The organism is Bradyrhizobium jicamae (assembly GCF_018130695.1).
GTDB classification, from domain to species: domain Bacteria; phylum Pseudomonadota; class Alphaproteobacteria; order Rhizobiales; family Xanthobacteraceae; genus Bradyrhizobium; species Bradyrhizobium jicamae_B.
Window position 1 is genome coordinate 1 of sequence record NZ_JAFCJX010000007.1, and the last position, 56,937, is coordinate 56,937.

Annotated in this window: 49 protein-coding genes (1 of these 49 only partly in view); 25 read left to right on the forward strand and 24 right to left on the reverse strand. The window is 65.1% G+C overall.

Going from position 1 to position 56,937, the window contains the following annotated elements; all coding sequences use genetic code 11:
* Positions 1-651 precede the first annotated feature (651 nt).
* The 4 genes from JQ604_RS11455 to JQ604_RS11470 all read left to right on the forward strand — a co-directional run bounded on the left by JQ604_RS11455 (position 652) and on the right by JQ604_RS11470 (position 5,027).
* Entirely contained in the window at positions 652-1,365 is a 714-nt protein-coding gene (locus JQ604_RS11455) for a hypothetical protein (RefSeq protein WP_212356984.1), read from the forward strand.
* Positions 1,366-1,448: 83 nt separating this feature from the next.
* Positions 1,449-1,700, forward strand: a complete 252-nt coding sequence (locus tag JQ604_RS11460; RefSeq protein WP_212356986.1) for a hypothetical protein — start codon at positions 1,449-1,451, stop codon at positions 1,698-1,700.
* A gap of 148 nt (positions 1,701-1,848) precedes the next feature.
* Positions 1,849-2,964: a helix-turn-helix domain-containing protein gene (locus JQ604_RS11465; RefSeq protein WP_249158201.1), complete on the forward strand. Its 1,116-nt coding sequence runs from the start codon at positions 1,849-1,851 to the stop codon at positions 2,962-2,964.
* Between the two features lie 104 nt (positions 2,965-3,068).
* Positions 3,069-5,027: a serine hydrolase domain-containing protein gene (locus tag JQ604_RS11470; protein WP_212356989.1), complete on the forward strand. Its 1,959-nt coding sequence runs from the start codon at positions 3,069-3,071 to the stop codon at positions 5,025-5,027.
* A gap of 130 nt (positions 5,028-5,157) precedes the next feature.
* Here the strand turns inward: JQ604_RS11470 and JQ604_RS11475 are convergent, their stop codons facing one another.
* The 4 genes from JQ604_RS11475 to JQ604_RS11490 form a co-directional block, all read right to left on the reverse strand.
* Positions 5,158-6,207, reverse strand: coding sequence for a TIGR04500 family putative peptide maturation system protein (locus JQ604_RS11475; RefSeq protein ID WP_212356994.1), 1,050 nt, complete (start codon positions 6,205-6,207; stop codon positions 5,158-5,160).
* Positions 6,162-7,265, reverse strand: a complete 1,104-nt coding sequence (locus JQ604_RS11480) for an MvdC/MvdD family ATP grasp protein (RefSeq protein WP_212356997.1) — start codon at positions 7,263-7,265, stop codon at positions 6,162-6,164. Before JQ604_RS11480 ends, JQ604_RS11475 begins: the two co-directional genes overlap by 46 nt.
* A gap of 11 nt (positions 7,266-7,276) precedes the next feature.
* On the reverse strand, positions 7,277-7,441 hold the full coding sequence (locus tag JQ604_RS11485) for a hypothetical protein (RefSeq protein WP_212357000.1): 165 nt from the start codon (positions 7,439-7,441) through the stop codon (positions 7,277-7,279).
* Between the two features lie 156 nt (positions 7,442-7,597).
* Positions 7,598-12,424, reverse strand: coding sequence for an NAD-glutamate dehydrogenase (locus tag JQ604_RS11490; RefSeq protein WP_212357013.1), 4,827 nt, complete (start codon positions 12,422-12,424; stop codon positions 7,598-7,600).
* A gap of 676 nt (positions 12,425-13,100) precedes the next feature.
* Between JQ604_RS11490 and JQ604_RS11495 the strand changes: the two genes are divergently transcribed.
* On the forward strand, positions 13,101-13,838 hold the full coding sequence (locus JQ604_RS11495; RefSeq protein ID WP_212357016.1) for a retropepsin-like aspartic protease: 738 nt from the start codon (positions 13,101-13,103) through the stop codon (positions 13,836-13,838).
* Positions 13,839-13,909: 71 nt separating this feature from the next.
* Here JQ604_RS11495 and JQ604_RS11500 read toward each other — a convergent pair whose 3' ends face one another.
* From JQ604_RS11500 to JQ604_RS11525, 6 genes are all read right to left on the reverse strand, one after another.
* The gene (locus JQ604_RS11500; RefSeq protein WP_212357019.1) at positions 13,910-14,872 is read right to left on the reverse strand and encodes a hypothetical protein; all 963 of its coding nucleotides are present in this window, start codon (positions 14,870-14,872) and stop codon (positions 13,910-13,912) included.
* Positions 14,873-14,974: 102 nt separating this feature from the next.
* Positions 14,975-15,916 (reverse strand): cobaltochelatase CobT-related protein, encoded by a 942-nt coding sequence (locus JQ604_RS11505; RefSeq protein ID WP_212357022.1) that lies wholly within the window; start codon positions 15,914-15,916, stop codon positions 14,975-14,977.
* A 12-nt stretch (positions 15,917-15,928) separates the two neighbouring features.
* Positions 15,929-16,198 (reverse strand): helix-turn-helix domain-containing protein, encoded by a 270-nt coding sequence (locus JQ604_RS11510; RefSeq protein ID WP_349631090.1) that lies wholly within the window; start codon positions 16,196-16,198, stop codon positions 15,929-15,931.
* Positions 16,195-16,515 (reverse strand): type II toxin-antitoxin system RelE/ParE family toxin, encoded by a 321-nt coding sequence (locus JQ604_RS11515; protein ID WP_212357027.1) that lies wholly within the window; start codon positions 16,513-16,515, stop codon positions 16,195-16,197. Before JQ604_RS11515 ends, JQ604_RS11510 begins: the two co-directional genes overlap by 4 nt.
* A gap of 113 nt (positions 16,516-16,628) precedes the next feature.
* Positions 16,629-18,059: a M81 family metallopeptidase gene (locus JQ604_RS11520; protein ID WP_212357029.1), complete on the reverse strand. Its 1,431-nt coding sequence runs from the start codon at positions 18,057-18,059 to the stop codon at positions 16,629-16,631.
* A 100-nt stretch (positions 18,060-18,159) separates the two neighbouring features.
* Entirely contained in the window at positions 18,160-19,509 is a 1,350-nt protein-coding gene (locus tag JQ604_RS11525; protein WP_212357032.1) for an MFS transporter, read from the reverse strand.
* A gap of 139 nt (positions 19,510-19,648) precedes the next feature.
* On the opposite strand from JQ604_RS11525, the gene JQ604_RS11530 reads away from it, so the two are divergent.
* From JQ604_RS11530 to JQ604_RS11540, 3 genes are all read left to right on the forward strand, one after another.
* Positions 19,649-20,464: a helix-turn-helix domain-containing protein gene (locus JQ604_RS11530; protein WP_212357035.1), complete on the forward strand. Its 816-nt coding sequence runs from the start codon at positions 19,649-19,651 to the stop codon at positions 20,462-20,464.
* A gap of 218 nt (positions 20,465-20,682) precedes the next feature.
* Positions 20,683-21,453, forward strand: a complete 771-nt coding sequence (locus JQ604_RS11535) for an aspartate/glutamate racemase family protein (RefSeq protein ID WP_212357052.1) — start codon at positions 20,683-20,685, stop codon at positions 21,451-21,453.
* The gene (locus JQ604_RS11540; RefSeq protein WP_212357055.1) at positions 21,417-22,415 is read left to right on the forward strand and encodes an asparaginase; all 999 of its coding nucleotides are present in this window, start codon (positions 21,417-21,419) and stop codon (positions 22,413-22,415) included. Before JQ604_RS11535 ends, JQ604_RS11540 begins: the two co-directional genes overlap by 37 nt.
* A gap of 6 nt (positions 22,416-22,421) precedes the next feature.
* On the opposite strand, the gene JQ604_RS11545 is transcribed toward JQ604_RS11540, so the two are convergent.
* A complete protein-coding gene (locus tag JQ604_RS11545; RefSeq protein WP_212357058.1) occupies positions 22,422-23,363 on the reverse strand; it encodes a sensor domain-containing diguanylate cyclase in 942 nt (313 codons plus the stop codon).
* A gap of 250 nt (positions 23,364-23,613) precedes the next feature.
* On the opposite strand from JQ604_RS11545, the gene JQ604_RS11550 reads away from it, so the two are divergent.
* Positions 23,614-24,558 (forward strand): DMT family transporter, encoded by a 945-nt coding sequence (locus JQ604_RS11550; RefSeq protein WP_212357061.1) that lies wholly within the window; start codon positions 23,614-23,616, stop codon positions 24,556-24,558.
* A 4-nt stretch (positions 24,559-24,562) separates the two neighbouring features.
* On the opposite strand, the gene JQ604_RS11555 is transcribed toward JQ604_RS11550, so the two are convergent.
* From JQ604_RS11555 to JQ604_RS11565, 3 genes are read right to left on the reverse strand one after another with little or no spacing between them, the layout of a single operon-like run.
* The gene (locus JQ604_RS11555) at positions 24,563-27,433 is read right to left on the reverse strand and encodes an NHLP bacteriocin export ABC transporter permease/ATPase subunit (protein WP_212357064.1); all 2,871 of its coding nucleotides are present in this window, start codon (positions 27,431-27,433) and stop codon (positions 24,563-24,565) included.
* The gene (locus tag JQ604_RS11560) at positions 27,430-29,625 is read right to left on the reverse strand and encodes an NHLP family bacteriocin export ABC transporter peptidase/permease/ATPase subunit (protein WP_212357067.1); all 2,196 of its coding nucleotides are present in this window, start codon (positions 29,623-29,625) and stop codon (positions 27,430-27,432) included. The genes JQ604_RS11555 and JQ604_RS11560 overlap by 4 nt, the downstream gene beginning before the upstream one ends.
* On the reverse strand, positions 29,618-30,928 hold the full coding sequence (locus JQ604_RS11565; RefSeq protein WP_212357071.1) for an NHLP bacteriocin system secretion protein: 1,311 nt from the start codon (positions 30,926-30,928) through the stop codon (positions 29,618-29,620). Before JQ604_RS11565 ends, JQ604_RS11560 begins: the two co-directional genes overlap by 8 nt.
* A 143-nt stretch (positions 30,929-31,071) precedes the next feature.
* Between JQ604_RS11565 and JQ604_RS11570 the strand changes: the two genes are divergently transcribed.
* Complete coding sequence (locus tag JQ604_RS11570; protein WP_249158203.1) at positions 31,072-31,599, forward strand: hypothetical protein; 528 nt, start codon at positions 31,072-31,074, stop codon at positions 31,597-31,599.
* Between the two features lie 110 nt (positions 31,600-31,709).
* On the opposite strand, the gene JQ604_RS11575 is transcribed toward JQ604_RS11570, so the two are convergent.
* Entirely contained in the window at positions 31,710-31,898 is a 189-nt protein-coding gene (locus tag JQ604_RS11575) for a hypothetical protein (RefSeq protein WP_212357074.1), read from the reverse strand.
* Between the two features lie 247 nt (positions 31,899-32,145).
* Between JQ604_RS11575 and JQ604_RS11580 the strand changes: the two genes are divergently transcribed.
* Together JQ604_RS11580 and JQ604_RS11585 are read left to right on the forward strand one after the other, a co-directional pair.
* Entirely contained in the window at positions 32,146-32,379 is a 234-nt protein-coding gene (locus JQ604_RS11580) for a hypothetical protein (RefSeq protein WP_212357077.1), read from the forward strand.
* A gap of 78 nt (positions 32,380-32,457) precedes the next feature.
* Positions 32,458-32,634 (forward strand): hypothetical protein, encoded by a 177-nt coding sequence (locus JQ604_RS11585; RefSeq protein ID WP_212357080.1) that lies wholly within the window; start codon positions 32,458-32,460, stop codon positions 32,632-32,634.
* On the opposite strand, the gene JQ604_RS11590 is transcribed toward JQ604_RS11585, so the two are convergent.
* The 4 genes from JQ604_RS11590 to JQ604_RS11605 all read right to left on the reverse strand — a co-directional run bounded on the left by JQ604_RS11590 (position 32,631) and on the right by JQ604_RS11605 (position 38,298).
* Entirely contained in the window at positions 32,631-34,466 is a 1,836-nt protein-coding gene (locus JQ604_RS11590) for a patatin-like phospholipase family protein (RefSeq protein WP_212357083.1), read from the reverse strand. The genes JQ604_RS11585 and JQ604_RS11590 overlap by 4 nt on opposite strands.
* Before the next feature lie 74 nt (positions 34,467-34,540).
* Positions 34,541-35,836 carry a citrate-proton symporter gene (locus tag JQ604_RS11595; RefSeq protein ID WP_212357086.1) on the reverse strand — a complete coding sequence of 432 codons (1,296 nt, stop codon included), beginning with the start codon at positions 35,834-35,836 and terminating at the stop codon, positions 34,541-34,543.
* A 30-nt stretch (positions 35,837-35,866) separates the two neighbouring features.
* A complete protein-coding gene (locus JQ604_RS11600) occupies positions 35,867-37,321 on the reverse strand; it encodes an NAD(P)-binding domain-containing protein (protein WP_212357089.1) in 1,455 nt (484 codons plus the stop codon).
* Complete coding sequence (locus JQ604_RS11605; RefSeq protein ID WP_212357092.1) at positions 37,318-38,298, reverse strand: LysR family transcriptional regulator; 981 nt, start codon at positions 38,296-38,298, stop codon at positions 37,318-37,320. The genes JQ604_RS11600 and JQ604_RS11605 overlap by 4 nt, the downstream gene beginning before the upstream one ends.
* Positions 38,299-38,385: 87 nt before the next feature.
* On the opposite strand from JQ604_RS11605, the gene JQ604_RS11610 reads away from it, so the two are divergent.
* From JQ604_RS11610 to JQ604_RS11620, 3 genes are read left to right on the forward strand one after another with little or no spacing between them, the layout of a single operon-like run.
* Complete coding sequence (locus tag JQ604_RS11610; protein ID WP_212357095.1) at positions 38,386-39,546, forward strand: PLP-dependent cysteine synthase family protein; 1,161 nt, start codon at positions 38,386-38,388, stop codon at positions 39,544-39,546.
* Positions 39,547-40,038: a CMD domain-containing protein gene (locus JQ604_RS11615; RefSeq protein WP_212357099.1), complete on the forward strand. Its 492-nt coding sequence runs from the start codon at positions 39,547-39,549 to the stop codon at positions 40,036-40,038. It begins immediately after the preceding gene.
* Positions 40,035-40,610 carry a peroxidase-related enzyme gene (locus JQ604_RS11620; RefSeq protein ID WP_212357103.1) on the forward strand — a complete coding sequence of 192 codons (576 nt, stop codon included), beginning with the start codon at positions 40,035-40,037 and terminating at the stop codon, positions 40,608-40,610. Before JQ604_RS11615 ends, JQ604_RS11620 begins: the two co-directional genes overlap by 4 nt.
* Before the next feature lie 18 nt (positions 40,611-40,628).
* On the opposite strand, the gene JQ604_RS11625 is transcribed toward JQ604_RS11620, so the two are convergent.
* Positions 40,629-41,066, reverse strand: a complete 438-nt coding sequence (locus JQ604_RS11625) for a hypothetical protein (RefSeq protein ID WP_212357106.1) — start codon at positions 41,064-41,066, stop codon at positions 40,629-40,631.
* A 340-nt stretch (positions 41,067-41,406) separates the two neighbouring features.
* Here JQ604_RS11625 and JQ604_RS11630 point away from each other — a divergent pair, with 340 nt between their 5' ends.
* Positions 41,407-41,778 (forward strand): hypothetical protein, encoded by a 372-nt coding sequence (locus JQ604_RS11630; RefSeq protein WP_212357109.1) that lies wholly within the window; start codon positions 41,407-41,409, stop codon positions 41,776-41,778.
* 13 nt (positions 41,779-41,791) lie between these two features.
* On the opposite strand, the gene JQ604_RS11635 is transcribed toward JQ604_RS11630, so the two are convergent.
* On the reverse strand, positions 41,792-43,735 hold the full coding sequence (locus JQ604_RS11635) for a putative bifunctional diguanylate cyclase/phosphodiesterase (protein WP_212357112.1): 1,944 nt from the start codon (positions 43,733-43,735) through the stop codon (positions 41,792-41,794).
* 255 nt (positions 43,736-43,990) lie between these two features.
* Between JQ604_RS11635 and JQ604_RS11640 the strand changes: the two genes are divergently transcribed.
* The 4 genes from JQ604_RS11640 (at position 43,991) to JQ604_RS11655 (ending at position 48,642) form a co-directional block, all read left to right on the forward strand.
* Positions 43,991-44,833, forward strand: a complete 843-nt coding sequence (locus JQ604_RS11640) for a shikimate dehydrogenase (protein ID WP_212357115.1) — start codon at positions 43,991-43,993, stop codon at positions 44,831-44,833.
* 10 nt (positions 44,834-44,843) lie between these two features.
* Positions 44,844-45,695 carry an amidohydrolase family protein gene (locus JQ604_RS11645; RefSeq protein ID WP_212357118.1) on the forward strand — a complete coding sequence of 284 codons (852 nt, stop codon included), beginning with the start codon at positions 44,844-44,846 and terminating at the stop codon, positions 45,693-45,695.
* 19 nt (positions 45,696-45,714) lie between these two features.
* Positions 45,715-46,869 (forward strand): ABC transporter substrate-binding protein, encoded by a 1,155-nt coding sequence (locus tag JQ604_RS11650; protein ID WP_212357121.1) that lies wholly within the window; start codon positions 45,715-45,717, stop codon positions 46,867-46,869.
* Positions 46,870-46,983: 114 nt separating this feature from the next.
* Positions 46,984-48,642, forward strand: a complete 1,659-nt coding sequence (locus JQ604_RS11655; RefSeq protein ID WP_212357124.1) for a hypothetical protein — start codon at positions 46,984-46,986, stop codon at positions 48,640-48,642.
* Here the strand turns inward: JQ604_RS11655 and JQ604_RS11660 are convergent.
* On the reverse strand, positions 48,611-49,315 hold the full coding sequence (locus JQ604_RS11660) for a TetR/AcrR family transcriptional regulator (RefSeq protein WP_212357127.1): 705 nt from the start codon (positions 49,313-49,315) through the stop codon (positions 48,611-48,613). The genes JQ604_RS11655 and JQ604_RS11660 overlap by 32 nt on opposite strands.
* 153 nt (positions 49,316-49,468) lie before the next feature.
* Here JQ604_RS11660 and JQ604_RS11665 point away from each other — a divergent pair, with 153 nt between their 5' ends.
* Together JQ604_RS11665 and JQ604_RS11670 are read left to right on the forward strand one after the other, a co-directional pair.
* Positions 49,469-50,671, forward strand: a complete 1,203-nt coding sequence (locus JQ604_RS11665; RefSeq protein ID WP_212357130.1) for an ABC transporter substrate-binding protein — start codon at positions 49,469-49,471, stop codon at positions 50,669-50,671.
* 18 nt (positions 50,672-50,689) lie between these two features.
* Positions 50,690-51,733, forward strand: coding sequence for an aromatic ring-hydroxylating dioxygenase subunit alpha (locus JQ604_RS11670; protein WP_212357133.1), 1,044 nt, complete (start codon positions 50,690-50,692; stop codon positions 51,731-51,733).
* 4 nt (positions 51,734-51,737) lie between these two features.
* Here JQ604_RS11670 and JQ604_RS11675 read toward each other — a convergent pair whose 3' ends face one another.
* Together JQ604_RS11675 and JQ604_RS11680 are read right to left on the reverse strand one after the other, a co-directional pair.
* Positions 51,738-52,403, reverse strand: coding sequence for a GntR family transcriptional regulator (locus tag JQ604_RS11675; RefSeq protein ID WP_212357136.1), 666 nt, complete (start codon positions 52,401-52,403; stop codon positions 51,738-51,740).
* Positions 52,404-52,465: 62 nt separating this feature from the next.
* Positions 52,466-53,875 carry an FAD-binding oxidoreductase gene (locus JQ604_RS11680; protein ID WP_212357139.1) on the reverse strand — a complete coding sequence of 470 codons (1,410 nt, stop codon included), beginning with the start codon at positions 53,873-53,875 and terminating at the stop codon, positions 52,466-52,468.
* A gap of 194 nt (positions 53,876-54,069) precedes the next feature.
* On the opposite strand from JQ604_RS11680, the gene JQ604_RS11685 reads away from it, so the two are divergent.
* The 3 genes from JQ604_RS11685 to JQ604_RS11695 all read left to right on the forward strand — a co-directional run.
* On the forward strand, positions 54,070-54,957 hold the full coding sequence (locus JQ604_RS11685) for a dihydrodipicolinate synthase family protein (protein WP_212357142.1): 888 nt from the start codon (positions 54,070-54,072) through the stop codon (positions 54,955-54,957).
* 146 nt (positions 54,958-55,103) lie between these two features.
* Positions 55,104-56,510: a flavin-dependent monooxygenase QhpG gene (gene qhpG, locus JQ604_RS11690; protein ID WP_349631095.1), complete on the forward strand. Its 1,407-nt coding sequence runs from the start codon at positions 55,104-55,106 to the stop codon at positions 56,508-56,510.
* Positions 56,511-56,582: 72 nt separating this feature from the next.
* Positions 56,583-56,937, forward strand: the beginning of a protein-coding gene (locus tag JQ604_RS11695) for a tetratricopeptide repeat protein (RefSeq protein ID WP_212357148.1). Its footprint extends 1,772 nt past the window's final position; 355 of the gene's 2,127 nt are visible here — the first part of the coding sequence; its start codon is at positions 56,583-56,585; the stop codon falls past the right edge of the window.

A 56,937-nucleotide genomic window follows, 5' to 3' on the forward strand; every position in this document is an offset into this window, starting at 1 on the left:
AGAAAGGGGCGCACACGGGCATACAAATGCAGCGGAGGCACGCCGGCCTTCCCTGCGCGATGGCTTTACGGCTTATACGTGCTCGCCCTGGTGAGACTCTGCTTTTGTGCCACCATCATCCGCAAGGAACTTTCATCCCTCACGGACTTGCCACCAGCATCGGGGCGGCAGGCCCACACGACTTCGCCGTACGCCTCATATGCACTCGCCTAGCGCACACTCGGCGTCCACCGCATCTGCACCCGCGTTCGTGGCGATGGCGAGCGCCCCTCGTGTCGGGTGAGACGGGCGCATATTACTATAATCAGAATTTGTGTAAAGCGAATTATTTTTGAGTTCGGGGCTTGACACGATTCCGGCAACCCGAACTGATTTGCCCGTCGTGTCGAATTTGTCACAGGTCTTAGCGATTTGGAAAGCACCGGGTGAGATTGATGGGTACACGCAGGGATAAGCGTCGCCACAAAGCACACCAATTTGCTTGCCGATGCTATGATCGAGCATTGTTCATGGCACTGGTCCTGACCCCGACGAGGGCTGGTCAGAAGCATCACGGCGTCACCGGAAAAATTTGATGTTCATCTGCGATCGGTTTGACGAGTCATCTTCTCACACGAACGAAAATCCGTCGGCGCGTATAGGGATCGCGGCATGACGACGCGGCGAAAAGCTGTCGTCGCGGCGGCGCGGCTCGGAGGGGCGCTGGTGTTGCTGGCGGCTTGCGGCGGCAACGACGCCACCTTTCGCTATCGGCTGGCCTTCTCGGTCAGCGTCAATGGGGCGACGAAGTCCGGCTCCAGTATCATCGCGGTGCGCTACTGGAGGGGAGGAGCCTCCTGGGGGACCGGTGAGGCGACCTATACCGTCGTTAACGGCGTTACCCCCGTCATCGACCTTGGCCAGTACGGCACACTGGTCGCGTCGATGGCTTCCGATGGCGAGGAATGGTTCAGGCGCAAGAAGCAGTATGGACTGGCCTGCAAGAAACCGCTCACGGCGGAGTCATTGCCCGGCAAATTCCGCCTGGAGCCGGTGGCGCTCGCCAGGCTCCGCGGGGACAAGCGTGATCTCACGGACGATTCCTATCCCGCCTTCATCTGGTTTCCGTATGGTCAGCCCTACGAGCGCGCGCAGCAGCTCTGCCCAGAGGAATTCTCCCGCGCGATTGGCGCCGATATCGAATTGCGGTCGGTCACCATCGAAGCGGCGCCCGACGCACCGCTGCTGACCAGGCTCGAAATCAGAGCCCCGTGGCTGGACGAGATCAGGATCGATCAAAAGCCCAAGAGCACGGTCTATTCCAAGAGCGGAATCTTCAAGCCCCACCGCACGAGCCAGATTGAAACGGACGAGAGTAACCGATGACTGATGCGACCGAACCTGACCACCACCACTGCCGACGCGAGCGCATGGCAAGGGCTGGATAGATGGTCGCAGGGATTGCTCGCATGAACAGAAAAGCGGTCCTGTGGCTGGTCCTGCTTGTTGGCGTGCTGTTGTTGTACAGGGCCTGCGACAAAGGCGGCGGGGATGTTCGCTTCCGGCTGGCGTTCACTGTCAGCGTGGATGGGGTGGAGAAAACCGGCCATTACGGTGACAGTGCAGTCCAGCACTGTCACCGTAATGCCCGGCCCCGTCGGCAATTCGGACAGTCTCGGCTTTTCGGCGCGGCGCTTGGAACACACGACCTCTTGGTTTGAGGCGCAGCACCTCCCGTCCACTTCGTAGCCGCTTGAAATCACCCGCCGACTCGACGTTAGCTGCGTCAAGGGCGTATGAGCGAACCTACGCGGCTTGGCGTCAACAATGGCATTCGGAGTATTTCCGGTCGTGGGCACCAGCGGTTTGATGTCGATCGACCTGGGGTTGCGGGGCGCCGTCGTCGCATTGTGTCTGCTGATCGCAGCCCTGGCGCTGCGCGATCGCCGTGACAGCACGGCCGCGTTGCTGGGAGCCGCGCTCGCGATCGGCGCCGCGGCTTCGATGATCTGCTCGGCGCCGACATTCCCGCGGCCGTTTGCGTGGTGGGGCCTGTTGCTACTGGCGTTGTCCAGCGCGAACTGTGTTGTGTTCTGGCTATGGGCGCGTGCTGCCTTCGATGACGATTTCGTCCCGCGGTTCTGGCATGGCGTCTTGTGGGCAGCCGTCGTCGTCGCGCAATGGCTGGACACCAGCGGCATCACACGATCGGCCGCGATCGAGGTTGCGATCGAACGCACGCTGCCGTTCGCCTCTCTCGGCCTGGCGTTGTTGGCGGTAGCGCAGACGCTTGTCACCTGGCCGGCGGACCTGGTGCAGGGCCGGCGTCGGCTCCGGCTGGTCGTATTGATCGGGGCGTCGGCCCAAATCGTTTTCAACTCTTACTTGAGCTTCCTGCAGCAGCCCTCGTATCCCACTTTTTCCATGACTAGCGTCGCCAACGTTCTCGCTCTGTTCGTGTTGGTCGGCTTGAGCGCATGGAATCTGCTAGAAGCGGGGACGCGAGGAGGTTCAATCCTGCTGCCCGCGACAAATGTCCGCTTCGGCGCGCCAGCTAAGGCGTCTGACGATCAGCGCAAGCCTGCCACGATTGAACCGGCTCTCCTGCGCCGGTTGGAACAGCTGATGACCGTCGAGCGCATCTACCGGCGTGAGCGATTGACGATTGGATCGCTATCCGCCGAGTTGGGCGTGCCGGACTACCGGTTGCGGCAGCTCATCAATGAGGGCCTCGGCTACCGCAATTTCAATGCGTTTCTCAATCATTACCGGATCGGCGAAGCCAAGGCAGCGCTGGTCGACCCCGAACAAGTGGAAGTCCCGGTGCTGACAATTGCGATGGACACAGGTTTCCAGTCGATCGGGCCGTTCAACCGCGCCTTCAAGGCCGCGACAGATCTGACCCCAACCGAATTCCGCCGCCTCGCCATGTCGGGAAATGCGGCCCCGGTGAACGATCGATTGAAAATCGGCCAGTCGGGTTGAGGAATCGGCCAGCCGAATTGCAGGAATCGGCGAGAAGGGATCGACAACATTTGACAGGCTGATGGCGGTCTTTCCTCGCAATAGCTGCGACAACGGGGCTGCCCATGCGATATCAGCGATTTGCCGTTTCATTGACCGCGCTGGCGGCGCTCACGCTCTATCTGGCAGGGGCGGCGCTTGCCGATGGCTTGCAGACCGTCGGCGATCCGGACAGTCTCGGTTTCTCGGCGCGGCGACTGGCGCGCATGACCTCCTGGTTCGAAGCGCAGAGCGCAAAAGGCGATCCCTCCGGTTTTGTCGTGGGGATCGCTCGGGGCGGCAAGCTCACCTATTTGCAAGCCACCGGCTTCGAGGACCACGACAAGAAAATGCCGATGCGGCCGGATTCGATCTTTCGCATCGGATCGATGTCCAAGCAGATCACCAGCGTCGCCACCATGATGCTGGTCGACGACGGCAAGCTCGACCTCGACGCTCCCGTGGCGCAGTATCTGCCGGAACTCAGGGATATGCAGGTCGTCAAAAAGGATCCGGTCACCGGGGATCCGATCCTCCCGGATGTTGCGCGGAATATTTTTGAACCGGCGAAGCGTGCGATGACGATCCGGGACCTGCTGCGCAATACGTCCGGCCTCGTTTATGCTTCGCCGGACTACGCCGATCCCGGATTTGAGAATGCCGCGATTCACGTACTGTACGGCGCCAGGGCGCCGTTCCGGCGCGACAAGCCTATCGCGGACTTCGTCGCGAGCCTCGGCGCCCTGCCGCTTCTGCACCAGCCGGGCGAAGTCTGGGAATATGCCATCGGCTACGACGTGCTCGGCCGCGTCATTGAAGTCGTGTCGGGACAGCCCTTCGATCAGTTTCTGCAAAGCCGCCTCTTCGCGCCGCTGCATATGGTCGATAGCGGCTTCTCGGTACCGCAGGACAAGCTTGCCCGTCTCGTCGCCGTGCCGGGGCCGCAGCCCCAACCCCCTTTCGCGAATAGCGACGTCGGCAAGCCGCAGACGTTCTTCTCGGGCGGCGGAGGCATCGTCTCCACGGTTCCTGATTTTCTGCGCTTCTGCCAGATGCTGCTCAACGGCGGCGAGCTTGACGGCGTGCGTATCTTGAAGCCCGAAACGGTCCGGCTGATGACGACGAATTCGCTGCCACCCGAGATGCACATTGCGGGGCATGAAGTCGGTCCGGCCTTCGGTACGGGCTGGGGGCTCGGTTTCGCAGTCCGCACCAGCCCCGATTTCAGCCTGATTCCGGGCGCAGTCGGAAGCTTCAACTGGCAGGGAAGCTGGGGCACGTTCTTCTCAGTCGATCCGGCACAGAAGCTGATCCTGATCATGATGATGCAGCGGAGCGAGCACAGTGAGAACGGCTTCTATTTCAACGCCGTCCGTCGCCTGCCCTATGCGGCGCTGAAGGTGCCTGAAGCGCCGGCGCCGGTCGCAGCCGGGCAACGAAATGCCGGCGCCCTCACCGAATACGTCGGACGTTACGTTTTCGGCGGGTCTGCAAGTTCGCTGGACAGGCAGACCTCGGTCGCCGACGGCAATGGTTGGACCGGGCTTGAGTCCGTTATCGCGGGCACCGATGGCCTCAGGGTGATCAAATTGGCCGACACCGGCCCTGCCGCGAAAGCAGGCGTCATGGCGGGAGATCTCATCACCGCGATCGGCGATAGATCGATCAAGGGCCTGACCCTGGAAGCGGCCTTTCGTCGGATTTCAGGTCCGGTCAACGCCGCGATCAAGTTCGAGATCATCCGCGCGACGCAGAGCGGTCCGCTCGTTGTTACCTTTGCCCGGGAGGCGGTTCCTGCGCAGAGTGTCGCGCTTCAAGTCAGTGTCGCAGACGGCAAGCTCGTCGTCGAGGCAACAGGCGGTTGGTCAATCCTCGATTTCGACAGGGGCCGGCCGACGCCGGTGGTGGTTCGCTCGAACGATGAATTCCAAGTTGGGAGCGGCGATCATACGCGGATCGCGTTCACGCGCGATGCCACCGGAAAAATCAGCGGCGCGGTTCTCAATCCGGGGCCGTGGGAGCAACGTGGCGCAGTCGTCCCATAGGCCACACTGACAGCTGATGACATTGAGGAGGCTTGCCCGGCCAAAGAAAATCCGACGATTGGAAGGTGGGGCGGTCTCGGTGGAACTCCGGCGTGCGAACTCGCGCAACGTCACCGCGATTGGCAGAGCGTCAGACCCAATGCCAGTGAATGGTCGCCTTCGACCTCTGGGCGGTGAGCCACGCGTCGATGATCAGGTCCCGGATCCGTTCGCGGGTCGGGTCATCATAGCGCGCAGCCTGGCGGGCGAGGACTTGCCCGACCCAGAACGTGCCACCGTCGTCCACCGGGCCGATGACACTGCCGTTCTCGGCGCCGGCGAACGCCGCCGGCAAGTCGCAGGCGAACAAAGTTTCCAATCGTCCGCTCGCGTCCCGCGGCGCCTGTTTGCCGTCGAGAACGGGACAGGTTCCTGAGCGCCGCCACGTCGCGGCGAGGCGACGAGCGGAGGCGGGCGTCTTCGTTTCCAGCCGCATCACGGTCAGGCGGTCGAAGTCGCGCCGATGTGCGTCAAAATGCGGACGCATCTGATCCGCCACCAGGGCGATCTTGAACTTCTCCAACTGCAGGCTCTGCGCAACCAGCTCCTGCAGCGTTTCCATCGTCAGCTGCATGTCGTCGAGCCATTGCTGCATGGCGGCGCCGCTGTACAGGCGCTGCCGCATGCGGAACGTATCGACGGCGGCCTCGAGCTCCGCCTCGCCGATGTCGGGTGGCGCATCTTCGATGGCTGCGAAGAGCAGCGCGCGGTCGACCAGATCCCGCATCAGGTCGGGCCGCGGCTGCAGGCGCGCGCTCAGATAGAGCAGCGCCGACTGGATCGTGGTCGACCTGCCATTGATCGTCAGAACGAAATTCGCGGCCCAGTGATCGGCATAGCGCGCCGTCCAGGGGATGCCATGGTCGGGATGCCAGGACAGCGCCGCGGTGCCGGCACCTGCGATCGTCAGCAAGATGTCGTAGTCGAGATCGTCCGAGCCTGGCTTCGCCTCGATCAGCAAGCGGCAGGGCAATCCGGGATGCGACGTCTTGAATTGCGCGAAGCGCGCCCGCGCCGCCCGCTCCCCGTGACGATGGCGCGGCAGCTCACGCAGGAGCGCAAGCGCCTCGGCAAGAGCCTGTTCCACAGCTTCAGTCATGCGCCTGGCCCGGGATTTTCCGCAGTTGCGGGGATCGTGCAATCGAGATAAGCCGTGCCGTCAATCAACAACTCGGCGATCGCATCGCTGATCGGCAGAGCGAGCATGTCCTCCAGATAGGCCCACTGCCCATTGATATTGACCTCAAGAAACACGTACTCGCCGTCGGGTGTCAGGATCAGGTCGATCGCCCCGAAGGTGAGGCCGAGCGCCTCGACCACCTGCACGCACCGTCGCTCGATCGCTTCCGGCAGCACATGGGTCGCGTAGAATTGCGACTGCCCGTACTCCGGATGGTGCCGCCAGTCCGTCTGCTGCCGGTAGCTGTCCTGGGACTGGATCTCGACGGCGAACACGCGCCGTCCGACGACGGTCACCCTGAGCTCGAGGCGCTTTGGCACCTTCTCCTGGAACATGACCGGCGCGTGCCGCACGGCACTGCTGTTGGCAGCGTCGCGACGCCGTGCCGAGACGGTGTACGGTCGGGTCGCGACCCCGCCGACGCGCGGCGCGAGGTTGACGGCCCGCTTCGATATCAGCCCGCCGTCGCACGCGTCGTAGAAATCCAGAAACCGCTCGGGACTGTTGGTCACGAGCGTGCGGGGCACGGCGAAACCCACGCGTCCGGCCACCGACAGCTGATGAAGCTTGTTTTCGGGCGAGGGAGCCTGATTCCGCACGGGAAGAGCCGCCCATGGGGCGCACGCCGGTGGATCGGCGTCCTCCTGGTAAAGCGGCGCGGATGCCGACGCCGGTCGCTCCGGAATCCAACGGCAATCGAGGCATTCATAGAGCTGCGAGAGGAAACGCGCGCAGGTCTCCGCGACCCACCAGGCCTGGTCTTCCGGAACGTCCGGAGCGGGCGTCGGCCGTACCCGTGCGCGGTGCCAGGCCGCACGCACATCCGCCAGATCGAGGCGCTTGTCCGCGCAGGTCAGGAACCGCCGCACGGCACCCGTCCGATCATAATCGACGGTCAGCTCGGCGGATGATGGATACCGCCGCGGATCGAACAGGAAATACGGCGAGCCGCGCGCATCAAGCCGCGCTGTGACGTGGCGCACGTGGCGGTCGCCCGGCTCGCCGATGATGAGGATCATCCTGTGCTGGACTATTCGTCCGTCAACTGGGTGATCGATTTGCTCGCGACGCCGCCGATGGTGGTGAGACCGCGGGTGTTGATGAGACCGCCGCTGACCGCATTCAGCTCGTCGCTCTTCAGCTCGGTGGTTACGTCTTTCGTTTCGACCAGGTCCTTGATCGGCTTCTTCGTCATCTGATCAACTCCTCAAATTGGAAAGCCAAAATTTGGAACGCCAAGTATGTCTTGACAAAGATACGATGGAGCAAGCCTGCGGATCCGACAGTGACACATATCACACCGGGCCTTACTGCGTCATATTCGAGCCGTGCGCCCGTCAGCCTTTGCCCCTCAGCCTTTGACCAAATCGCCCAGCAGATTGGCCGCCACCATCAATTTGGCGAGCGTCAGGCCACCTGCGGCAATCTCCTCGACCGCGCGGCGGATGCGGGTGGCTTCAGGATGAGCCGCAAGCCAGGTCTCGGCAGCCTGCTGACCGGATTGTCCGATGGTCAACATGTCTGCGGCCAGGCGTCTTTCGGCTGCAGCGATCAGCTCGACGGCGCGGTCGATCGCCAGGCGTTCGAAATAATCGCTGACCGGCACGCTGCGCGCGGCGGCGATGATGCGGTCGAGACGGAAATTGGCCTCGGCGGCAAAGAACGTCGCTGCGGCATCGCCGATGCTGCGACCGGTGCGCTCGGCGACCACCACGATATCAGGTGCCGAGACCAGGGCATCGAGGTCGGCAAGGTCGCCGGCTAGGCCGCTTCCGACGCCGGCATCCGTCAGGTCCTGCCGGCGCTTGGTGCGCGCGGCCTGCATGTCCGGCGGCAGGGCGTCGTCGAGCGCGGCTGCGATCTCGCGGACGGCAGGGCCAAACCGGGCGATGACTGCGCCCAGGCCATCCTTGAAATCGACATTGCGTACATACCAGACCATGCGGGAGAGCAGGAGGTCCTGGATCGCCGCGTAGAGGCTGAGCTGCAACTGCCCGTCGATTCGGGTGTCGAGCGCGTCGATCGCGTCATTGAGTCGCCTGAGCTCGTAGATCCCGTCCACCGCAACCTGCGCCATGACGATGGTCGAGATATCGGCGTCGGTCTCGTCCGTCAGACGCACGATGCAGGCCGGGCCGCCGCGGTTGATCACGGCATTGACGAGACTGGTCGCGATGATCTCGCGTCGCAGGCGATGGAGCTCGACCGCGGTCGGGAATTTGTCGAGAATCTCGCGCGGAAAATACAGCGACAGTCTGCGGGCGAGATAGGGATCATCAGGCACGCCGGTCGCGAGCAGGTCCTCGTCGAGCGTCAGCTTGGCGTAGGCGAGCAACACGGCGAGCTCCGGCCGTGTCAGGGCCTGGCCGCGCCGCGTGCGCTCGGCAATGGCGGCGTCATCAGGCAGGAACTCCACGGCGCGGCTGAGCAGGCCGCGCTGCTCGAGCGACTGCATCAGGCGGGTGAGGAAGCCGGTCTCGGCCACGCCCTTGCGTTCGGCGAGCGAGAGCGCCAGCGTCTGCAGATAGTTGTTGCGCAGCACCAGCGTGCCGACCTCGTCGGTCATCGCGGCAAGCAGGGTGTTGCGGTCACTGAGGCTGAGGCGTCCCTCGCGTTCGGGGCGTGCCAGCGCGATCTTGATGTTGACCTCGACGTCGGACGTGTTCACGCCGGCCGAATTGTCGATCGCGTCGGTGTTGAGCCTGACGCCCTTCTGCGCCGCTTCGATGCGGCCGCGCTGGGTGACGCCGAGATTGGCGCCTTCGCCGATCACCCGGGCGCGAACGTCGGTGCCGGTGATGCGGATCGGATCATTGGCACGGTCGCCGGCCTGATCGTCGCTCTCCGCTGATGCGCGGATATAGGTGCCGATGCCGCCGAACCACAGCAGGTCCGTGCGCGCTTTCAGGATCGCCGTCATCACCTCGAACGGCGTGGCCTGCTCCTTGTCGAGATCGAGCAGGCTGCGCACTTCCGGCGCGAGCGGGATCGCCTTGAGCGTGCGCGAGAACACGCCGCCGCCTTGCGAGATCAGCGACTTGTCGTAGTCCTGCCAGCTCGATCGCGGCAGGTCGAACAGGCGCTTGCGCTCGGCGAAGCTGGCGCTCGGATCGGGCGAGGGATCGATGAAGATGTCGCGGTGATCGAACGCTGCCACGAGCTTCGTCGCCGGCGACAGCAGCATGCCGTTGCCGAACACGTCGCCGGACATGTCGCCGACGCCGGCCGTGGTGAACGGCATGGTCTGGATGTCGGTGCCGAGCTCGCGGAAGTGGCGCTTGACCGCCTCCCAGGCGCCGCGCGCCGTGATCCCCATCTTCTTGTGGTCGTAGCCCTGGCTGCCGCCGGAGGCGAAGGCGTCGCCGAGCCAATGGTTCTTTTCGGTCGAGATCGCGTTGGCGACGTCGGAGAAGGTGGCAGTGCCCTTGTCGGCGGCGACCACGAGATAGGGGTCGTCGCCGTCATGGCGCACGGTGGAATCGGGCGGCACCACGGCGTCGCCGTCGAGATTGTCGGTGAGCTCGAGCAGCGAGCGCACGAAGATGCGGTAGGCCTCGGTGCCTTCGGCGAGCCAGGCGTCGCGATTGGACGGCGGCGGCAGCCGCTTCGGCACGAAACCGCCCTTGGCGCCGACCGGCACGATCACGGCGTTCTTGACCTGCTGCGCCTTGACGAGGCCCAGGATCTCGGTGCGGAAATCCTGCGGCCGGTCGGACCAGCGCAGGCCGCCGCGCGCGACCTTGCCGAAGCGCAGGTGAATGCCTTCGACCCGCGGCGAATAGACGAAGATTTCGTAGAGCGGTCGCGGCGCCGGCAGATCGTCGATCCGGCGCGCGTCGAACTTGAAGGAGATCACCGGACGCGGATGTCCATCCTCGCCGATCTGCCACAGATTGGTGCGGATGGTCGCCTGCACCAGATTGGTGAAGCGACGCAGGATGCGGTCTTCGTCGAGCGAGGCGACGGATTTGAGCTGCTCCTCGATCTCGGCGAGCAGGGCGGTCTCGCGCGCCGAACGCTCGGCATCGGTGGAGGTGAGGCGCGGATCGAGGCGGGCCTGGAACAGCGCGACGAGGCTCGCCGTGATCGCGGCGTTCTTGCGCGCGGTCTGCCACATGTAATCCTGGGTGAACGGCGCGCGGATCTGGTGCAGATAGCGCGACAGCGCCCGGATGGTCGAGACTTCCCGCCAGCCCAGCGCCGTGCGCAGGATCAGGGCATTGTATCCGTCGGATTCGGCGCGATCGGTGACCACAGCCATGATCGAGGCTTCCAGGCGATGGCTGAATTCCCGATTGATCTCGATCGGCTGGCCATCACTGGTCTCGATCGTCATCTCGTGCAGCCACACCGGCTCCGGCCTGTTGCCGGGCACGATCTGATAGCTGCGTTCGTTGACCACGCGCAGGCCGTGATTTTCGATCACCGGCACGCGGTAGGACAGCGATAGCGGTGCGGCGTCGGAGAACACCTTCAGGCTGAAGCGCCTGGGATCGTCCTCGTCCTTGTCGCGGTGAACCGAGATCGTCACCGGGCGGGCCGGGGTCAGCTTTTCGATGGTCGCGATATCGGCGATCGCCTGCTCCGCGGTGAAGACCTCGCTGTAGCCGCCGCCAAAGGCCTGGGCATAGCGGTTGGCGATCATGCGCGCGCGCATGCCGTCGGTCGACGCACTGAGCGCGGCCTTCAGCTTGTCGGCCCAGGTCGCGGCAATGGCGCTGATGCCCGCTTCCAGCGTGGCGCGCTCGACGACCGGCGTCTTGCCTTCATAGCGCCCGATGATGAAGTGGACGCGCGCCAGCGCGCCTTCGGGGAACGAGACGTAGGACGCGGACAGGGTGCCCTTGTAGACCTGCGCCAGGAAGGCGCCGACGCGCGTGCGGACGTCGGTGTCGTATTTGTCGCGCGGAATGAAGGTGAGGATGGAGACGAAGCGATCGAACTTGTCCACCCGCGCCAGCGCCCGGACGCGCGGGCGCTCATAGAGGATCAGGATCTCGATGACGAAATTGTAGAGCGTGTCGACGTCGATCTGGAACAGATCGTCGCGCGGATAATCCTCGAGGATATGCATCAGCGCCTTGCCCGAATGGCCGTTCGGGTCGAAGCCGGCGCGCTGCAGCACCCGCGAGACCTTGTGGCGGACATAAGGGATCTGCCGCACCGAGCGGGTATAGGCGCCCGAGGTGAACAGGCCGACGACGCGCAATTCGCCTTCGAGCCGGCCGTCGGGCGAATAGAGCTTGATGCCCACATAATCCATCCGGATGCGGCGATGGACGCGGCTACTGACATTGGCCTTGACCACGATCAGCAGCGTCGGTTCGTGCATGAACTCGCGGATTTCCGGCGTCATCACCACCATTTCGCTACCGCGGCGCAGCACCTTGACGTCGGAATCCCTGAGGATGCCGAGGCCGTCGCGGGTCATGATGTCGTCGGACGTATCGCTGTCGGGCGAGAAGCGATATTCGCGCACGCCGAGGAAGGTGAAATTGTCCGCGCACAGCCATTGCAGGAACTGGTTGGCTTCGGCGACCTCGTCGATCGGCAGCGGCGGCGGATTGGAGGAGAACGTCTTGATCGCTTCCTCGACCCGGTCACGCATGGCGCGCCAGTCGGTGACGCAGGCGCGGACGTTGTTCAGCGTCCTGGTCACGCCGTCGATCAACTTCTGGCGGTCGGCGTCGGCGTCCAGGCGGGTGATGTGGAGGTGAATCAGGCTTTCGCGCGCGCCCCTTGCTCCCTCCGGCAGCGCTTCGCCGTAGAACCGAAGCAGCTTGCCCTCATCATCGCGCTCCACGGCGATGATCGGGTGGGCGACCAGGGTGACTTCGATGCCCTGCTCGGCGATTTCCGCCATCGTGGAGTCGTACAGGAAAGGCATGTTGTCGTTGAGAATCTCGAGCACGGAAATCTCGCGCCCGTTCGGCAATGTCGGATTGACGACGCGGATATCGGCGCTGCCGGCCGTGCGGCGCTGCACGTGCTCCCAGGCCTGCTCCGCCAGGAGGGCAAGCGAGTCGGCATCGAAATTGTCGAGATCCTCGATATTGGTGTAGCCGAACAGAGGCTCGGCAAAGGCCCGTGGGCTCTTGCCCGGCGGCACGCTGCCTGCTGCATCGCGGATCAGGGTTGCCCGGGCCTTGTCGTCGCGCCATGCCATAGCGTCCTCCATGTCCCCGGCCGATCAACCGCAATGACGGTCGGGCGTTGTTTTTGCAGTGCACCTCTTCGGGTGCATCGTTCCCTGTCCGCGATTCGATCGCGTACGCGAATCCTTGAGTCTTGCGGCTTCGAAGATACTAGCACCCCGGAGCCGCCAAGGCGCGCAGAGTTGTGACGCGCGCACAGGGCCGAGATTGGCGCCGACGATCGGCGCCTTGTCGGGTGGGTACAAAATCACAAGGAATTTCAACCGGGTATAGGTTCGTGGCGTTATTCTGGATAGTGCGCCATTCTCGGCCTCACCTCGCACGGTCAAAATCGACCGCTCGATTGACCCAAGGCAAATTGTCGATTCGGTGCGCAGCCGCCGCGGCCCACGTTCCGGATGTTGCGCAATGCCCCTCGTGTCGGGTGAGACGGAGTTATTGTTGGAATAAGCAGAAATTCCAGTAAAGCAAAATATGTTTTGTTGCGCGGCCTTGCGCCGTCGGGCAAATCAGCGGTCTAATGGCCGGGGCGACCTCAGCGCCAAATGCGGGGTTTGACGGCCCACTCAGCTCCAAACAAAGATGCCGCCAACGAGGTACTCCAAACTAGTTCGGAGCGATCAACCGGGCTGCGGTAATTTGGCTGGCCCGTTGGTTCTTTGTTTCCGCGTTGCCGGCGGCCTCTGGAATGGGCGAACAATGGTCAAGGTCGATCCTTACAGCATCGTCTTTCTGGCGATGGCAGTCTTCTTCTTCCTGGTGCGCAGTGTCCTCAGACTTCGCACTGAGAGCGAACAATCGCCTGTGACAGACGCCTTCTTCTATCGCCTCTCCATGATGGCAGCCGCCTTGGGCGCGGTGCTTTACGTCGCCGACAAAGCCGGGTGGCATTCACGGTTCGAGGCTGCCTTAACCCCTGTCGCCGCACCTACGATCGCCGCACCTACTATCGCCGCAACGACCAAATCGGCTCCGGTCGTCGATAGTGTGCCGATCTATCCAACCAATAATGGCACGTCGGCGATGATAGATGTGGTATTGGGCGTCCAGCCGCTCAGGATGCTGTTGGATACTGGCGCGACAACGTGCCTGGTGTCAGAGGCTGTTGCTGCCAGAATTGTTCGCGATGGTTATGGGGTTCGGCAGGAAGCTGTTCGCTTCAAGATGGCGGATGGAACGATCCGCACCCTGCCAACCCTTCTCATCAGGGAGATGCAGATTGGTCGGCATACGGTCCGCAACGTGCCGGCCGGGGTTTCATCTGCAGGCGAGATGCTGCTAGCCTTCCCCGTCGTCAATGCCATCGCTCCATTCACAATCGACACGCGAGCGAGGTTGTTGATTTTTCATACTTCCTTTAACGCGATGGGCGGTGGTCACTTTGCTGCATCCACGACTGCTGGGAAGCGAAGCGACTCATCCATGTCGCCCGCCTGAACTAACGTGGCCCCGGCGTCGGGGCGTCGATCGAACAGCCCGCCCGCTCACCCCCGGTGACGCTAATCTGCCTACCGCCCGCGAATTCGATTTGCGTTGATCGCGGCTACACTCAGCCTGGTCCAGTTCCCCTGTCCAACAATATGCAGCGTTGCCCCGCGCCCCTGCACCAGCCGTGCTTTATTTCGATCAGGCCTCTGGAATTGCGATTCGCCGATCTGCTGGGCCTGATGATCGTCGCCAAGGTGGAGCAGCGCGATCCGCTCCGATTGGTCACCGTAGCCACCGGCCAGAAGAACAAGATCGCCGTCGACAGCCAAGGCTTTCGCGCCCGCGACCTCGTTCCGCCAATGTCGGATCACACCACGCTCGACTTTGACAATTGGGAAGCCCTCATAAGCGCAGCACCAGAGCGGAGACCCATCAATAGTCAGCGCATAGCAATCGGCTATGAAGAGGTTGTCGCGCGCGTGATCGTTGAACTTCCACAGGACGCTGCCATCCGATCCAAAGCGCGCGATGCCTGACGACGAGACCGGCCAGCTTCCACCTTCGGACGCGCCGGAAAAGACGCCTTCGTCGAAATAGCCGACCCAAATCGTGCCGTCCTCCGCGCACTGGATATGTGCGATGCCGTCGCCCATCGCAAAGGTGCCGGCCGGCGTTCCATCGGCAGCAAATAAACAAGCATTGCTGGCGTCAGGCTCCGCGCGGCGCTTGGCGACCAGCCACCGCCCATCGGGAAGGCGGTCGACCCGTGGCCAAGGACAGGCCGGTATCTCGATCGCACCGCTCTCTGTGTTGCCATCGAAGGTGCTAAGGCGCAGGTGCCTGCCTTGAAAACCCGGATGAGGCGCATGGGTATTTCCGCGCTGAATTTGGTCGTACCAGCTTGCGACCTCCGCATGGACGTCGCCATCGGTGCGCACCACCGCCAAATCACCGTTCCAAAGCACAGCATAGGCATAATCAAACCATCCGTCGGGTGTAGACGGCAAAGGTGTGGTCTCGTCCGAAATCGGCTCGTGCTTCATGTGAGCAGTCAATCACGTCGGAGCGCTGCTGCGAAGCGGGGGGAGTGCCTCCCCTCATCGATTTCCTTGGCCCGTCCTGCGCGTTACCGATGCGCCGCACCATCAAGGCGCCGGGTGCAATAGTCGGTTGATGAGCTGAATCAGGGTGCTCTCCAGCTCTTCCGGCGAGTCGATGGTGATGCCTTGCTTGTAGTACTGCCCGACCGGGTGGCCGATGCCTATTGCCGCGAGTTGAATGTCGCCGGCTTGCTCGATCTCGTTGGCGACGCGGCGCAAATCTTCGGGCAGATACCTATCGCCATTCTCGTACAATGTGGAATCGTCGACCGGCGCACCATCGGACAGCACGATCAGGCATTTCTGCCTTTCGTCGCGTCGGCGCAAACGCGACGCAGCCCATTCGATGGCTTCGCCGTCGATGTTCTCTTTAAGCAGGCTAGGCCGCAGCATCGTGGCGCAGTGTCGCGCCTCGCCGGCGCTGCAATAGATGATGTGCAGCAGGTCGTTCAATCGCCCGGGATAGGAGGGGTGACGGTCGCTCAGCCATTTTTCTCGGCTCTGGCCGCCCTTCCAGCGCACGGTCGTGAAGCCGAGCACTTCCTGCTTTGCGCCGAGGCCGTCGAGCAGGTCGGAGGCGACCAGCGCGGCCTTGGCCGCGAACAGCATCGGTTGTCCGCGCATTGATCCGGAATGATCGATGAGCAATGACACGATCGCATCAGCAGCAGGAGGGGAGCTGTCTTGCGGCGGCGCGGCCCCCATGTCCGCACGCTGTGCAGCAAGGTCCGTTTCGAGATCGTACAGCGGTCCGGGATCGACCGGTGGATAGCGCTCGGCCCAGCGCCGGTCAGGCTCAGGGAGCGTCGCCAGGATCGCATCCAGATCGTCGGTCTTGGTTTCGACGTCGAACTCTCGGGTATAGGCCTGATAAGGCCGATTGGGATCGAACCGAACCGGGCGACGCCGCGATCTCCGAAGCGACGGCACAAAGCTCAAGGCAATGAGCGCAACGAGCACCGTCAGGAAAGCGTCACGCCAGAGCAACTGCCAGCGCCCTCACGCTGCTCTCTGAAACCTGATAGCGGGACGCAGCCCTGCGCGTTCGGCAAGCCGGACCAGCATGCTCAGGCTAAACCGGTTGATCTTTCCATTCCTGATCTCGGACACCCGAGCCTGAGTGACGCCGAGACGCTTTGCCGCCTCGATCTGCGTCAGGGCGGATTTGCTCAGCCACTTGTTGATTCCGGAGAGCAGCTTGGCGCGCATCTCGAGCTCGGCCGCTTCTTCCGCCGGGAAAAGGTCGTGAAATACTGACTTTGCCATCATGGTCGCCTGATCTGTCTGAGCCGTGCCCTGGCGAGATCAATGTCCCGCTTGGCCGTTGCTTGTGTCTTCTTCTGGAACGCGTGCAGGACGTGGACGGCATCGCCGATGGTCGCGAGATAGATGACGCGATATGCACCTGATGCCTGACGTATCCTGATTTCGCGAACGCCGGGGCCGATAGACGTCATTGGCTTCCAGTCAGACGGTTCTTCGCCGATCTGTACCTGAAACAATTGATATCCAACCTCGCGTCGGGCGTCGGCCGGGAATGCTTCAACCTCGGATCGGCTGCTACCGTGCCACTGCACCTCCTTCATGGTCGAATTATGCGAGAATTGGCATAGTCCGTCAATGTGCTTTCCGCTCTGTTGCGCGGAATCGCACCTAAACTCGAAGCCGCAAGATAATGTCGGTCCGCCGGCTCCCGACCTCAATCCATCGGCCAGAGATTGCGTGGCCGCGCCCGATAGTTCAGCTCTTTCCAGTTCATGCTGGCGCCGCCGGGTGAGTCGACGAACAGCACCTTGGCGGCGGAGGGCGCGTAGGCGGCATAGAAATGGTTGGCCGATTTCACCACCACGATCTTGCGGGACCGCCAATCGATCCCCAGCGGGGTGAAGACGTCGCCGAGCGCCTGGATGCGCCTTTCGACAAGCACGACGTCGATGCCAGCGACGTCGATCCGCACCGAACGGCCCATCGGCGTGGTGCCTCCGGAGCCGAAGCAGTTCAGCATGTCGGCTGTCGGCGCGCAGTTCAGCACGCGCGCTTCGACGTCGAGCGGTCTGCCCGAGGCGAGCGAATGCTTTCCGCCAATGCGGACGGGGAGTTTTGCGCCGACGCCGGCCGAATAGCAGATCGCGAGCGCGCCGGGATCGTAGAACGGGCCGACGCAGGCCTCGGTGACGCCGCGCTTCAGCATCGCTTCGAGGACGAATGTCGAATCGCCGGCGGCGCCGCCGCCACTGTTGTCGGCGACATCGGCGAGCACGATCGGATGCGCTGGACTTTGCGTCGCCTCGGTCAGTGCGGTCTCGATGTCGAGATATTCCGCAAAGCATCGCTCGCGAATGGCGAAGAGTTCGTCGCGGAGCTGCGCGGCCACGGCATCGCCGAGGCTCTTTTGTCCGTCGGTGATGACCAGCATCTTCGATCCGAGCTCGGAGCAGTCGCCCCAGGCAAAGCCGTGGACGAACGAGATCGAGAGCACGCCGTCCGTACTTTCGAGATCCTTCATGCGCCGAACGAACGAGCTCATCGGCTCGCGCAGCGTCATGAACTGGGCGATCATGTTGCAGGGGACGACGGACATGACGGGCTTGATCTGCCTGCGCGCCGTGCGCAGGCAGAGGTCGACCAGCTCCCTGGCCCGGTCGAGGATGTCGAGATGGGGATATTCCTTGAAGAAGATCAGGATGTCGGCGTTCTCGACCTTGTTCTTCGACAGGAAGCCGTGCAGATCGAGCTCGACGCCGATGACCACGTCGGGTCCGACGATCCGGCGGACTTCGGCGATCAGGTCGCCTTCAGCATCCTCATAGCCGTCGGCAATCATCGCGCCATGCATGGCGAGCGCGACGATATCGACCGGCATCGCGGCGCGCAGATCCGCGAGCAGGCGGTCCCGCAGCGTCTCATAGGCTGCCCTGGTCGTCATGCCGTTGGGCTCGGCGAAACCGCCGCGTCCCTGCACGATGTCCAGCTTCTCCTGTTCGGCGCGCTCGCGAAGCACGCGAAGCACCTGGCCGAACAGATGATACTCGCCCGGCTTGCGCTCGTTGGGCTCGAACTGGTCGATCGAGGTCGGAAACGGCGAGAACGTGTTGGTTTCCGTGCCAAACAGAGCCGAAAAGATTCGCATGGTCGGTCACCGAAGATGTGCGAGAGAGGCGGAGAGATCTGATGGAAGGCGTTGGAAGCTGTCGCTTCCAACGCGCGTTGTACGATGTCTTCTTTTCGGACTATGCCTCAGCGCCGGCTTCGGCCTGAAATTCGGTCGTACGCGCGGGCGCGGGACGCAGCGCGACGAGCATCATGACCCCGGCGAGCGCAAACAGCCCCGCGACAAAGTACATCGACATCGCGGGGTCGCCGGTGCGGCTGTTGATCTGCGCCATCATGATCGGGCTCACGACACCGCCCAGCAGCGCAAGGCTGTTGATGAACGCGATGCCGGTGGCGGCGACGGGCTTGGCCAGATATTCGGTGACGACGGTCAGGAACAGCGGCAGAGCGGAGGCGAGACCGAGCATGGTCACGCAGAGGCCGGCGAGGGAGCCCGCGAAATTGCCTTGCGTGAGGATGCAGATCCCGAGCCCTGCCGCGGCGATGAAGGTGCTCACGGCGTAATGCCAGCGGCGTTCGCGGGTCCGGTCGGAATGCCGGCCCACGGTGATCATGGCGATCATGCCGACGGCCTGCGGGATTGCTGCGCAAATCCCGACCAGAAGCAGGTCCTCGACGCCCCAGGCCTTGATCAGGCTGGGGATCCAGAACACCAGCGCATAGTTCGCCGCAATAAGGAGGAAATCCGAGAACGCGAGCGCATAGACGCGCCAGTCGCGGAACAGCGCCTTGAGCGCGCTGCTGGAAGCCGTCGTGGTCGGGCGGTGATACTCGATGTCCGCCTTGATGGTCTGCTTCTCCTCGCTCGTCAGCCAGTGGGCCTCCTCGGGGCGATCCTGCAGCCAGAGATAGGCGGTGATGCCGAGGATGCTGGCGGGCAGGCCCTGGGTCAGGAACAGCCACTGCCAGCCGGCCAAGCCGCCGACGCCGTTCAGATATTTCATGATCGCGCCGGATGCCGGTCCCGCGAACACGCCGGCGCCGACCACGGCCGCCATCAGGATCGCCAGCACCTGTCCGCGCCGTGGCTCGGGATACCAATAGGTCAGATAGAGCACGACGCCTGGCAGGAAGCCGGCTTCGAACACGCCGAGCAGGAAGCGCATGACGTAGAACTGCATCGGCGTGTGCACGAACATCATGCCGGCGGCGACGAGGCCCCAGATGAACATGATCCTCAGCAGCGTCTTGCGGGCCCCGATCCGCTGCATCAGCATGTTGCTCGGCACCTCGAACATCACGTAGCCGACGAAGAACAGCCCGGCGCCGAAGCCGTACACGGCGTCGTCGAACGACGGCAGCTCGGCCATCTGGAGCTTTGCGTAGCCGATGTTGACACGATCGACATAGGCGACCATGTAGGACACCATCAGCAGGGGAAGCAGCCGCCATCCCACCTTCTTGTACAATGCGTCGTTGGAGGGACTAGCTGCGGGGAAAGCATTTGAAAGAGATGGACTGGTCATGGAGCGCCCTGATCCTTGATCGGAGAAGCTCGATCCTGAGCAGGGACCCCAAGGCGCCGCAATTTTGCAAGCTGTCGACGAATGGTGCAACCTGACGCTACCAACGCGCCATTTGGCAAGAGGCGGGCCCGCGCATCAGATGTTCACTAACGCGTATTTTCCCGGCAACCTGAAGCTGCTCTGCAGCCACTACCGATCCATCGCCGAGGTCTGTCGCCGGCTCAAGGTCAACCGGGCGCAGTTCAACAAATATCTCAGCGGCCAGACCGCGCCGACGGCTCACAATCTCAAGCGCGTCTGCGATTTCTTCGGCGTCGAGGAGAGCGAGATCGTGCGGCCGCACGAGGAGTTCGCGCAGCTGATCGGCGTGCGTGTTAGCACCTCGGCCCGTGCGGCGCTCAGCGCGCCGCCGCTCAAGCACATCGAGACGCTGCGGCGGCATTCCTCCGACACGCTGAAGAAGTACGCCGGCTACTACTTCGAATATTATTATTCGATGTCGTCGCCCGGGCGCATCCTGCGCTCGCTGGTGCATCTGCACGAGACGGGCGGATATTCGGTTTGCGAGCGGACCGAGAGATTGCAGGACGCGGGCGAGCCGGCGCGGCATGTGCTGTGCCACTATTTCGGCACGGCGTTCTATCTGAACGAGCGCATCTTCGTGGTCGACTATGAGTCGCTGACCTCCAACGAGATCACGCAGACGGTGCTGATCCCGAGCTTCAAGAACCGGATCACGCGCCTGAACGGATTGAAGCTCGGCGTCAGCGCGGCCGACCAGCGCGCGCCCTGTTGCTCGCGGGTGGTGTGGGACTATCTGGGGCCGAAGGTCGCCCGCATTCAATCCTATCGCAAGCTCGGCCTGTTTGCGCTCGATGACGCGCAAATCGATCTCGATGTCCGGCGGCGCCTGCAGCAAACCCGGTTCGACCAGGGACTGTTCTCGGTGCTCTAAAGCCCGTTTCGATGAATCGACACGGGCTTTAGATTTTTTTGCTTTGACGCGTTTTCTTCACGCGAACCGGTGTCCACTTCGCTTGAAAACGCTATCGAGGGGGCAACAGGTTGCGCCAGCATCCCTGGGCAACTCGCGCCACTGCCGCACCAGTTGCGAAATTGCTCCGTGTCCGACCGCGCGGCACATCAGCTGCGTCGTCAACGGTGCCAATGATCATGAACGCGTCCGTCCCTCCTCCATCGTCAGACATCGCTCTCGCAGGCTATGTCGCCAGGCCCAGGATCGGGATCATCACCGGTTCGGGGCCCGAGGCCGGTGTGGATCTCTGGACCAAGGTGCTTCGGGAGAACCGCCGCCGGATGGGCGCGCAATTCCGTCACGACACCGATGCGCCGGCGGTCGACATCATCTCCGATCCGGCGCTTGGCCTGTCCATGGAGCTCGATCGCACCGAATCGGAGGTGTGGTCGGCGCTGCGGGCCGATGCCGAGGCGCTCGATGGCCGCGTGGCCGCCTACGCCATCGCCTGCAATACGCTGAACGTGTTTGCGCCGCGCCTGAACGAGCTCGGGCTGACGGCCCGGCTGATCTCGTTCGCGGATGTGCTGGGCGCCTACCTGCGGCGGCGCGGTGCAACGCGCGTATCTCTGCTGGGCGCGCGGACGGTTGCCGAGCTCGGCGCGTGGTCGCCCTATCGGTGCCTGCGCAGCGTCGTCGATTTCGAGCCGCTGGACGAGAGCGGCCGCATGACGCTCCATCAGCTGATCTATGACGTCAAGCAATACGGCGCCGAGCATCCGGGCTTGCGCGATCGGTTTGCCAGCCTGCTCGGCCGCATCCAGTCGGATACGGTGCTGCTCGCCTGCACCGAATTGCCGCTGATCGCCGATCTCGAGACGACCAAGTATCTGGTCGATGTGACCCAGCTCGTTGCCGAGGCGCTGGTGGATTGCACCGATCTCGCCGCGATATCGGATGGGTCATGACGGCCAATGGCAGGCTCGGCGTCCTGATTACCGGCGGCACCATCGGCATGCAGCCCGGCGATGCCGGACTGGCGCCGGAGGCCGGTCTCGATGCGTGCCTGCGCAATGCGCTGGGCGAGCGCGTCGGGCCGTTCGTCGAACTGTCGCCGCTGATCGATAGCGCCAACGCAGGGCCGGAATTCTGGGGCCGCATCGCCGCGGCGGTGGTATCGCTCGTCGAGGATGAAGGGTGCAGCGGCGTCCTGGTTCTCCATGGCACCGACACGATGGCTTATACGGCGGCGGGACTGGCGTTCCTGCTGCTCGGTTTGCCCGTGCCGGTCGTGCTCACGGGCGCGATGCATCCGATCGGCGAGGTCGGGAGCGATGGCTGGGACAATGTCACGGGCGCGCTGGACCTGTTGGCGAGCGGCCCGCCGGCGGGGGGCTACGTCTATTTTGCGGGCAAGCAGATCCCGGCTGTTCACTGCAGCAAGTGGCGGACGCAGACGACCGATGCCTTCGTGAGGACGCTACGCCCGACCGCCGAGCTGTCTGCCCTCGCGTCGCCGCCCTGGACCTATCGCAAGCTGGTCGCGCCGGCCCGTGTGGCGGTGCTGCCCCTTCACCCCGGCTTCGAGCCGGCCGCGCTTGAAGCGCTCGTCGAGGCCGGCATTCCCGGCTGCGTGCTCGAATGCTACGGCTCCGGGACCGGCCCCGTTGCGGACCCGCGCTTCATCGCGGCGCTCGAGCGGGCGCATGCCCGCGGCATGGTGGTCGTTGCGATCAGCCAGTGTCCCGAGGGCGCCGTGGCGTTCGGCCACTACGCGACCGATCACCTGATGAAGTCAGCCGGGGTCGTGAGCGGCGGTGGAATGACCCGTGAGGTCGCGCTGGCCAAGCTCAGTGTCCTGCTCGGCGCCGGGCTGCCGGCATCAGCCTGCCGCGACTGGTTGGGTGTGAGCGTCTTCGGCGAGGTGTGATGTGCCCTAGGCCGCCCGGCTGCGCCCCTCGTCGCTGAACAGATGGGCGGCGTTGCGGCCGGCGGCCTTCGCGTCATAGAGCGCGACGTCGGCCTCCGCGAACAGTTCGGTGATCCGGCGGCGATGCGGGCGGCTGATCAGAGCCGCTCCGATCGATGCGCTGACCTCGATGCGAAGACCGTTCCAGAACAGCGGACGGCTCAGCATCACGGCGGTGTGCTGCAGCACGCGTGCGATCCGGGCCGGGCTCGTCGGCGCGCGCAGGATGATCGCGAACTCGTCGCCGCCGAGCCGGCCGATCAGGCCGGCATTGTGGAAGGCCCGCCGCAGACGCTGCGCGACCTCGCACAGGCACGCGTCGCCGGCCAGATGGCCGAAGGTATCGTTGAGCTCCTTGAAGCGATCGAGGTCGATCAGAACGAGTGCGGACGCAAAATCATAATTCAGGCTGTCGCTGACGACCTCGCGGTAGGCCGCCTGGAACACCGAGCGGTTGGCGAGCCCGGTGAGCGGGTCGGTCTCGGCTTGCTGACGCAGGCACTCCAATGCCTGCCGGTCGAAGGTGACGTCCTGTTTGGAGCCGAATATTCGCACCGGACGCCCGTGCTCCCGCACGGCATTGATCGAGAGGCGCATCCAGCGCTTTTCGCCGCGCCAGGTTCTGATCTCGGTATCGAGCGTGATCGGGCGCCCGCTCCGGATCACCTCGGCACGCGCGATTTCCATGTGACGCCGCGATTCCTCGATATAGAGATCGACGATGTTGGCGCGCCGCAGCGGGTTGCCGACGGGGTAGCCGAAGATGCCGTAGACACCCTCGGTCCAGGTCAGGCGTTCCGTCTCGAGCTCGCACTCCCAGGCACCGATGCCGGCGACGCCGAAGGCCTGATCGTAGAGGCGGACGCGAGCCTCGTCCGACAGACCCGAGGCGGCATGGTCTTCTCTCATCGATGATCCGGCAGCATGTCGCGACCTTGCCTTATTCTCGTTAAGGAGTAGGCGGGCCGCGTTAACGAACTGTATACGACTGCCTGCGTCCGGCCGGCGCAGTCAGGGAGGCGGCTGTCGCGGCCGCGGCGCCGGGCCAGCGCGGCAACCGGGATGGCGCTAGCGCGAAGCCTTGCAATCCCAACATATGCCCATGTCGCGACGGTTCGCCGGGTTCTCGCGGTGATCCCTGTGGGATATTCCATGTCCCATGAGCAGCGCGGCATCAGGGAGCGATCAATCCGTGACGGCGGCCACGCCGTCGACGCTCGATCGCTGGAGCGGCACGATCGCACTGGCCGGCTTCATCCTGGTCGCGACCGCGCAGGCGTCCAACCAGATCCTGGCGCGCGGCCTGGCTGGCTCGGTGCCGCCGTTCTCGCTGGCGTTCTTCCGCTGGGGCATCATCGCGGTCGGGCTCGCGCCGCTCGCGTTCGCGGAGATCCGCGACGGACGGATTCCGCTCGCGAAGAATCTCTGGCTGATCCTCGCCGCCGGCTGCATGGGCATGTTCCTGTGCGGCGGCCCGGTCTATATCGCCGGCGCGCACACCTCAGCGATCCACATCGCGCTGATCATGGGGCTGTCGCCGATCACGGTGCTGCTGATCTCGGCTGCGCTCCGCATCGAGCACATCGGCCCGCTGCAATGGCTCGGCACGGCGCTGGCGCTGGCGGGTGCGCTGCTCATCATCTCCGGCGGGCGTTGGCAGGCGCTGTTCGAGCTCGAGGCGGCCTCGGGCGACGGCCTCGTGGTGATCGCGATGCTCGGCTGGTCCGGCTACACGCTGCTGCAGTGGCGCGTCGCCACCGGGGCCTCGCTGCTGGCGCGCATCAGCCTGTTCGCCGCCGCTGGCGCGCTCTGCTCGCTGCCGCCCGCGATCTGGGAGATGGTGAGCAGGCCCGCCGATGTCTTCAATGCCAAGGCGTTCGCGTCGTACGTCTTCTCCGGCATCGTTCCTGGCCTGATTGCCTATGGCGGCTTCGCCTGGCTTGCCGGCCGCTACGGCTCGGTGCGGACGTCGCTGGTGCTCTATCTCGGGCCGGTCGCGAGCGCCTTGCTGTCGTTCGCGATCCTCGGCGAGCCGCCGACGCTGATGCATCTGGTCGGCGGCCTGCTGATCCTCGGCGGCGTCTGGGCCAGCCTGCGGAAGTGACGCGTTACCCCACGAGTTGCCGGCGCGCGAATTCGGCAAACGGTCCGCCCGCGGCCATCAGCTCGTCATAGCTGCCGGATTGCACGATCCGGCCGCCCGACACCATCACGATGCGGTCGGCGTAGCGGATGGTGCTCAGCCGATGCGCGATCACGATCCGCGTGATGCTCAATTGCTGCAAGGAGTCGCCGACCACCGCCTGGGTCTGGTTGTCGAGCGCGCTGGTGGCCTCGTCGAACAGCAGGATGCGCGGGCTCCGCGCCAGCGCACGCGCGATCAAGAGCCGCTGGCGCTGGCCGCCGGATAGCGTGTTGACGCCTTCGGACACCAGCGTGTGCAGGCCCATCGGCATCTGGCGGATGTCGTTGTCGACGGCGGCGAGCCGCGCCGCCTCCCAGACCTGCTCCTGCGTCAGCTCGACGCCGCCGCAAATGTTGTCGTACAGGCTGCCGCTGGCGAGCTTGGTGTCCTGCAGCACCACGCCGAGCTGGCGCCGCACCGAATTGATCTCGATCGTGTTGAGCGCCTTGCCGTCATAGAAGATGGTGCCGGCCTCCGGCCGCTCGAAGCCGAGCAGGAGGCGGAACAGCGATGATTTCCCGCTGCCGGAGGGGCCGACGATCGCGACATATTCGCCGCGCGGAATCCGCAGCGTGATGTCGTCGAGCACCTTTGCGCCGCCCTCGATGTAGCGGAAGGTGACGCCGGAGAATTCGATCTCGCCGGAGAGCTCGCCGGGCGCGCGGCGGTCCTCGGTCATCTCGGCGGCGGCCGCGATGATTGGCTTCATGCGCGTGATGCTGGGAATCGCGATCAGCGATTCACTCAGGCTCGTGGCAAAGCCGCCGATTGCGGCGGTGGCCTGGCCGAACGCGCTGAGGAAGCCGAGGAAGGCGCCGAGGTCGGTCAGCAGCGTGCTCTTGAAGTAGGAGGCCAGTGCGAAGATCAGAAGTGTGGCCAGCATCGGGAACGCGGTCTCGAACACGCCGAGCACGTTGCCGGCGCGCTGCGAGGCGATGAAGGAGCGCTTCTGCGTCGCGAACTGCCCCGACCAGCGCGCCAGCGCGCGCGCCGTGGCGCTCGCCACCCGCAGCTTGCTGACGCCGGAGATCAGCTGCAGCACGAAGCCGCCGACCTTGCCCTGCAGATTGAACTGCTTGATCTCGTGGAAGATGCGCACCGCGCTGGTGGCGAGGATCGCAATCGCCCGGACGAATGTCAGAAGCAGCGCGATCGCGCCGAGCTTCCAGTCGTAATAGAACATCAGGCCGACGCTGAAGATCGCAAACAGCGCCGACGTGATGCCCCGCAGCGTGCGGCCCGTGAACACCTGGCGCGCCGCCTCGATGCCCATCGCGCGGCTGACGAGATCGCCGGTGGTGTGGTCGCGGAACAGCGAGGTCGGCAGCCGCAGCAGCCGGTCGATGATGGCGGCCTGCAGCCGATAGTCGAGCAGGCCCTCGAGCCGCAACATCACCAGGCCCTGCATGCCCTGCAGGCTCGCCATCGCCAGCGCGGTGACGCAGAGCGCCGCGGTGCAGACCACGAGCTGGTCGAACTCGGTGCGGGGGATGACGGAGTTGACCAGGAAATTGGTGATCAGCGGCGAGACCAGCGACAACAGGCCGATGGCGATGATGACCAGCGCGATGCGGACGAGGCTGCCTGTCATCCCGCCCATCGCGAAGGTCAAGAGATCGCGGTAGCGCAACGGGGTGGCCGGTAGCGCCTTGTAGAAGCTGATCGCCTCCGGTGCGATCCTTTGCGCGACCGCGCGGTCGAGGGTGCGCCGCCCGTCCTGTGCCGGGTCGATCATGGTGTAGCGGTTGCCGCTGCGGATCAGGGCGACCGGATCGGAGGCCGGCCCGTGCCAGGCCAGCAGCGGACCGGCATCGGTGTTCCACCAGCGATCGCGCAGCTGCACGCGGCGAACGCGCAGGCCCGAGGCGCGCGCGATCTCGAGGATGTCGCCGAAAGCCTGTCCGGTCGGATTCGCGCGGCTCGCATGGGTGATCGTGGTGCCGAGCGCGTCCGCCACGATCCGGCAGCTGCTCAGCAGCGGATCGGCGGCGTCGACCTCGGTCTCGCTGCGCGCGGTTTGCCGTGTGACGATCTCGGACAGCCGCTCGAATGCGTCGCGCGTGCGTGCCTGGGTCAGCCCGGCCCGCCGCGCCAGTTGCTCGCGCTGCTGCGACCGCTGTCGGGTCAGCGTCCGTTCCAGGCTCGCGATAACAGCGACATGCAGGCGGTCGATACCCGCCCATGCGAGTTCAGCACTTGGCGTCGCCGCATCGGCGACAAGCTTGCAGCCCTGTGCGCCCGCTTCGAGCCAAAGGCCCGACGTCAGCGGCAGCGGCGGATCGCTCAAGGTGAGGCCGGGCTGGAAATCGAGAACGGTCGCCGTTCCCGCGATCACACGCGCCCACGCGATGTTCCGCTTCGGGCCGCGGCATCGCTCGCCGGGCTGCAGCTCGGTGGCGCCGGTCAATTCGGCGATGTTGTCGAGCGGCACCGGATCGGTCATCAGCGCCGCGAGCCGGGCGATCCAGCCGGCGACGCTGTCGAGCGTGCCGGCATCGCTGCGCGGAATGGCTGTGAGCTCAGCGCCCTGGCTGCCGATCGCGACGATGTGCAATCGTCCGCCGGAGACTTCGCATGCGCTGTGCAGGTCGAGGATGGTCTCGCCCGCTTCGAGCCGGAACAGATGGTGCCGCATGCCCGCAGCCGCGCCGGTCTCGACGGCGAACACGTCGACGTGCCCGTTACAGATTCTGAGCATATGGTCGGGATCGTTCAGCAGCAAGGGGCGACGCGGATCGATCGTCAGCCGGCTCGCGGCGGCGGTTGTCGCATCGCTGGTGAGGAGATCGCTCATTCCGTCGCCACCAGTCGTGCATAGGCGCCCTGCAGCGCCACCAGCTGCTCATGGGTGCCGCGCTCGGCGATCTTGCCGCGCTCCAGCACGATGATCTCGTCGCAATCGCGCACCGTGCTGAGGCGATGCGCGATGATGATGCAGGTGCAGCCGCGGCGGCGCAGATTTTCGTCGATCGATTTCTCGGTGATCGGATCGAGCGCGGCGGTCGCCTCGTCGAGCACGAGGACGGAAGGGTTGCAGACCAGGGCGCGGGCGATCTCGATCCGCTGCCGCTGGCCGCCGCTGAAATTGCTGCCGCCTTCGTTGACGTGGCAATCGTAATTGCCCGGCCGGCTCGCGAGGTCATGATGCACCAGTGCGTCCTTGGCCGCGCCGATCAGGTCGCGCTCCTCGACGGTGGAATCCCACAGCGTCAGATTATCGCGCGCGCTGCCTTCGAACAGGAAGATGTCCTGATCGACATAGGAGACGGAGTTGGCGAACTCCTGCGCGGGAATGTCCGACAGCGTCCACCGATCGAAGCGGATCTCGCCGGCCCACGGCCGGTACAGCCCGCAGATCAGCTTGCCGAGCGTCGACTTGCCGCTGCCGGAGACGCCGACCAGCGCGACGCGCGAGCCGGCCGGGATGGTCAGCGACAAATCGGCGATCAGCGGCGGCTCCAGCACCGAATAGCCGAAGCTGACGTTGCGCAGCTCGACCTGGCCGGCAAGCTTTGGCGGAAACGTCTCGGCATCACCCTCGGCCGGAGGCGGTGGCAGCGGATATTTGTAGACGTCCTCGAGCCGCTCCAGCGCGCCCTTGATGGTCTGCAGGCTGCCGAAATAATTCACGAGATTGGCGAACGGTTCGGAGAAGTTCGCGGCCAGCGACTGGAATGCAACGAGACTTCCCAGCGTCAGAGAACCCTGGATCACCCGGTAGCCGCCGAGCCCGAGGATCGCGGCGACCATCAGCCCCGACAGCAGCGCCGGCACCATGTCCAGGATGATGGCGGAGGCGCCGAGCTTCTGCTCGGCATTGAGATTGTTGGCCTGCAAGCCCGCCCATTTGGTGAAGACGTCGTCTTCGAGGCCGCTGGCCTTGATGGTCTCGATGGTGCGCACCATGCCCACCGTCGCGCCCATCAGCTTGCCTTGCTCGACCGCGAGGCGATAACTCAGCTCCTGCCGCCGTGCGCCGACCAGGCGCAGCAGCAACACGTTCATCAGCGAGATGCCGACGCAGGTTGCGGTGAGCGCGACGTCGTAGATCGCCATCGCGGCGCCGAACAGCACCACCGAGGTCAGGTTCAGCGCATTCATCGTGACGCCGCCGGACAGCAGGCGGGCGACCTGCTCGTTGGATCCGACCCGGCCGGCGATGTCGCCGGCATGGCGCTGGGTGAAGAACTCCATCGGCAGCGCCATGATGCGCCAGAGGAAGCGGCTGGTCATCACGACCGCGAGCTTGGATTGCAGCCGCAGCAGCACCGATTGCCGGACCGCCACCAGAATCGCGCGCATCGCCGCCGTCAGCGCCATGCCGATCAACAGCGGCACCAGCCAGCTTTCCATCCGCTTGATCAGGATCTCGTCGACGAAGATCTTCGAGAAGCCGGCGGAGACGATGTTCGGCACCACCATCGCGATGCTGACGATAACCAAGAGCCAAACCGCGCCGCGCGAATTGCGCAGCTCGCGCAGCAGCAAAGCGAGCCCGTTCGGCTTGCTGCCGACCTTCCTGAAGGTCTCGCCGGGCTCGAAGGTCAGCACCACGCCGGTGAAAGCGCGATCGAGCTCTTCCATCTCGATCCGCCGCCGGCCGGCCGCGGGATCGTTGATGAAGGCGTGCTTGCCCTTGATGCCCTCGAGCACCACGAAATGGTTGAAGTTCCAGTGGATGATGCAGGGCATCGGCAACTGCGTCAGCGCCTGCGGCTCGACGCTGTAGCCGCGCGCCGTCAGCCCGTAGCGCCGCGCGGCGCGGACGATGTTGCTGGCCTTGCTGCCGTCGCGCGACACGCCGCAGGCGATCCGCAGCTCCTCCAGCGGAATCCACGCGCCGTGATAGCCGAGGATGATCGCAAGCGCCGCGGCGCCGCACTCGACCGCCTCCATCTGCAGGATGAAGGGCGTGCGCTTCACCTTCTTCTGCAGCAGACGCGGAATGCGGCTGAGGGCCGAGAGCGTGGGGGCCGGCCTATCCATCGATGCCCGTGTAGTGCCTGATCAGGGGGATCACGAGGTCGAGCGGCCGCTGCCGCCGCGTCGTGATTTCCGCCTTCGCCAAAGTGCCGCTGCTCAGATGCAAATTCGGTCCCTGACCGACCGCCCACCGATAGCCGGTCGTCGTGGAGGCGTCCTCGTCGAGCACGACCTCGGCCGCGTAGGGCGCGCCCTTGTTGGTGAAGCGGCTGACCAGGCTTTCATTGTGCAGCGTTGCGGCAATGCCCTGCGGCGTCATCGGGAAGTCGGAGACGCTGGTGATCGTGCCGAGCATCATGCCGAATTCCTCGCGCTTGACCGTGCTCGGCTCGAGATGCACCTGCATGCCCGGCTTGATCTGCTTGCCGTGCTCGGCCGCGATATAGACCACGGCCTGCAGTTTCTGGCCCTCGGTCTCGATCGCGATCACGGGGGTGCCGACCGAGAGCACCGAGCCGGGCGAGATCTTCACCTCCAGCACGCGTCCTTCGATCGGGCTCAGCACCTGCGTGTTCTGGCTGAGCTGCTCGGCGAGTGCATTCATCTGGCGCCGGGCTTCATTCAGCTTGAACTCGGCCTGCTGGATCTCGCGCTCGCGCTGCGTCTCCAGGTCGGTGCGCTGCGACCTGATCTTCAGGATCTCGTTCTGTGTGTCCTCGAGCCGCTGCTGCGCGTCGGTGTATTCGCGCCGGCGCTCATCCATCGTGCGTCGTGTGGTGTAGCCCTTGGCCAGCAGATCCTCGAGATTCTTGACATCGACCGCAAGGAACTCGATGCGCTGGCTGGTCGCCTTGATGACCTGCTTCAGCGCGGCCTCGAGCTTCTCGAAATTGCTGCCCTTGGCGGCGAGCTCGCTCTGGGCCTTGGTCTTGATGTCGTTGTATTCCACCTCGCGCTCGTGCAGCACCTCGACGGCGGCGCTGTGCTTTTGCTCGATGTCGGTCTGCGCGATCTGCGCGATCGGCTGGCCTTCCGTGACGTGGTCACCGACGACCACGGCGACCGATTGCAGCCGGCCGGCGGCGGCCGAGACCGCATCGACCACGCGGCCGCCGCTGCTGATCAGAATGCCTTCGCCGGAGACGCGCGACGGAACCCGCCCGAACACGCCCCAGGTCAGCACGGCGGCAAGGGCGGCGATCAGCACGAGTGTGATGATCCAGTCGCCGGACTTGGTGACGACCACGAGATGATCGAGCTGCTCGGGAGAGGCCGCGCGATCGAGCGCCGCGGCGCGAAATGTCCGTTGCGGCGCGCTGGCCGCGCTCTTATTCTCTTGCTGTCCGAGCGTTTCAGACGTCGCCATGAACTTGATCTGCTCTGTACGCTGGCTGTTTAATTGATTGCATGGAATAATTTGCGGAGATCATTGCACAGAATGGACATCGTCACAATAAAGGCTGTCACAACAAAGGCTGTCGCAACAACGGCCGGAGAGGCGCGAGCCGCATGCGGAGATTGATCGGTCAGGCTCTGCCGCTATTCCCGACGCATGCGCGCCGCACCGCGCTTGCGGTGAGCGTGCTGCTCGGCTTGCTGTGGTCTGGTTCGTCATCGGCGGGTGTCCTCTCCGAGAGTGATTTCAAGCAGGCCCAGAGCCTGAAGCTGCTGTTCGGCGGCCTGATGAAGGATCTGGTCGAGACCGCGAAGCGGCCGGACATCAGCACCGGCGATGCCGGCTGTATCAACTCGACGATCAGGGAACTGCTGCAGATCTCCGACGAGCTTGCGAGCTACGAATATCTGATCACGATGGAGAAGGAGCTGACCGACGTCGGCGACGACACTCCGGTGCGGGGTCTGGTGAAGTTCGCAGTCGACAACAGCAACGTCATCCTCGCCAGCGAACGCAAGCGGCTGGTCGACTTGTCCGAGCAATGCGCCAAGAATCCGCTTGGACAGGGCAAGGCCCTTCAGGCCGTCAAGGTGATCGACACCACGACCGGAATATTGACAGCGATCAAGAGCCGGCTTTAGCGCCGAAATCATTTCGCCTGGATGCGTTTGCATCGGGCCTTCCCCCTGGAAGACAAAGGCCGCCGATCAAGGCGGCCCTTTCCTTGTGATCCGCCGCGGTTCGTTTCGGATCAGAACATGTGGATGATCGACGAGATGGTGTCGCCGATCGCGCCGATGATGCCGCGGATGGCGCGGGCGAGGCCGTGACCGCCATGGCCGGTGCCGGTGCCCGTTCCGGAGCCGTCGCCCTGCGCGCCACCGACGGCGACATCGAGCGCTTCGATCGAGATTTCGCGAACGTCAAACGAATTGTTCATGGCTGTCTCCTGCTGTGTGTTCGAAGCGGACCATTCCCCTTCGATCCATGGGCAGCAGGATAGGCGTTCGCGTCACACTCACCGTGACGTCAGTCACAATGCAGACTTGGGACGCCTGCGCCGCGACGGCGTTCGGCGCGTGCGGATCGTTGTGTGAGCGCCGGCACATTCAGCGCGGCAGGCGCTGCGCTACATCGTCGCGCATGCTGAGCATCCCGCTCACGCACGCAACACAAGGGGAGACACCATGTTTGAAGCCAATGAAGTTCGTGAACTTGCTCTGGACTCGCTCGCCGGCGTCAGCGGCGGCATGTGGAATCGCGCCAACCTGCCCGGCTATCACGGCCCGACCCTCAGCGCGGGCGGCACCGTCGGTCAGGGCGACACCATCGACGGGATTCCGTTTGGCGGCCAGCCCGGCGACGGCTCCTGGCAGACCGTGAACGGCAACCTGCCCGGCGCGGGCAACTGGGGCAATTGAATCCAACTTGTCTCCCTGACGCCGTCGGGCGCGGCGGCGCCAGGTTCTGTCGTACGCAAATCAGCAATGGAGAAAATAATGAAGAAGGATATCCGCGAACTGAAGCTCGATCGGCTCGATCAGGTCAATGGCGGCCTGAAATGGACGCCCGTGAAGAACGACGACGTCATCGACGCGCGCGGTGGCCAACTCAAGTTGTTCGGCTGGACGTTCTCGTTTGGCGGCGACGGCCGCCTGAGTTACGTCGAGTTCTAGCGATTGGCGAGTAGCGCCGCGAGCGCTGGATGCCCCTCGGCATCCATCGCATCGATCGAAGCGACGGCCCACACATAGGCCGCATCAAAGATCTCCTTGTGACGTTCGAACGCGGTGATGCCGATTCCGTCGGGGATCGGCGGCCGCATCACGAGGTCGAGCGGCGTGGTCGGCAGCACGTCGTAGCGCTGATGTGCCACCAGGCTCCGCCACAGCACGTTGACGGCCGTCGGTGCTGCGGGCAGCAGCCTCTTGCGCACGCCGAGCAGCATCGCAGCGGCAAGCTCGGTGCGGCTGGGCAAGGCGGCATAGTCGACGTCGAACGTCTCGACCGTAGCGCGGCCGAAATGCACCACGAGATTGGGGCCGGCCTTGAGCTGATGCATCGGCTCCAGCGGCACGTTGTCGATCAGGCAGCCGTCGACCAGCATCGCGCCGTCGGTCGTGAAGAACGGCGGCAGGATGCCGGGGATCGCGCTCGATGCGCGCACCGCCTGCCAGAGCACGCCGCTGCGGATCAGTTCCAGGCAATGCGTCGAGAGGTTGGTCGCGACCGCCGCGAACGGACGCCAGCAATCCTCGATCCGGCAATCAGAACCAAATTGCGCGGCGAGCGAACGGTCGAACACCTTGTGGTCCAGCAGCGCATAGCGCGGCCAGGTCGGCCGGCGAAAGCTGCGGCTCTTCACGAAGATCTCGTGGGTGCCCTGTTCGAGGCGATCGGCCTCGTAGTTCTTGGCAAAGCCCGCGGCCATCGCCGAGCCGACACTGGTGCCGACGAACATGTCGAAGATCACGCCGCGTTCGCGGAACGCCTTGTAGATCCCGGCGTGGGCCGAGCCGAAACTGCCGCCGCCGGCCGCGACGAACCCGATCGCGCGTCCGGACAGGAAACGAACCAGTCGCGCGATATCGGCCTGGTCCTCCAGCGCGACGTGATGATGCATGAAGCAGGGCAGGCGGGCGAGCCACGCCGCGGTGCCGGTCACCTCGGCGCTGCGCCGGTCGTGAATCCGCACGATCCGCCGTGCCGCGGGCGGATGGATCTGGCAGGCGAAGGTCTCGATCGCGGAGAGTCCTGCCGCCGGCGCCTCGCCGCGGCAGGCGAACACGACCGTGTCGGCCTGGCGGATCGCCTTGTGGGTCCAGACCGCGTTGCCGGGATCGGGAATGTACACGATCAAGGGCGCCGTCTGTTCGAGCCGGTTGAGCCAACCCGTCACCTCCGGCGCATCGAGCGGCTGGCCGGGAAACATCGCGTTGACGCGCGCGAGATCGACCAGTTCGGCGCTGGTCTCGGCCAGCGCGGTGCGCAGGCGACGCCAGAATTCGGCCGGGATCGGTTCGATCCCGCCGTCGAGGATGGTCACGGTGCGGGCGATTGCCGCGGCACGGGTCGTCGGCAGGTTCTCCGTGCGCTTCGCAAAGCGGTCCGCAAGTGCTGCGAGCAGGGCCTCGGCGATCGCCGGCGTCGCATCGGCGAGCCCCCTGTAGGCGGCGCGCGTGAGCACCAGCACACTGGCGTCGCGGATCGCGATCACATTGGCGGTACGCGGCCGGTTGGCGAAGAAGCCGATCTCGCCGATCACTTCGCCGGCGCGGAGCTCGGCAAAGGGTTGCGTCTCGCTCGCGCGTTGCACCGCCAGCGCACCATGCAGCACGACGTAGATCGCCTCGGAGGCATCGCCCTGCTGCACCAGGAATTCGCCGCGCACGAGGTCGCGCTGCACCATCGCGCGAAAGGTGCGCATGCGCTGCTCAGGCGTGAGCGCGCTGAAAAGCGCGAGCTCCTCGAGTTTTTCGAAAGCCAGGACCGGGGCAGGCTGGTTCATCGACGGCGTCCACTGCAGTTGCAGGGACCGATGTTACCGAGCGGCGGGCGCGCCGACGAGGGGGAAGCGCGCTGCTATGCAGCAATGCCAGCCGGTGCGTCGCTGCGGCGCGGCTCCGGCTGCATCGCGATCACCGAGATCAGCCCGAGGCCGACGCCGATCATGACATAGAAGATCGGGGCGAGCGGCGAGCCGGTGAGCGTGATCAGCCAGGTCACGAAGAACTGGGCGAAGCCGCCGGAGATCAGCACCGCGACATTGTTGACGATCGACAGCGAGGTCGAGCGGATGCGGACCGGGAATAGCTCGACCAGCGTGGTGCAGTAGACGCCGAGGAAGAAGGCGCCGAAGAAGCCGATCACGACCTGCGTGACCAGAAGCTTGGTGATCGACGGCTCGGAGATCACCCAGGCATAGAGCGGATAGAGCAGCACGAAATAACCGATCAGTGACGCCAGCAGCAATGGCTTGCGCGGATAGCGGTCGGAGATCGCGCCAGCGGTCGGCACCACGATCACCATTACGATGGCGGCGATCATCTGCACCAGGAAGCTTTGCCCGAGCGGCAGCTTCAGCACTTCCTTGGCGTAGGTCACGGTGTAACCAAAGGTGACGTAGAACGACACCGCGCTGGCGACCACCATGCCCATGCCGATCAGATAGTTGCGGCCGGGATGAGCGAGGGCGGCGGCAAACTTGTCCTTGTGCGCGGCGGTGCGCTCGCGCTGCGAGGCCTCGGGCTCGACCAGGCTGACGCGCATGTAGAACAGGACCGGGACGATCGCGAGCCCCACGAAGAACGGGATGCGCCAGGCGCCGGCGGCAAGCTGCTCCTGCGTGAACATCTGGGTCAGGACCGCACCGAGCACCGCGCCGAGCACATTGGCCATCAACTGGCCGGCGATCTGCCAGGAGCCGTAGAAGCCGGTGCGGCCGGCGGGCGCGGCTTCGATCAGATAGGCGGTCGAGGTGCCAAACTCGCCGCCGACGGAGAAGCCCTGCAGCAGCCGCGCCAGCAGCACGATCAAGGGCGCCGCGATACCTGCCGTCCGGTAGGTCGGCGTCAGCGCCAGCATGGCGACCGCCAGCGCCATCAGCCCCATGCCGAGCGTCATCGCGGCCTTGCGTCCTCTGCGGTCGCCGAAATAGCCGAGCACGAGGCCGCCGATCGGCCGCATGAAGAAGCCGGTGCCGAACAGCGCGGTCGTCAGCAGCAGCGCGTTGATCTCGCTGCTCGGATCCTTTGGGTCGACGGGAAAGAACAGGCTCTTGATGACCGGGGTCATCAGCGCGAACACCGTGAAGTCGTACCATTCCATCGCATTGCCGGCGATCGCCGCCGCAATGGCCTTCCTGTTCGTCGTCTGCATGTGCGTGGGCCTGTTCAGTGCGGGGCGGGTCTATTCGGCGGAGGAGATTGCGAGGTCGGCGTCGGTCCATTCGTCGCCGAGCAGCTCGGGCGTGGCGAAGGCCTTCAGGTTGTCGAAATGAATGGCGCGATCATCGACGAACAGGCGGCGCACGATGCTGCGCGCCAGCCGATCGGCGCCTTCGCTGATCGCGGGGATGTCGCCGGAGAGTTTTCCGTGGCTCAGCGTCGCCGGATAGTTGAAGCAGTGCAGGCGGGAGAGCATCGGGCAGGCGCCCGGCACCTTCTCCAAGAATTCAAAGCTGTCGCCGAGGTCGGGCGAATGCGCGAGCTCGGCATTGTCCATGCCGTCGGGCGGCGTGAAGCGGTCGCGCCACAGGCGGATGTGGGGCGCGAATTCGGCAAGCTCGGGCCGCAGCGCGAAGTCGACCTTGAAGCCGGTGCCGAAGACGATGAAGTCGGTCGCGTAGCGGCCCTTCGGCGTCGTCACGATGAGATGATCGCCCGCGACGGCGAGATCGTTGATCGGGCTGCCGAGATGGAAATGCGCCTGAGGATAGGCGGAGACGCGCAGCACGCTCTGCCGCGGCGGCGGCGTCTGCGCATTCAGCGTGTGGTCGAGGAAGCGCCACTTCCAGTCGTCGGACAGTCCCGCGAAACCATGCACGACGCCCTGGCTGCCGATGCCCGTGAATTTGTTGATGCGCGGAATGTCGGTCCGCCGGATGAAGAGGTCGAGCCTCGCGGCACCGGCCTCCAGCGCCACCGCCGCATTGTCCATCGCGGAGGCGCCGGCACCGACCACGGCGACGCGCTTGCCGGCGAGGGCGTCGAAATCGATGTCGTCGGCCGAATGCGCCCAGAAGCGGCGGTCGATCCGCTCAGTCAGCGGCGGAACATAGCGGCCGCCGAGCCCGTCGCGCCCGGTCGCCAGCACGACATGGCGCGCCAGAAGTTTCCGCGGGTTGCCGCCGTCGCGGACATCGAGCGCGAATAATCCATCGGCACGGGCATGGATGCGCTCGACCGAGACGCCATTGCGGATGGGCAGGCCGAGCACCCTGCGATACCAGATCAGGTAATCCATCCACATCGTGCGCGGTGCGCGATCCAGCGCCTTCCAGGCCGCCTCGCCATATTGTGCCTCGTAGAAGGCGCGGAAGGTCAGCGCCGGCAGGCCCATCGCGGGGCCGGTCAATTCCTTCGGCGAGCGCAGCGTGCGCATCCGCGCGAAGCTGACCCATGGCCCTTCCTTGCCGGCCGCGGCGCGGTCGAGCACGAGATGGTTGTCGACGCCGAGGCGCTTCAACATGCCCGAGGTGACGAGGCCGGCCATGCCGGCGCCGATGATCACCACGTCGACGACGGTCGCGCCGCCGACCATGCGGCGCGGCACCCATGACTTGCTCGGCAGTTCCAGCCAGCCGAGATCCTGCTTGAGACGCGCCTCGAGCGCTGTGAGGCCGGCTGTATCAGGCGTGGTCATGGGTTTGCTCTTTCGATGTCGTCGGCTTCGCCGGCGGGCTCGACGAGCGCGTCCGCACCGCTGCGAAGTTGCGCGCCGGGCATCAATGCGACCGCGGCGCGCAGCGCGGCGTTGACGGCCGCGACTGTCGGCGACAACTCGCGCCCGGTCGGCGACAGTGCGGCAAACCGGAAGGGGATATCGACATCGAGGCGGCGGGTGACGACGCCTTCGACCGGGAGGCTGGAGGTCAGCACCGGCTCGACGATGGCGATGCCGAGCGACTGCTTGGCCATCGCGATCGCGGTCAGCGAGGCGTTGGTGTCGATCACCTCTGATGGCGCGACGTCGGCGCGCTCCAGCGCTTCCTCGACGCGGCGGCGCAGCCGATAGGGATTGGCCATGGTGAGCAAGCGGCGGCCGGTGAGATCCTTCAGGCGGATCGTCCGGCGCTTTGCCAGCGGATGATCGGCGGCAAGGCAGGCCACGCATGGCACCTCGCAGACCCATTGCACGTCGAGGCCGGGATGCTGCACCGGCAGGCTGGCGAGCCCGAAATCGACCGACTGCGACAGCACGGACTGCACCACGTTCTCGGCCGACAGCGCCTGAACATGCACCTGCTTCGGCAGCAGCTCGCGCTCGACGGTGGCGAGCGCGGCCGGCACGAAGCCTGCGGCCAGTGCTGGGATCGCGGCGATGCTCAGCACCGGCAGCGCGCCGGCGCCGATCGCCGCAGCCCGCGCGCGGATGTGCTTCAGGCCGAGCAGCAGCCGCTCGACCTCGGCGTGGAACAAGATCCCCTTCGCTGTCGGCGAGATGCGCGGACCGTTTCGCGAGAACAGGAGATAGCCGACGTCGGCCTCGAGGTCCTGGATCTGCCGCGTCACCACCGGCTGCGAGCGGTCGAGCAGCCGCGCCGCACCGGTGATGCTGCCGGCCGACATCACGGCCGCGAAGGCCTCGAGCAGGCGGATGTCGATGACGTCATGATGCATCTGCGGGACCCCTGTTGGCTCCATTATTCGATATTAGAATGAAGAAATCAACTTGATGTTTAAATCGGATTGTTGCACGATCTCGCCATGTCGAACGGTCGCACGCCCTTCCGTCACACCTCGCCCAGCGGGCCGAGCTACCGGCGCGGCTGGGTGGATGACGCCGTCGCCGCTATCGAGGCGGACCAGTGCCGCACCGCTGACACCCATCTGATCCGGCTGATCGTCCCGGCGCTGTCGGGCATCGACATCTATCTGAAGGATGAATCGACCCATCCGACCGGCAGCCTGAAGCACCGGCTGGCGCGCTCGCTGTTTCTCTATGCGCTGTGCAACGGCCACATCCGACAGGGCACGCCGGTGGTCGAGGCGTCGTCGGGCTCGACCGCGGTGTCGGAGGCTTATTTCGCGCAGATGATCGGCGTGCCCTTCTATGCGGTGATGCCGCGCACCACGTCGGCCGAGAAGATCGCGGCGATCGAGCACTATCGGGGCAACTGCCATCTGATCGACGACGGCCGCGCGCTCTATGCAGAAGCCGCGGCGCTGGCTGCGCGTCTCGGCGGCCATTACATGGATCAGTTCACCTTCGCCGAGCGGGCCACCGATTGGCGCGGCAACAACAACATCGCCGAGTCGATCTTCACCCAGCTCGCGGGCGAGCAGCGTCCGCTGCCGGACTGGATCGTGATGGGGGCCGGCACCGGCGGCACCTCGGCGACGATCGGGCGCTATCTGCGCTATCGCCAGTTTCCGACCCGGCTCTGCGTTGCCGACGTCGAGCATTCGGCCTTCTTCGATTGCTTCCGCACCCAGGACCGCACGCAGGTGTGCGATCGGCCCTCGCTGATCGAGGGCGTCGGCCGTCCGCGCTGCGAGCCGTCCTTCGTATCAGGCGTGGTCGATCGCATGATGAAGATTCCGGACGCCGCCTCGATCGCCGCGATGAACGTGCTGTCGCGGCTGCTGCGCCGTGCGGTGGGCGGATCGACCGGCACCAATTTCCTGGCGCTCTGTCGTCTGGCCGCGGAGATGCGCGACGCCGGCGAGACCGGATCGCTGGTCACGCTGATCTGCGATTCCGGTGAGCGCTATCGGCAGACCTATTATGAGCCGGACTGGCTGACATCACGTGGCCTCGATCCGGCGCCTTATGAGGCCGAGCTGAACCTGTTTCTAGAGACGGGGCAGCCGCCCGGCTTCACGGTCGCGGATGTCACGAATCCGCTGCATGCCCCGAGGACATGAATGAGTACGCTGATCGAAACCTTTGCCGCCGTTCCCGCAACGTCGCGGCTCGGCCAGGCGTTGCAGGCGCGGGCCGAGATCTTCAGGCTCAGCGAAGCCGCGCATGACGCCGTCATCGTGCCGCGCGATCCCGGCGGCCTGAGCCATGCGCTGCGGGCCGCGCTGGCGGCGCGGATGTGCCGTCTGCTCGGCGATGCGGCGCTGGTCGGTCATTACGAGTCGTATCTCGCCCATTCCAACGATCTCGACGTCGCGACGCTGGCGCATCCGGGCGGAAGCAGTGGTGATGTGAGGCACGACGCGATGGCGCGCCACACCGACCTGCTCACGCTGGCGCCGCGCAAGGCGACGCGCGGCGATATCACGGCGCTGAAGGAAGCCGGCATCAGCGAGGCCGACATCGTCCGTCTCTCCGAGCTCGCCGCCTTCGTGAACTACCAGCAGCGCGTCATTGCCGGCGTGCGGCTCCTGAAGCAGGTTGCGACGTCATGAGCGAGGCGATCCATCAGTTCACGGCGACGGTCCCGACCTGGTCGCCTTATGTCACGCCGGTCGACCTCGCCACAGCGACGCCGGAGCAACTGGCGGCGATGAAGGTCACGCCGTCGAACAAGGGCGTCTCGCCTTACGTTCTGACGCTGGCGCATGATCCGGAATCGCTGGAGGTGCGCTCGCCGCTGTTCAATCTGATCATGTACGGCAAGGATGGCCTGCCGTCGGCCGAGCGCGAGCTCGGCGCGGTCGGCGCCTCCATCGTCAATCGCTGCGTCTACTGCGCGGCCGTGCACGCCTCGCGCTTCATCGGCCTGACCAGGCAGACCGACGTCATCGCAGAAATCTTCGCCGCCGAGCGCAACGCCAGGCTCGAACCGCGCCAGCAGGCGCTGTTCGATTTCGCCGCAAAGCTCTCGACCACGCCGAGCGAAGTTGGCGCCGCCGATGCCCAGGCGCTGGCCGACGCGGGCCTCAGCGAGCTCGAACAGCTCGATCTCGTGCTGTCGGCCGCGATCTTCGGCTGGGCCAACCGTCTGATGCACACGCTGGGCGAGCCGCGGGCGGATTGAGCCCGGTCTTCGACACGGTTACGTCCCGGACGTGGCGCCGTCATCAATCACGACGTCATTGACGTCGCACCACTCTCTCAGGGCCTTCTCCGTCGCTTTGGTCTCGAAAGCATACCATCGATCGAGGGCATTGCGCTGTTGCAGCAGATCTTTGAAGCGTCCGTAAGCGCCCTTGTGCTTGAACATCCGACGAACGTCTTCGAAGTCGTCGGGTAGAGACTCCTCGACGAAATCCAACACGAGCTGTTTGCCAAGGTCGAGCTCCTTGCGGTGGGGAATGCTGACGTACTTTTCTTCGTCGTCGGCATCGTCCGGCCACTCGTCCAAGTCGTCTACCAGTTCGGAATGCCATAGAAGCTGTCCGGATTCACGGCACAGAACGGCTTCATGTTCGCCCGGCTGCCCGAGGCTTACGAACTCGAAAGTATTCTGGAGATCGTTCCAGTTAACGCGCATCGTCGTGTCCCTATTACCCATTCCCGGGCAATGCCTGCCGGAAAATCGTCGCGTTTGGCTGGATCAAGCTAACCTCAATAGGCGGCTGGAGTCATTTGATTTTGGCGGTGCGCCGCGTCTGCTTTGATGCGTTTCGCCGGAACCGCACCGATTATTCGCCTGCCGGATACGAACCTTCCCGAACCTGTTCGTCCCCTGCGGCGACAAACCCATCTCGGTCATGGATTGGTCGCGCCCGGCGCGGTCCTTGTTTGAGCATGATCTCCGCGCAAACGCCTTTGGCGTTTGTCGCGAGGGAAAACCGCTTCACACTTTTCCGGATCATGCTCTAGGAGACACAATGATTTCAGCCAGATCCCTTTTCGCCGGCTTCGCGTGTGCCGCGGCCCTGCTGGGCTCTCTTGAAGCCTCTGCTCATGCGGCCAATTGCAAGGAGCCGGAAGACGGATCGAAAGGCACGGCGATCATCTCGCCGCCGCTCGCCAATGTCGTGACGGGAACGGGCCGGCTGCAGTTCTATTCGGCGCCGAACACGGCCTGCGCGATGAAGGGCGTGTTCGTGATCCCCAAGGACATGCTGATTTCCTACGTCGCCACCGACGACGGCTGGACCTCGGTGATGTACATGAATCCCAAGACCGGCGACGACGCGCAGGGCTGGGTGCGGTCGGCGCGCCTGAAGGCGACGGGCACCATGGGCCCGAAGGATTGAGCTGAGACCGCGGTCAAGCGACCGCGGCCTGCTCACGATCCGGGACGTCAAAGCTTGCAATGAAGCCCGCGACGTCGTGTTGCGCCATCGGCTTGGCGAAAAAGTATCCCTGCATCGTCGCGCAACCGAGGCGGCGGATGATCTCGACCTGCTCGGCGGTCTCCACACCCTCCACGACGCAATCGAATTTCAGGTTGCGGCACAGGTCGATCACGGTCTTGACGATGTTGCGCGAGTTCTCCTGCTCCGCGATATTGCGGATGAAGCCGCGGTCGATCTTGATCTTGTCCAGCGAGAGCTGATGGACGTAGCTGAGGCTCGACTGTCCCGCGCCGAAATCGTCCAGCGCCACCTTCAGTCCCATCGTGCGCAGGATGCGCAGTGAGGCCTGTACCTGCTCGTAGTCCTGCATCAGCGCGGTCTCGGTGACCTCGATGATGATGCGGCGCGGGTCGATGCTGCTGCCCTCGATGATCGACACGATCTGCAGGATGGTGACTTCCGAGACCAGGTCGCGCATCGACAGATTGAACGACAGGCAGAGATTGTCCGGCCAGCTCGCGGCCGCGGCCAGCGCCTTGCGCAGCAGCACCTGCGTGATGGTGCCGATCAGCTCGGTGCGCTCGGCAACGGAGATGAAGACGTCGGGCGCGACAGGGCCGAGCTCCGGGCTGTGCCAGCGCGCCAGCGCCTCGAAGCCGACCAGGCGTGTGGCGTCGACATCGACGATCGGCTGGTAATGCACGGACAGCTCGGCGTCGAGATCGATCCGCCGCAAGGTGTGCTCGATGGTGGAGAGCTTTCGGATCTCGACCTCGTGCTCCCTCGAGAAGATCACCGGCTGGCCGCGATGCCGCGCCTTGGCGTGATAGAGCGCGTAGTCGGCGCGTTCGTAAAGCTGCTCTGCGGTGGTGCCGGCGTCGGGCGCCAGCGCAAATCCGACGGAGCCGCCGATCTTGGCGAGGATGCCGGCGACCGCGAACGGCGCATCGAAGGCCGAGCAGACTTTTGCACCGACCGCGAGAACGGCGTCGTGGTCGAGCTCCGCATCGACGATGATGCCGAATTCGTCGCCGCCGAGCCGCGCGATGAACTGCCGCTGGTCCGACAGAGCCAGCAGGCGCTGGCCGGTTTCCTTCAGCACCCGGTCGCCGACGCCGTGGCCGTAGAGATCGTTGACCGCCTTGAAGCCGTCGAGATCGAGCACGCCGACGACGAATGTGTGCCTGGATATCTTGGCCTGCGCCGCAAGGTCGGTCAGGCGGTGGAAGAACTGGCGGCGGTTCGGCAGGTCGGTCAGGCTGTCGATATTGGCGAGCCGGAAATTCTCGTTGCTGAGGCGCCGCGTCTCGATCTGTCCATTGACCATCGCGGCGAATTGCCCGGAGCAGATGATCAGGATGTAGATCATCGCAACCGTGACCAGGAACAGGTTCAGCCCGATCGCGATCTTCACCGTCTCGCCGCTGGCGAGCAGGAAGATCACGAACGGCGCGATCACGGTGCCGGTCAGGATCAGCGCCGCCGGGCGCACATGCATCAGGCAGAAGATACAGCTGACGACGGTGATGCCGACGAAGAACAGGATGTGGCCGTGGCGCGGTGCGTCGCCATAGGGAAACAGGCTGAGCGCCCAGGCCAGAAATGCGAAGCCGAGGATGCCGCCGAGCACCACCGTCGAGCGCAGGGTGCGCGCAGCCGCGTCCCGCTGGACCGCGCGGTCACGGCGGCGGAGCCAGATCAGGCAGCGGATCGCGCAGGCGCTGACCAGCACGGCGGGAAATGCGACGGTGAGATACGCCGGCGCGAGGCCGAAATGCGTGGACGCCAGGGCGAGCGAGTTCACGCTCAGGATGAAATACAGCAGCGGCACCTGGCGCGAGAACGCGGCGAGCTGGGCTTCCATCAATTCATGATTGTCGGCGTCGATCCGAAAGAGCTTGGCGATCTGGGTCATGTGCTGCGGCCGACTTGGACTTCACCGACCTTTTCGCAAAACCTCTTAAACCGAGGTTCCGCCGGTTCCCTCGCCGGCCGGGCTGGTTAACCGCTGGCTAACAGGCGCCAGATTTCGATTGCGCCCAGTTAACGGTCGACCTAATGATATTGTACAAATGACCAAAAGGTCCGGTCGAGCGTTCGACGGCGGTGCCGGCGGCCGCCGGCGTGCGCATCGCGCCCCGTCGGGCCCATCAGGGGTAGGTATCGCACCATGTCGTCTGCCAACGGCTTCGGACTCGCCGGCATCATCGGGATGCCGGTCGCGCATTCGCGGTCGCCCACGATCCACAATTTCTGGCTCAACGCGCACGGCATTCGCGGCGCCTATGTGCCGCTCGCACTCGAGCCTGACAGGCTGAAGGAGGGGCTCGCCGGTCTGGTCGCGCTCGGCTTCCGCGGCTGCAACGTCACCATGCCGCACAAGCAGACCGCGATGCCGCTGCTCGACCGCGTCAACGAGACCGCGCGCCGTATCGGCGCCGTCAACACCATCGTGGTCGAGCCGGACGGCTCGCTGAGCGGCTTCAACAATGACGGCAACGGCTTCGTGCAGAGCCTGCGCGACGCCAAGGCGGATTGGCGCGCCGACGAAGGCCCCATCCTGCTGCTCGGCGCCGGCGGCGCCGGCCGCGCTGTCGTCGTGGCGCTTTTGGAGAACGGCGCACGCGAGATCCGCATCACCAACCGCACCGCGGAGAAGGCGCAGGCGATCGCGCAGGAATTCGGCTCGGCCGTCAGTACCGTGCCCTGGGCGGATCGCGGCGCTGATCTCGCCGATGTCGCGCTGCTGGTGAACTGCACCGACCGCGGCATGATCGGCAAGCCGGCGCTCGAGATCGACCTGTCACGGCTGAAGCCGTCCACGCTCGCCGCCGATCTGATTTACACGCCGCTGGAGACGCCGTTCCTGGCCGACGCCCGCGCGCGCGGTTGCTTGACCGTGAACGGGCTCGGCTTGCTGCTCAATCAGGCGCGGCTCGCCTTCAAGGCCTGGTTCGGCGTCATGCCCGACGTGACGCCCGAGCTGATCAAGGCCATCCAGGCCACGTTCTGAAGCAGCTGTCATGACGATCCCGGCGGGCCCCAAGATCGATTGCCACATCCACGCGATCGATCCCGTGCGCTTTCCCTACGCGGCCGATACGCCGTATCACCCGAGCGGACAGGAGATCGCGCCAGCCGCGCAATTGCTGCGCGTGTTCGACGCATTCGAGGTCAGGCATGCGCTGGTGGTCGCGACCAACACTGGGTACGGCGCCGACAGCCGCATCCTGCTCGACACGCTGAGGCAGGGCGGCGGCCGGATCAAAGGCGTCGCGGTTGTCGAGAAGGACGTCGACATCAAGGAGCTGGAGCGGCTGAAGGCCGCCGGCGTGATCGGCGTGGCCTATAACGTCCCGTTCCACGGCGCCAACTATTATCGCGACACCGCGCCGCTCTTGGAGAAGCTCGTCAGCCTCGACCTCTTCCTGCAGATCCAGGTCGAGCAGGACCAATTGCTGCCGCTGCTGCCGGTGATCGACAAGTCGCCCGTGCGCCTGGTGTTCGATCATTGCGGCCGGCCGACGGTTGCGCAGGGGCTGCAGGGGCGAGCGTTCCAGGCATTGCTGGCGCTCGGCCGTGAGCGCGACGCGCACGTCAAATTGTCGGGCTATTACAAATTCTCGCAAGCGCCGCATCCCTATGAGGACACCTGGCCGTTCATCGCGGCGCTGGTCGAGGCCTTCACGCTCGATCGCTGCGTCTGGGGCTCGGACTATCCGTTCCTGCGCGCCGCCGAGCGGCTGGATTACGGACCGCTGCTGGCGCTGCTGACCCGGCTGTTTCCGAACGCCGGCGATCGGGAGCGACTGTTGTGGCGAACGCCGGCGCGGCTGCTCGGCATCGCCAGTGAAACCGATCAATCAAAACAATAACGAGCAGAGGGAGGATCACATGAAGCAGTTTCGAACCTGGAGCGGCATCGTCGCCGCCGCGTCGCTGTGGGCGGGCCTCGCGCATGCGCAGAGCACGGTCTACATTCCTGACGTCGTCGAACTGTCCGGGCCCGGCGCGGTGTCCGGCACGAACTGGCGCGACGGCGTCGCGCTCGCGATCGACGAGGTCAATGCGTCCGGCGGCATCCTCGGCCGCAAGATCACGACCGAGCATCTGGACACTCAGAGCAATCCCGGGGTCTCCCGTGCGCAGATCCAGAAGGTGCTGGATAAGGATCCCTATGTCGTGCTCGGCCCGATCTATTCCGGCTCGGTCAAGGTCAACATGGCGCTGACCCAGCAAGCCGAGATTCCGCAGATCGTCGGCGCCGAGGCCGCCGATATCACGACGCAGGGTAACCCTTGGGTGTTCCGCACCTCGTTCGGCCAGCAGGCCTCGATGCCGAAGATCGCGAACTATCTGCACGACGGCATGAAGGTGAAGTCGGTCGCGGTGCTCTGGGTCAACAATGATTTTGGCAAGGGCGGCCACGACAGCTTTGTGAAGGAGATGAAGGCGCGCGGCATCAATGTCGTGGCTGACGTCTCGACCGAGCAGGGCCAGGTCGATTTCGGCTCCGACGTGATCAAGCTGAAGGGCGCCAAGGCGGACGCTGTGTTCGTCTACACCAATGAGGAGGAGAGCGCGCGCTTCCTGATCGAGGCGAAGCGTCAGGGGCTGACGACGCCGCTGTTCGGCGAGACCACGCTGCTGAACCAGAAGGTGGTCGAGCTTGCCGGCGCCGCGGCCAATGGCGTGCGCGGCCATGTCGGGCTCTCTGCCGATGCGCCGATCCCGGCCATTCAGGAATTCGCGAAGAAGTTCAACGCCCGCTACAAATATCTCCCTGACCACAACGGCATCAAGGGCTACACCGCCGTCTACCTGATCAAGTACGTCACCGAGAAACTCGGCAAGTTCGACAGCAAGGCGTTCGGCCAGGCCGTGCACGGCCTGACGCTGACACCGGACAAGGCGCCGGGCATCCTGATGGAAGCGACCTGGGACCAGAACGGCGACATCGACCGCGCCAGCTTCCTCGCCGAGATCGTCGACGGCAAGCAGAAGATCGTCGAGACGCTGCCGAAGCTGAAGCCATCCAAGACGGAGTAACTTCTGCTCGGCCGCAATCTCGCCACGCGCGAAACCGTTCAATACAAATCTCAGTGCTCAGAAATGCGCCGGCATGAGAGCACGACGGCGGTCGTCGCGTGGTGAGAGAGGTCGATGCAAGCCGCCGGTGTTGATTCCGTAATCGAGCCGCTCCAATGGCGCGCGGAAATCGCCGCGCCATCATCCCGGCGGAGCCGGCGCTCGTGGCTGGGGGCGCTCCGGGTGCTGCCGCCGCTGGCGAGGTGGACGCTCGCGATCCTCGGCACCGTAATCGCAGGACTGTACGCGCAAGGCTCGGCGGAGTTCGTCCCCCACGCCACCACGTCGGACGCGCTGCTGCCGGTGTCGTTCGCCTGGAATCTGTTTCACCAGCCCGGTACGATCGGCAGCTTCCAGCTGCCGCGCATTCCGAGCATCGCGCCTGACCTCGTGACCATCGTATCGCTGGATTATCTGACCGGCGGTGACGCGCGTCGGGTGATGTTCGCCTATTCCTTCCTGCAGGCGATCGCGACGACGGCGCTGGCGGCGGCAGTGATCGCACGGCTTGCCAAAGTGTCGTCATCGCACGCCGCGCTCGCATGGGTGAGCCTGCTCGCGGTCGTCATCGCCGTCAGCGATCTCCGCGTGCTGGATCTCGTCGCGCTCTATCTGCCGGTCGAGCATTTCAGCACGTTTCTGTTCTCGCTGCTCGGCCTCCTGCTCGCGCTGCGCTATCTCGATCGCGGCCGCCGGTCGGCGGCCCTGTGGTTGTGTGCGCTCGTCGGTATCGCGGAGCTGTCGAGCCAGAAGTTCCTCGTCGATTTCGTTCTGCCCGAGCTCGGCGCCGCGGCAGTGATGGTCCGGCTCGGCCATTTGGCATGGCGACGCGCGGCGTCACTGGCGGGCTGGACTGTGCTCGGCCTTGTGATCGGCCGGCTTGCCGATCGGCTGCTGGTCCGCCAGCCCGATCTCGGGATGGTGCAGGTTCTCGTCCACGCCCGGACCTTCGCGATCGAGGCGGTAGGATATTTTCAGCAGCGGCCGTTGATTTGCCTGGTCTGTCTCGTCCTGCCGCTGATCATCGCGCTCTTCGCGATCGTCAGCTGGCTGCGTCTGCGCTTGACCGAACGGCGTATCGTGCTGTCGCCGGACGACGCGACGGTCTTCTATGCCGGCTGCTTCGGCGTGCTCGCGTGGTGGGGTAGCGTCGCCGCGATGGCGCTGGTCTATGTCGATGTCGGATCGTACCGCTACACCGCGCCGGCGCTGTGCTGGCCGCTGCTGTTCAGTGCGGCTGTGCTGGCTCATCTGTGCCGCAACCGGTTCGGCGCGTCGTCGGTGCTGCAGGCCGCCATTATGCTCGCGATGCTGGCCAGCCGACCTGCCGCCGCCATCGCGCCGCCGCTGTTGTCCTGGCAGCATCCGCTCGTCAAATGCCTCGAAGACGCCGGTCTCAGCGAGGGTCTTGCCGATTACTGGAATGCGCGCAGCCCGACCGTCGCGAGCGGCTTCCGGCTGCAGATCGACCAGATCGATGGTGGCGGGCTCTATGTCTGGGGCAACAACAGGCAGTGGTACAGCCACGCCTTCGCCGATCCTGCCCGGGCGCCAGACTACAATTTCATCGTCACCACCCGCCTCGACGAGGCAAGCCTGCGTGCGCGTTTCGGCGCGCCGCAATCGCGCGTGCAATGCGGGGACGATCAGGTGTGGCTCTATCCAGAGGATGCCAACCTGCGCGCAGCGCTGACGCGTCCGCTCACACCTTCGGCCGCACCTGGTCGGCGATGAGCGTCTGCACATGCGCCAGCCAGGCTTTGCGGCGTTCCGCGTCGGCAAGGTCGATCTGCATGTAGCTCGACAGGGTGTAGAGATTGGCGCGGTAGAAATAGGTTAGCGAGAGAATCGACAAATAGAGGTGGAAGCGGTCGCAGTCCGGCCTGAACTCGCCGCGCTCGACGCCGCTCTCGATCACCCGGTCGAGCATGCCGAGCTGGGTGTCGGAGAAACTGCGGCGGATGTTGTTCTTGACATGCCGCCCCTTGAACAGGTTCTCCGAGGCGAGGATGCTCAAGAGCTCCGGGTTCTCCCAGTAATAGTTCCAGTTGAACGCGACTAGAGCGGCGAGCGCCTCGCGCGGCCGGCTGAAGTCGAGATCGAGCGCCTGCTCGCGCGTCACGAGGTCGGCATAGCAATGCTCGATCACGTGGTGGAACAGCTTCTCCTTGCTCTGGAAGTAGTAATACAGCATGCGGTCGTTGCTCTTGGCCGCCTTGCTGATGCGATCGACGCGCGCGCCGCCATAGCCCTCGCGAGCGAACTCGGCCACCGCGGCCTTGAGCAGCGCGTCGCGGGTCTGCTCGGGCGCGCGCACGCGCCGGCGCGGCTTGGCCGCCGCCTTGCGCCTGGGCCTTGCGCGCGGCTGGACCAACTCGCGCAGGGAGCCATCGGATTCATTCGCCATGACGTCTCTCGCAAATCACCGGCCGCAGGATGCGGCCTGCCTGCTTTTTGGCAAGCCCCGCCGGATTCTTCACCGTTGACAAGTCTGGCATCCCGGTGTTCGCTATGTAGTAAGTACTACATACATTGTTTCATCCCGGAGCGGGAGGCTGGCATGCGGTTGTCGGATGCGGTGACATGCGTCGTACTTGGACTGTCGCTGGTCGGCGGAACCGCCGCGGCGGCCGAATTGCCGCCGATCAAGATCGGTGAGATCTCCAGCTATTCGGCGCTGCCGATCGGGACCCGCGGCTACCGGCAGGGCTGGGAACTGGCGCGCGACGAGATCAACGCCAGGGGCGGCGTGCTCGGCCGCAAGCTCGAGATCATCGCCCGCGACGATGCCGGCAAGCCCGACGTGGCGATCACGCAGGCCGCGCAGCTGGTGGACGCCGAGCAGGTCGAACTGCTGACCGGGACGATCCTCTCCCATATTGGACTAGCGGTCGCGGATTTCGCCAAGCAGCGGCAGATGTTCTTCCTCGCCTCGCAGCCGCTGACCGATGCGCTGATCTGGGAGAAGGGCAATCGCTACACCTTCCGCCTGCGCGCCTCGACCTACACCCAGGCCGTCATTCTGGCGCAGGAGGCCGCGAAATTTCCGGCCAGGCGCTGGGCGACGATCGCGCCGAACTACGAACTCGGCCAGGCGGCGGTGGCGAGCTTCAAGCGCGAGATGAAGCGGCTGCGGCCGGATGTCGAGTTCGTCAGCGAGCAATGGCCGCCGCTCGGCAAGATCGACGCCGGCGCCGTGCTGCAGGCGATGATGGCGGACAAGCCCGAGGCCGTGTTCAACGTGACCTTTGGGCCGGACCTCGCCAAGCTGGTGCGCGAAGGCGTGACGCGAAAAGCCTTCGAAGGCCGCGCGGTGGTCAGTCTCCTGACCGGCGAACCCGAATATCTCGCGCCGCTGAAGGACGAAGCACCGCCCGGCTGGCTCGTCACCGGATATCCGCCGAGCGAGATCAAGACGCCGGAGCACGAGGCTTTCCGCAAGGCCTATTTTGATCGCTTCAAGGAGCAGCCGAACATCGGCGCGCTGATGGGCTACATCAACACCACGGTGCTGGCGAAAGCGATCGAGGCCGCAGGCTCGACCCGGACCGACGATCTGATCAAGGCGATGGAACATCTGAAGCTTGAGACGCCGGTCGGCCGCGTCGCCTTCCGCGCCATCGACCATCAATCGACCATGGGTGTCTATCTCGGCAAGCTCGCGGTGCGCGACGGGCAGGGCGTCATGACCGACTGGCGCTATGTCGACGGTGCCGATTATCAGCCCGCCGACTCCGACGTGATGGCCAAGCTGAAGAACTAGCTCGCCGAGGATTGCTCAATGAACCTGCTTGCCCCCAAGAACACCTGGTATCCGCTGACCTGGTCGCGCAACGTGACGCGCGCGCTGTCGCGCCATCGCATCCTCGGCATGGACCTCGTCGTCTATCGCAGCGAGGCCGGCGATCCCATCGCGCTCGACGATGCCTGTCCGCACCGGCTGGCGCCGCTCTCGATGGGCAAGCTGAAGGGCGACGCGATCGAATGCGGCTATCACGGCATGACGTTCGGCCGCGACGGCCGCTGCGTGCGCATTCCCGGCCAGGCGATGATCCCGGCGAATGCGCGGGTGCCGAGCTATCCGTTGCAGGAGCGGATGGGCCTGGTCTGGATCTGGCCCGGCGATCCCGCGCTCGCCGATCCGTCGCTGATCTACGACCTCGCACAATATCACGAGACCGGCTGGCACGCCGCGGAAGGCGACGCGCTGCAGATCGGCACCAACTATCTTAACCTCGCCGACAATCTCTGCGATCCCGCCCATGTCAGCTTCGTGCATTTGTCGACGCTCGGCAATTCCGCCAGCGAGGAGATCCCGGTCGAGCACAGCGTGAGCGAGGATGGCGTGTTGGTCTGGCGCTGGATCAAGGATGCGCCGCCGATCCCGATCTTCGCCAAATACGGCAATTTCGCCGGGAATGTCGACCGCTGGCACTATTACGATTATCGCGCGCCCTGCATCGCGGTGATCGATTTCGGCAGCGCCGACGCCGGCGCCATCGTCGATCCCGAGGGCCGCGGTGCGGGCCTGCGCATCTTCGCCTGTCACTTCATCACGCCGGTCGACGATCACCTCTGCATCGATCACTGGCTGCATGTGCGCAATTTCGCGCTTGGCGATGCCGACGTCGATCAGCGCCTGCACGCCGATTTCCGCGTCGCCTTCAACGAGGACAAGGACATCCTGGAGCGCATCGAGGAGGTGGCGCAGGCGCGGCCGAATGCACGGCCGATCCGGCTCGCCATCGACGCGGCGCCGCAGCGCATGCGGCGGATCGTGGAGCGGATGGTGGCTGCGGATACCGAGGCGCGGATCTCGGCTTGACGCGTTACGCGACCTGCAGCGCCTCGGCGTAGGTCTTGCCGGAATTGGTGATGTGCCGCGTCATCAGCGTGGCGAAGCTGGTGAAATCGCCGCGCGTGAACAAGTCGAGCAAATTGCGATGCTCGTTGAACGACGCCGGCGTCTGCACGTCGATCGGCGAGGTCAGATTGGTGCGCAGCGCGGCGACGCGGCCGGCGACGAGCTGATAGGACTCCGCAAGATAGTGGTTGCCGCAATGCGCGAACAGCGCGTCGTGCATCGCGGTGTCGGCGCGGCCATAGGCGACGTTGTCCCTGGCCGCGAGCGCCCGCTCCATCCCTGATATCGCGCTCTCCATCGCGGCGATCGCGCTCGCGCGATCGTGCTGATACGCGAGCTCGGCAGCCTGCGGCTCGATGATGATGCGGAAGGCGCAGAGCGCGGCGATGTCGGCTGCGCTCGGGGTGAAGACAAAGCTGCCGACCTGCGGCCGGATCACCACCAGCCCCTGCGCCTGCAACTGCCCCATCGCCTCGCGCACCGGCGTGCGGCTGACGCCGAAGGATTGCGCGACCATTTCTTCTGAGATGGCAGCACCCAGCGCAAACTCACCGTCGATGATCGCCTGGCGCAGCCGCAGCAGCACCCGCTGCGACAGTGATTTCGGCGCATCGAGCTTCAGCGATTTCACGACGGTCCGTTCCTGTTTTCAGAGATCAAATCGTAGTCGCGGCGCATTGCGCCGCGACTTGTTCATACGACCTTGCCGGGATTGAGCAGATGATCGGGATCGAGCGCCGCCTTCAGCGTGCGCATCAGCGCGATCTCGGCCTCGCTGCGGGCATGGCCGAGGAACGGCTTCTTCATGGTGCCGATGCCGTGCTCGGCCGAGATGCTGCCGCCGAGCTCGCGCACCAGCCCGTAGATGATCGCATCCATCTCCGCCTTCGGCTGGCGCTCGATCGATAGCCCCGTCACCCAGGAGACGAGATGCAAATTGCCGTCGCCGATATGGCCGTAATAGACGCTCTCGCAGCCGGGAATGCCCCTGGCCAGCGCGGCCTTGCAGCGGGTGGCGAATTCGTCCATCCGCGCCACTGCAAGCCCGATGTCGTAGGAGATGTGCGGTCCCAGGATCTGGCCGAACTCGGCGCAGATGTCGCGCACCGCCCAGAACTTCTGCGTCTGCGCCAGCGACTGCGCGACCGCTCCATCGGCGAGCAGCCCGCGCTCCATCAGTCCTTCGAGCCAGCTTTCGAAGCGCGGCGCGTCGACGCTCTCGTCGGTGCCCTGCGCTTCCACCAGCACATAGAGGCCGTGACCGGGCGCCACCGGCGGCCGCACGCCACCGCGCGCCGTGATCACCTCCCAGTAATCCGGCCACATCACCTCGAACGCCGACAACAGCGGACCAAGGCCGCTGCGGGCCGCATTGAGCAGCGCGACGACGCCGGCGTAATCCTTCAGCGCGCACAGCGCGGCCATGGTCGAGCGCGGCTTTGGAAACAGCCGCAGCACCACGCGCGTGATGATGCCGAGCGTGCCTTCCGAGCCGATGAAGAGATGCTTCAGGTCGTAGCCCGCATTGTTCTTCAAAAGCTTGTTGAGGCTTGTGATCACGGTGCCGTCGGGCAGCACGGCCTCGAGGCCGAGCACCAGCTCGCGCGTCATGCCGTAGCGGATCACGCGGTTGCCGCCGGCATTGGTCGAGAGATTGCCGCCGATCGCGCAGGAGCCGCGCGAGCCGAGATCGAGCGGAAAGAAGAAGCCGGCTTCGTCGGCCGCCTTCTGGATTGTCTCCAGCGGCGTGCCGGCCTTCACCGTCATCGTCGCGGAGGCCGGATCGATTTCCTCGATGCCGACCATGCGCTCCAGCGAGATCGCGACCCAGCCGGCCTGCGGCGCCGCACCACCGCACAGGCCGGTTAGCCCACCCTGCGGCACGAACGGCAGGCGCCCCTTGCGGCAAGTCGCAATCGCCTGCGCGACGCCGGCGGCATCTGTTGGACGCACCACCGCGAGCGGCCGTTGCGGCAGGCTCGCGCTCCAGTCGTTGCAATTGCGCGCGGGGACGTCGTCGCCGATCAGCACGGCCTGTGCGCCGAGCTGGTCGCGCAAGGCGCGCAACAGGGTCTCGGGCCGTTCGAGCGTCGTGGTGTTCATTGCCATGTCCTCGGGTGAGTGACGTGCGCGCCATGCGGTTTCCGGCGGCGCGACCTGCCATTTCGGTGCATTGTATTCTTCTTGTATGTAAGGTACAAGAGGTCGAAAGAAGCAAGGTTCGGGCCGATGATCTCAAGAAGATCAACGCCAAATCAAAGGCTTAATTCATGGACCCGGCGACGAGGAAATGAATCATGACGGACGCAATTCGTGGATTCTGGGTGGCCTCGGCAACCCCGTTGGCGGCTGACGGCGCCGTCGACGCAGCCAAGCTCGCGGGTCATGCTCAGAGCCTCTTCAAGAAGGGGGTCGACGGCGTCGTGCTGTTCGGCACCACCGGCGAAGGCACTTCGTTCAGCATCGCCGAGCGTGTCGCGACTGTTGAAGCTCTGCTCAAGGCCGGCATCCCTGCCTTCCGCATGGGGATCGGCGGCGGCTTCCCCGCCATCACCGACAGCATCGCGATGACGCGCGCTGCGCTCGGCCTCGGCCTCAATCACGTGCTGGTGCTGCCGCCCTATTTCGATCGCAGCGTCACGCCGCAGGGAATCGAGGACGCCTTCGCCGCGATCTTCGATGGCGTCGCCGACGATCGCCTGCGCGCCTCGCTCTATCACATTCCGCAAGCCTCCGGCGTCGCGATCCCGACCGCGGTCGCAGCTTCCTTGCGCAAGCGCTATGGCAAGATCGTCGCGGGCCTGAAGGACTCCAGCGGCGACTTCAAGCAGTTCCAGGCGTTCCGTGCCGCCGTGCCCGAGCTTGCGATCACTGTCGGCAATGAACCGGACATCGCGCGCGCGGTGGCGGCCGGCGGCGCCGGCACGATTTGCGGCATGGCCAACATCGCGCCCAATCTGGTCAAGTCGATGCTGGCCGGGCCCGGCAACGAGGCGCGCATGCAGGCCGCCGTCGATATCGTGCTCAACGGCACCGACTCCTTCACCGCGATCCTGAAGGCGATCCTCGCCGCGCAGACAGGCGATGCCGGCTGGTTGCGCGTCCGCCCGCCGCAGCGTGCCTGCGCCGACGGTGCCGCGCTGAAGGCCAGGATCGATGCGCTGACGAGCCCGGCGTTGGCCTGAGCGGCCGCGGCGCGGCTCGCGCCGTCGAATTGTCCTCGCGTTTAGATTGTGCGATCCTCCGTCACTCCTGACGGAACCGCGCGGGATGTCCGAGGGATGTCCTGCGAGCGACAAGGACGCGCACGCTGGAGCGCCTGAGCACAGACATTGCCGTCATCGGCGGCGGACCGGCCGGTGCGATCGCTGCGCGCGCGTTCCGCCGAATGGGTTTTCATACGCTGCTGATCGAAGCGCGCGGCGCAGAGCGCGCCGTGGTTGGCGAGGCGCTGCCGGCGACGACGTTGCGTCTGCTCCATGAGCTCGGGCTCGATGCGGCTATCGCTGCAGCCGACGCGCTGCGCTGCGACGAGATCATCCAGCAATGGAGCGGTGACGATGAGATCGTGCGGCCGACCAGCGTCGCGATGGTCGATCGTAACAGGCTCGATCGCGCCCTGATCGCCACCGCCGCGGATTCGGGCGTCGATGTGATCTGCCCGGCACGGCTGCGGGCGCAGACGGAAACGCCCGAGGGCTGGGAGCTCGACATCGAATCTGCCGCAGGCGCTACGCGCGTCACGGCGCGTTTCCTGGTCGACGCGCGCGGCCGTCGCGCCGCCGGCAGCCGGTTGCTTGGCCCGTCGATGGTGGCGCTGTGCGGGCGCTGGCGCGGCGTATCGTTCGGGCGGCCGCAACTGCGCATCGCGGCGGTTGATGACGGCTGGGTCTGGGGCGCCCCGCTTGCGGACGGCTCGTTCGTCGCCCAGGTCTATCAGCGCGCGGCCGACTGCGCCGGACTTTCGCCCACAACGCGCGCGGCGCGCTATCGTGCCACCCTGCAGACGACAAGACTGTTCTCGATGCCGGCTGACGCCGTCCTGCTCGATCCCGTCCGCGCCCGCGACGCGAGCTGCCGTCTCGCCATCACGCCGGTGACGCCGCGCATGATCCGGATCGGCGATTGCTGCGTGGCGATGGACCCGCTGTCCTCGCAGGGCGTGCAGAGCGCGATCCGCGCCGGCCTGCGGGGCAGCGCGGTCGTCAACACCATCCTGTCCGGCGGCGATGCCGCTGCCGCGATCGAATTCTACACCAATGCGGTGGCGGCCGACGCCGCGCGTCACCGCGAGGCGTCGGCCGCGTTCTACACTGACGTAGCAGGCAGGCCCTCGCTGTTCTGGCGCGAGCGCGCCTCCGCGCCTCCGCAGCCGCAGCATGTCCCGACCGAGCCTCTCGTTCGGCCGTTGCGCGTGCGATTGTCTCCGGACGCGCGCCTGATCGATCATCCCGTCATCGAACGTGATCAGGTCCGACGCCGTCCTGCGCTGATTCATCCGCGGCTGAGCGAACCGGTGGCGTTCGTTCAGGGTGTCGCGTTACCCTCAGTGCTCGCACCGCTCGGTCGCGTTCATGACGTCAGCGACATTCTTGCGCAGTGGAGCTCAACGATGCCGCCGCAAATCGCCCAGGCGCTGCTCGACTGGCTGATCCGCCACGAGGTGCTGCTCGATGATGATCTGCCGACTGGTCCAGTGGAGGTGGCCTCGGCAGATCCCGCCGCGTATCATCATTGAAGGTTCCCGCGCCGGAATCCGCGCGCTCGCCCGTTTAACCCCTATCTGGGGTCAACAAGAGCGGGACGCATCGTGGGGCAGGGACGGGGACAGGCGGCGGTCGATCGGACTCTGTTGCAGGCGGTCGCGCATTACGATGCCGGGCAGCCGCGCCAGGCCGAGGCGCTGTGCGACGACATCCTCGCCGCCGATCCCGATCATGTTCCGGCGCTGCATCTGGCGGCCGTGATCGCCTTCGTCACCGACCGTGCGGCAGAGGGGGCGGTGCTGCTCAGCCGCGTCTTCAGCCTGGATCCCGAGCACGCGCCAGCCTTCGCCACGCTCGGCGATGCGCTGGCGGTGAAGGGCGAGCGCGAGGGGGCGCTGGCGGCGTTCCAGCGCGGGGTGGCGCTACGACCGCGCGATGCCGGCCTGCACGTCAAGCTCG

Bases quoted from the DNA above. Each gene is read 5' to 3' on its own strand.
- JQ604_RS11560 (WP_212357067.1), bottom strand. From the start codon at position 29,625: ATGGATAGGCCGGCCCCCACGCTCTCGGCCCTCAGCCGCATTCCGCGT.
- JQ604_RS11520 (WP_212357029.1), bottom strand. From the start codon at position 18,059: ATGCGAATCTTTTCGGCTCTGTTTGGCACGGAAACCAACACGTTCTCG.
- JQ604_RS11620 (WP_212357103.1), top strand. From the start codon at position 40,035: ATGAGCGAGGCGATCCATCAGTTCACGGCGACGGTCCCGACCTGGTCG.
- JQ604_RS11680 (WP_212357139.1), bottom strand. From the start codon at position 53,875: ATGAACACCACGACGCTCGAACGGCCCGAGACCCTGTTGCGCGCCTTG.
- JQ604_RS11655 (WP_212357124.1), top strand. From the start codon at position 46,984: ATGCAAGCCGCCGGTGTTGATTCCGTAATCGAGCCGCTCCAATGGCGC.
- JQ604_RS11650 (WP_212357121.1), top strand. From the start codon at position 45,715: ATGAAGCAGTTTCGAACCTGGAGCGGCATCGTCGCCGCCGCGTCGCTG.
- JQ604_RS11585 (WP_212357080.1), top strand. From the start codon at position 32,458: ATGAAGAAGGATATCCGCGAACTGAAGCTCGATCGGCTCGATCAGGTC.
- JQ604_RS11485 (WP_212357000.1), bottom strand. From the start codon at position 7,441: ATGACGAAGAAGCCGATCAAGGACCTGGTCGAAACGAAAGACGTAACC.
- JQ604_RS11570 (WP_249158203.1), top strand. From the start codon at position 31,072: ATGCGGAGATTGATCGGTCAGGCTCTGCCGCTATTCCCGACGCATGCG.
- JQ604_RS11460 (WP_212356986.1), top strand. From the start codon at position 1,449: ATGAACAGAAAAGCGGTCCTGTGGCTGGTCCTGCTTGTTGGCGTGCTG.
- JQ604_RS11565 (WP_212357071.1), bottom strand. From the start codon at position 30,928: ATGGCGACGTCTGAAACGCTCGGACAGCAAGAGAATAAGAGCGCGGCC.
- JQ604_RS11545 (WP_212357058.1), bottom strand. From the start codon at position 23,363: ATGAGAGAAGACCATGCCGCCTCGGGTCTGTCGGACGAGGCTCGCGTC.
- JQ604_RS11490 (WP_212357013.1), bottom strand. From the start codon at position 12,424: ATGGAGGACGCTATGGCATGGCGCGACGACAAGGCCCGGGCAACCCTG.
- JQ604_RS11670 (WP_212357133.1), top strand. From the start codon at position 50,690: ATGAACCTGCTTGCCCCCAAGAACACCTGGTATCCGCTGACCTGGTCG.
- JQ604_RS11630 (WP_212357109.1), top strand. From the start codon at position 41,407: ATGATTTCAGCCAGATCCCTTTTCGCCGGCTTCGCGTGTGCCGCGGCC.
- JQ604_RS11640 (WP_212357115.1), top strand. From the start codon at position 43,991: ATGTCGTCTGCCAACGGCTTCGGACTCGCCGGCATCATCGGGATGCCG.
- JQ604_RS11580 (WP_212357077.1), top strand. From the start codon at position 32,146: ATGTTTGAAGCCAATGAAGTTCGTGAACTTGCTCTGGACTCGCTCGCC.
- JQ604_RS11625 (WP_212357106.1), bottom strand. From the start codon at position 41,066: ATGCGCGTTAACTGGAACGATCTCCAGAATACTTTCGAGTTCGTAAGC.
- JQ604_RS11605 (WP_212357092.1), bottom strand. From the start codon at position 38,298: ATGCATCATGACGTCATCGACATCCGCCTGCTCGAGGCCTTCGCGGCC.
- JQ604_RS11590 (WP_212357083.1), bottom strand. From the start codon at position 34,466: ATGAACCAGCCTGCCCCGGTCCTGGCTTTCGAAAAACTCGAGGAGCTC.
- JQ604_RS11600 (WP_212357089.1), bottom strand. From the start codon at position 37,321: ATGACCACGCCTGATACAGCCGGCCTCACAGCGCTCGAGGCGCGTCTC.
- JQ604_RS11575 (WP_212357074.1), bottom strand. From the start codon at position 31,898: ATGAACAATTCGTTTGACGTTCGCGAAATCTCGATCGAAGCGCTCGAT.
- JQ604_RS11550 (WP_212357061.1), top strand. From the start codon at position 23,614: ATGAGCAGCGCGGCATCAGGGAGCGATCAATCCGTGACGGCGGCCACG.
- JQ604_RS11595 (WP_212357086.1), bottom strand. From the start codon at position 35,836: ATGCAGACGACGAACAGGAAGGCCATTGCGGCGGCGATCGCCGGCAAT.
- JQ604_RS11555 (WP_212357064.1), bottom strand. From the start codon at position 27,433: ATGAGCGATCTCCTCACCAGCGATGCGACAACCGCCGCCGCGAGCCGG.
- JQ604_RS11515 (WP_212357027.1), bottom strand. From the start codon at position 16,515: ATGAAGGAGGTGCAGTGGCACGGTAGCAGCCGATCCGAGGTTGAAGCA.
- JQ604_RS11495 (WP_212357016.1), top strand. From the start codon at position 13,101: ATGGTCAAGGTCGATCCTTACAGCATCGTCTTTCTGGCGATGGCAGTC.
- JQ604_RS11615 (WP_212357099.1), top strand. From the start codon at position 39,547: ATGAGTACGCTGATCGAAACCTTTGCCGCCGTTCCCGCAACGTCGCGG.
- JQ604_RS11500 (WP_212357019.1), bottom strand. From the start codon at position 14,872: ATGAAGCACGAGCCGATTTCGGACGAGACCACACCTTTGCCGTCTACA.
- JQ604_RS11530 (WP_212357035.1), top strand. From the start codon at position 19,649: ATGTTCACTAACGCGTATTTTCCCGGCAACCTGAAGCTGCTCTGCAGC.
- JQ604_RS11610 (WP_212357095.1), top strand. From the start codon at position 38,386: ATGTCGAACGGTCGCACGCCCTTCCGTCACACCTCGCCCAGCGGGCCG.
- JQ604_RS11455 (WP_212356984.1), top strand. From the start codon at position 652: ATGACGACGCGGCGAAAAGCTGTCGTCGCGGCGGCGCGGCTCGGAGGG.
- JQ604_RS11535 (WP_212357052.1), top strand. From the start codon at position 20,683: ATGAACGCGTCCGTCCCTCCTCCATCGTCAGACATCGCTCTCGCAGGC.
- JQ604_RS11480 (WP_212356997.1), bottom strand. From the start codon at position 7,265: ATGATCCTCATCATCGGCGAGCCGGGCGACCGCCACGTGCGCCACGTC.
- JQ604_RS11465 (WP_249158201.1), top strand. From the start codon at position 1,849: ATGTCGATCGACCTGGGGTTGCGGGGCGCCGTCGTCGCATTGTGTCTG.
- JQ604_RS11645 (WP_212357118.1), top strand. From the start codon at position 44,844: ATGACGATCCCGGCGGGCCCCAAGATCGATTGCCACATCCACGCGATC.
- JQ604_RS11635 (WP_212357112.1), bottom strand. From the start codon at position 43,735: ATGACCCAGATCGCCAAGCTCTTTCGGATCGACGCCGACAATCATGAA.
- JQ604_RS11510 (WP_349631090.1), bottom strand. From the start codon at position 16,198: ATGATGGCAAAGTCAGTATTTCACGACCTTTTCCCGGCGGAAGAAGCG.
- JQ604_RS11470 (WP_212356989.1), top strand. From the start codon at position 3,069: ATGCGATATCAGCGATTTGCCGTTTCATTGACCGCGCTGGCGGCGCTC.
- JQ604_RS11525 (WP_212357032.1), bottom strand. From the start codon at position 19,509: ATGACCAGTCCATCTCTTTCAAATGCTTTCCCCGCAGCTAGTCCCTCC.
- JQ604_RS11660 (WP_212357127.1), bottom strand. From the start codon at position 49,315: ATGGCGAATGAATCCGATGGCTCCCTGCGCGAGTTGGTCCAGCCGCGC.
- JQ604_RS11685 (WP_212357142.1), top strand. From the start codon at position 54,070: ATGACGGACGCAATTCGTGGATTCTGGGTGGCCTCGGCAACCCCGTTG.
- JQ604_RS11665 (WP_212357130.1), top strand. From the start codon at position 49,469: ATGCGGTTGTCGGATGCGGTGACATGCGTCGTACTTGGACTGTCGCTG.